Here is a 42,288-nt window from a genome sequence, read left to right as displayed (position 1 = left end):
ACGAAGAGAAAAATCGTGTCTTGATTACAAATTCGATTCCTTGGCATGAATATACGGTTTCATTCCTAGTTTATGCGATTTGGGATCCAACTGATGTCATGCGGGCAGGACCCACATCGGGTTGGAGTAGAACCACAGGTCCTTCCACGGGTCGGCGTCGCCGAGGACGTCGATGGCCGGGCCGGCCGGGTCCACGGCGGCACCGTTGAAGCCGACCGCGGAGCGGTTGCCGTCGGTGCCGCGCAGCCGGACGTAGACCGGCTTGTCGAGGCGGCCGAGGGAGTACGACAGCTTGACCGTGCCGGTCGCCTTGTTGACCTCGAAGGACTTCACGACCTTGGTGGCGGGCGTGGCGAAGGTGTCCTTGTCGGAGACCGCGCCGGTGACATCGCCCTGGATGACGTCGACGCGGGCCAGCGAGGGCACGAACTGGGCCCAGTTGGGGCCGTTGGCGAGGCTGATCTCGATGACCAGGTCGACCTTGCTGCCCTTGCGGACGTGCAGCACGTCGCCGAGGGTCACCGCCTGGGAGCCGGAGCGCAGCTGGGCGTCGAGGCCGCTGATCAGGCCGCCGTGGTCCACCCAGACCCGGCCGGCGCGGATGCCGTCCATGACCGACTTGTAGGAGAAGGACGAGGCGCCGACGTGGGTGCGGGAGTACTGGCCGGGCCAGAAGTCGGTGTCGGTGAGGCTGATGCCGGTGCCGTAGACCGGGTCGTTGTAGCGGCCGTTGGCGTTGAAGTCGCTGTTCGGGCCGCGCACCGCGGTGTCGGCGTAGACGTTGTGGGAGTCGGAGTTGGCGGTGATCCACCAGGGCTTGCCCTCGGCGAGCAGGCTGTCCCACAGGCCGCCGACGGTGGCGGTCATCCAGTCGAAGCCGCCCCAGGTGCGGTAGCTCTCCAGCGGGTAGCCGGCGAAGGAGTCGGCGCTCGGGCTGTTGTCGTAGATGCCGCGGGCCGAGCCGGGGCCGTTCGGCTTGGGCACGCCGCCCGCCTGGTGGCCGGGGGCACCCTCGAAGCCGACCGCGATCGACGGCTGGGCGTCGCGCCAGGCGCGGATCTCGTGCGGGGAGTCGATGCCCTTGCGCGCCGGGTGGTTGGCGAGGAACAGCGCGTCCCTGACGTTGCGGCGCTGCACCTGCTCGGCGAGGAAGTTGAGGCCGGAGATGGCCAGCGCCTCGTTGGCGGGGCTGCTCGCGGAGGCGCCCTTCACCGAGCCGTCGAAGGAGTTCTCGAACTCCTTGAGGACGGCGACCTCGTTCTTGCCGGGGTGGACGAAGACCGTGCCGTGCTCGGCGGCCGGGATGTTCCACTCCAGGCCCTGGAAGACCAGCGTGTCGTCGATCTGGTCGCGGGCAGCGACGATGTCCGGGTTGACCTTCTCGACACCGATCTTGGCGTGGGTCTCGCTGCCGTGGTCGGTGATGACCATCCAGTCCAGGCCGTGCGCGTTGGCCTGCCGGACGTGGTCGATGACCCGGTACTTGGCGTCGGAGCTGTACTGGGTGTGGATGTGGTGATCGCCGGCCAGCCACAGGTAGCCGCCGGAACGGCCGTTCTGGGAGTGGGCGGAGGAGACCGCGGCGGCGGCCTGGCCCGCACCGGCGAGGACGCTGCCCGCCGCGAGGCCGGCGCCGAGCAGGCCGGTGCGGCGCAGCATCGAACGACGGGAGAGCTGACCGGGAGTCAGCTCCGCGTCGGGGACCGACAGATCGAGGGCGGGCGGCAGCGACGAGGCGGCGTCTCCGTCCCCGTGGTGGTGATGGTGGTGGTGACCGTGGTCGTGGCTGTGACCGTGGCTCATGTTCGGAACTCCCGCGGGCGACCGGTACGGGGGGATGGCTCAGGACGTGCAGAGTCTGCGAAGGTCGCGTGAACAACGGGAGTCGAGGTCATGGTGGGGTAAAGAACGACTCATGTGCAGCGCGCTACGCACGTGTCGCGGTGGGGAGTTGACCAAGGGTCCGTAAAGACGGCAATGCCCGGGCCGGCTCACGAGGAGCCGGCCCGGGCATCGGGCCCCGGTCGGTCAGACCAGGTCGAACCGGTCCGCGTTGGCGACCTTCGCCCAGGCGGCGGCGAAGTCCTTCACGAACTTCTCCTTGGCGTCGTCGCTCGCGTAGACCTCCGCGACGGCGCGCAGCTCGGAGTTGGAGCCGAAGACCAGGTCGGCACGGGTGCCGGTCCACTTGACCGCGCCGCTGTCGTCGCGGCCCTCGAAGGTGGACTGGTCCTCGGAGGTGGACTTCCAGGTCGTGCCCATGTCGAGCAGGTTGACGAAGAAGTCGTTGGTCAGCACGCCCGGCGTCTCGGTGAGGACGCCGTGCTTCGAACCGCCCTGGTTGGCGCCGAGGACGCGCAGACCGCCGACGAGGACGGTCAGCTCGGGGGCGCTCAGGCCGAGCAGGTTGGCGCGGTCGAGGAGCAGGTACTCGGCGGGCAGGCGGTTGCCCTTGCCGAGGTAGTTGCGGAAGCCGTCCGAGGTCGGCTCCAGGGCCGCGAAGGACTCGGCGTCCGTGTGCTCGTCGGTCGCGTCGACCCGGCCCGGGGTGAAGGGCACCTCGATGTCGACGCCGGCGTCCTTGGCGGCCTTCTCCACGGCGGCGGCACCGCCGAGGACGATCAGGTCGGCCAGGGAGACCTTCTTGGCGCCGGTGTTGAAGTCCCGCTGGACGCCCTCCAGGACGCGCAGCACCTGGGCGAGCTCGTCCGGGTTGTTGACCTCCCAGCCGCGCTGCGGCTCCAGACGGATGCGGGCGCCGTTGGCGCCGCCGCGCTTGTCGCTGCCGCGGTACGTCGAGGCCGACGCCCAGGCGGTGGAGACGAGCTGCGAGACCGTCAGGCCGGAGTCGAGGAGCTTGGCCTTGAGGGCCGTGACGTCGGCGGCGTCGATGGCCTCGCCCTCGGCCTGCGGCAGCGGGTCCTGCCAGATCAGCGTCTCCGCCGGGACCTCCGGGCCGAGGTACAGGGACTTCGGCCCCATGTCACGGTGGGTCAGCTTGAACCAGGCGCGGGCGAAGGCGTCCGCGAACTGGTCGGGGTTCTCGTGGAAGCGGCGCGCGATCGGCTCGTAGATCGGGTCGAAGCGCAGCGACAGGTCGGTGGTGAGCATCGTGGGCAGACGCTTCTTCGACGGGTCGTGCGCGTCGGGGATGATCGCCTCGGCGTCCTTGGCGACCCACTGGTTGGCGCCGGCGGGGCTCTGGGTCAGCTCCCACTCGTAGCCGAAGAGGATGCCGAAGAAGTCGTTGCTCCACTGGGTGGGCTTGGTGGTCCAGGTGACCTCCAGACCACTGGTGATCGCGTCGCCGCCCTTGCCGGTGCCGTAGGTGCTCTTCCAGCCGAGGCCCTGCTGCTCGATCGGGGCGCCCTCGGGCTCGGCGCCCACGTTCTCGGCGGGGCCGGCGCCGTGGGTCTTGCCGAAGGTGTGGCCGCCGGCGATGAGGGCGACGGTCTCCTCGTCGTTCATCGCCATCCGGCGGAAGGTCTCGCGGATGTCGCGGGCCGCGGCGATCGGGTCCGGGTTGCCGTTGGGGCCCTCCGGGTTGACGTAGATGAGGCCCATCTGGACGGCGCCGAGCGGGTTCTCCAGGTCACGGTCGCCGGTGTAGCGCTGGTCGTCGAGCCAGACCTTCTCGGGACCCCAGTAGACGTCGTCCTCCGGCTCCCAGACGTCCGCGCGGCCGCCGCCGAAGCCGAAGGTCTCGAAGCCCATGGACTCCAGGGCCACGTTGCCGGTGAGGATCATCAGGTCGGCCCAGGAGATGGCCTGGCCGTACTTCTTCTTGACCGGCCACAGCAGACGGCGCGCCTTGTCCAGGTTGCCGTTGTCCGGCCAGCTGTTGAGCGGGGCGAAGCGCTGCTGGCCGGCGCCGGCGCCGCCGCGGCCGTCGGAGATGCGGTAGGTGCCCGCGCTGTGCCAGGCCATACGGATCATCAGCGGGCCGTAGTTGCCGAAGTCGGCCGGCCACCAGTCCTGGGAGGTGGTGAGCACCTCCGCGATGTCACGTTTCACGGCGGCGAGGTCGAGGTTCTGGAACGCCTCGGCGTAGTCGAAACCCTCGTCGAGCGGGTTCGCGACGGTGGGGTTCTTGGCAAGGATCTTCAGGTTGAGCCCCTCGGGCCACCACTGGCGGTTGCCGCCGCCCTGGGTGGGGTGCGGTGCGCGGTCGTGCGCGACCGGGCACTTGCCCGCGTTCTCCTGGGCCTCAGACATGGGGGAAATCCTTCCGGAAGGGGCGGATCGACGTACTCAGGAACTGCTGACGGTGGAACAGGCGGGGCACAGGCCCCAGTAGATGACCTCGGCTTCGTCAATCGCGAAGCCGTGGTCGTCCGAAGCGGTCAGACACGGGGCGTCACCGACCGCACAGTCGACGTCGGCGACGGCACCGCACGACCGGCACAGGACGTGGTGGTGGTTGTCGCCGACACGCCCCTCGAACCGGGCCGGGCTGCCGGCCGGTTCGATGCGGCGTATGAGTCGTGCCGTGGTGAGCGCGTGCAGCGCGTCGTACACGGCTTGAAGCGATATGTGGCCCACCCGCTCGCGGACGCCCGAGGCGATCGCCTCGACGTCGAGGTGGTCGCCGTGGCGGACGGTCTCCAGCAGCGCGACGCGGGCGGCCGTCACCCGCAGGCCGGCACCGCGCAGCTCATCGGCGGTCGTCGGGGGCTGGGAGGCGGTCATGGCGCCAACCTATCGCCATAAACACGAGTGATTCAAGAAAACAAACCACTCAAGTCTGGTGGCGAACCGGCCAACGTCCGGCCCCACCCGTCACCCGCCGCGCGACTTTGCTATCTCTTTACAACCCGCCCCGGCGCCGGGTCGTCTCTCCGCTCGATCCGTAACTCAGCTCGCCCCGACCACGGCGGGCCGACGAAAGAGAGCGTCCTCATGCGCCGAACTGTCCTGAGCGCCACGGCACTCGCCTGCACCGCCGTGCTGGCGGGCACCGTGCCCGCGTTCGCCGACGGCACCGCCCCGAGCCCGGTCGCCACCGTGGCGCCGTCCGCCGCGGCTTCCGCCGAGCCGTCCGCCGTCCCGTCCGAGGCCCCGTCCGCCGTGCCCTCCCGGGTCTCCACCCCCGCGCCCACGCGGGACTCGCACCAGGTCGCGGCGGTGCCGAAGGGCGCGCCCGACACCGGGGTGACGGAGCCGTCCTCGGGCTCCGGCTCCGACAGCGCGCTGATCGGCGGCGGTGTGGCGGCCGCGCTCGCCGCGGGCGCGACGGTGTTCGCCGTCCGTCGCCGCCGGGCGACCGGGGCATGACCCCGCTCTCCAGGCGCGCCTTCGTCACCGCCGCGACGGCCTCGATGCTGGCGGGCTGCGCGGGCCGGGCCCCGGACCGGACGGCCCCGGCCGCCCACCGACGGCCCGCGTCCTCGCCACCCCCGTCCATGGCCACGACCACGACCGCCGGCACGCCCACCGCACTCGGCCGCTCCACGCCGGTCCGGCTGCGCATCCCGGCGATCGAGGTCGACACCCCGCTGCTGCGCCTCGGCCTCGCCGCCGACGGCACGGTCGAGGTGCCCCCGGTCACCGCGCACGACCGGGCGGGCTGGTACCGCTACTCCCCCGCCCCGGGGCAGAACGGCCCGTCGGTGATCCTCGGCCATGTCACGGTCGGGACCTACGGGGACGGGGTGTTCCGCCGGCTCGCGGAGCTGCGCCGGGGCGAGCAGGCCGTGGCGCGCCTGGAGAACGGCAGGTCGGCCGTGTTCACCGTCGACGAGGTGCGTACGGTCGCCAAGGCCGCGTTCCCGACCCAGGACGTGTACGGGGACGTGGACCGCCCGGAGCTGCGGCTGATCACCTGCGGCGGTCCGCGCGGCGGCGACGGCTACCTCGACAACGTGATCGTCTTCGCCACGCTGACCGGCACGACACCCTGACCCGCCGGAACGGATGCGGGACCGGTGGAACGTACGCCACTGGTCCCGCATCCTCCCCGACGAGCGAGCCCCTTCGACCCTGGAGAACGTTGAAACGGTCCCGTGACACGGCGGCCTCCGAGCTGTTCGCCGCCCTGTACCCCCGCCTGGCCGGCTGGTGCCGCCGTCTGGTCGACGACGACGAGACGGCGCACGAGATCGCCTCGGAGGCCTTCACCCGGCTGTGGGCCCGGTGGACGAAGGTGGAGGAGCCGCGCGGCTTCCTCTACGTCACCGCGGCCAACCTCGTCCGGGACCACTGGCGCAAGCTGGAGCGCGAGCGCCGGGCGGTGCGCCGGGCCGGCACGGAGGCCGCGATCCGCCCGCACACCGAACCGGCGGATCCGTCGGTACGGCTGCTGGTGCAGTCGCTGCCCGAGCGGCTACGGGTGCCGATCCTGCTGCACTACTACGCTGACATGCCGATCCGGGAGGTGTCCGAGCTGACCGGGCGCAAGGAAGGAACCGTCAAGGCCGATCTGCACGCGGCCCGAGAACTGCTCCGCGGTCATCTGAGGAGAAGCCTTGACCACACGCTTTGACGACGAGCCCGAGTTCGACGGCCCCGACGATCCCCTCGCGGTCATCCTGCGGCCGCCGGCCGCGCATCTCGGTCCGCCGCCGGGCCGCTACGAGGAGATCCGGCGCGCCGCGAGCCGCCGCCGCCTGGTCCGTACGGCGGCCGGAGCCGGGGTGACCTGTGCCGTCGCCGTCTGCGTCGCCCTGTCGCTGCATGTGGCAGCACCCGCGGCGCCGGCGTCCCCACGGCTTCCCCTCGCACCGCCGGCCCACAGCCCCACCGTCCCGCACCACCCCTCGGGATCCCCGGCGCCGGCCACCCCCAGCCCGAGCCCGAGCGTGGGACCCACGCGGCGGGAGACCACCCAGGCTCCCACCCGGGCAGCGTCGACGGCCCCGTCGATGATCCCGTCGGCGGTCCGGGGCGCCCCGTCCGAGGACCGGCCCAGCGCGGTCGCCATGGCGTCCAGCCGGTAGCGGCGTCAACGCGACGGCAGTGGGGTCATTCGTCCGTGCCCCCGTGTTTCGACGCCCGGCCCGCGCCCCAAAGGCGCGGGTCAAGACGCCACTCCGGCGCGTGCGGAGCCTGGCGGGGGCCACGGCCCGGATGGCGGAGGCTGCGCGTCGGCGTTGGTGTGATGTTTCGTACGAGGCCGGAATGAAAGGCGTGGAACGGGCAACGTTCCGTTTCATGCTCCACGCGCGAACCCTCCGGCAGGTGACTCGATGACGACGGCGACCCAGGCCCCTCGTACCGCTTCGGCCGCCGCGCCACCCGCCCGTACCCTGCCGTCCGCCCCCGCCCCCGCGCTGCCTTCCCTGACCGGACTGAGATGGATGGCCGCGCTGCTGGTCTTCGGGCTGCACGTGCACAACTTCCGCTATTTCGGCGGCACCGGCGGCCGGATCGTGACCTGGGGGTTCGAGGCCGGCGCCTCGGGGGTGTCGTTCTTCTTCATCCTCTCCGGGTTCGTCCTGATGTGGTCCGCGCGGCCGGGCGACCGGGCGACGCGCTTCTGGTGGCGGCGCGTCGCCCGGGTCTACCCGGTGCACCTGGTCACCGTCGCGCTCGCGCTGGTCATGGTGTGCGCGCTGCCCCGGCAGCCGAGGCCGACCCTGCTGCAGGGCCTGGCCGACGTGTTCCTGGTGCACTCCTGGTGGCGGCCGTGGTGGCAGACGCTGGACCCGGTCAGCTGGTCGCTGGCCTGCGAGGCGTTCTTCTACGCCGCGTTCCCGCTGCTGGCGCTGGTGCTGCGCCGGCTGGGCGGGCGGGGCACCACGGTGCTGGCCGCGCTGGCCGTGCTGACGGTGCTGGCGCTCGCCTGGACGGACGCGCACCACTGGTGGGCGCAGCCGATCAGTTCCTTCCCGGCCGCCCGGCTGCCCGAGTTCGTGCTGGGCGCGGCCACCGCACGGCTGGTGCTGCTCGGCCGGTGGCGCGGCCCGGGCCTGGAGGCCTCGCTGGCCCTGGCGATCATCGGCTACTTCCTGGTCCCGCAGGTCACCGCCGAGTACGCGGCCACCGCCTGCACCATCACGGGCTTCGCGCTGCTCATCCCGGCGGCGGCCGTCGCCGATCTGCACGGCCTGCCCTCGATGTGGCGGCGCCGTTGGCTGGTCCGCCTCGGCGAGCTGTCGTTCGCGTTCTACATGGTCCATCTGCTGGTGCTGCGGGCGGGCACCCATTTGCTCGGCACCCGCCCGCGTTTCCACCTGTTCACCGGCGCCGCCGTCGCCGCCGTCGCGTTCACCGTGGCGCTGGGCCTGGCCTGGCTCCTCTACGAAGGCGTGGAACAGCCCGCGCGACGGCTGCTGCTGCGGCGGCGTCCGGCACGGCGCCGGACGGCCTAGCCAGGCCCGGCCAGGTCCGGCCAGGCCCGGCCAGGTCCGGCCAGACCTGGCCGGCTACGGGAACTGGACCACCTTGGACGGGGTCGTGCTGGTCCCCGAGGTCGGCGATCCGGTGGTGTTGACGACGTGGGCGTACTGACCCATGCCGCCCAGGGAGATCACCAGCAGGTCGTGCATCTTGATCCCCGAACCGGTCGGCACCTGGAAGCCGTTGGACTGGACGATCGTCGGATCGGCCGTGTAGTTGCAGTAGCTTCCCAGGCCCCACGCCTCGTGGGTGGTCACGGTGTCGGCGACCTTGTAGGCCGCGTAACCGACGACGCCGTCGTGGGTGATGGCGGCGGCGTTCGGGGCGTCGTACGCCTTCTCGTTCTGGAAGAAGATCGTGCGGCCGCGTTCGCCGTTCCAGTAGACGTCGTACTTGTTGAAGTGCTCGACGAACAGGCCGGTGGCGAGGACGTCGTTGCCGTTGACTCTGAGGCCGTAGTCGGCGCGGTTGGTGTCCCAGCCGACGCCGCTGCCGTGGTCGGCGCGCCAGAGCCAGGTGTGGTCGATGATCACGTTGTTGCTGTTGACCACGACCGAGTTGGTGGCGAGGCCGGGTCCGGCACCGCCGATGCGGACGAACACGTCCTGCATGGAGGTGGGGTTGGCGGAGTGGTCGGCGGTGGAGCCGGGGTCGCCGATCCGCAGCAGGGTGTCGGAGTTGACGGTGCCCGCGTCGATGAGGAAGCCCGCGAGCTTCACGCCGTCGACGTCGGCGACGTGCATGGCGTCGACGCCGTTGTCCGGGACCAGGGTGGCGAGGCCGAGGCCCAGGACCACGGTGTTGGCGCGGGTGACGTTGATGGTCTGGTCGAGGTGGTAGATGCCCGGGGTGAAGAGGAGGTTGAGACCCTGGGCGAGGGCCTGGTTGATGGTGGCGGCGGTGGCGCCGGGCTTGACGACGTAGAACTGGTCCAGCGGGATGGAGGTGCCCGCGTTGGCCGGCCAGGAGACGCCCCGGGCGTTGGTGCGCTTGGCCGGGACGAAGACCTTGTAGGCGCTGCCGTCCAGGTAGAGGAACGGCTTCTCGCGCGAGACCGGGGTGTTGTCCAGCGTGGTGTAGGAGCCGGTGGCGAAGTCGGTCGCTGGTGCGCCCTCGACTCCGGAGAAGGTCATGTTCCAGACGCCGTTGGTCCAGCCGCCGACCGAGCTGTCGCGGGTGTACCACTGCTGCTGGGAGTACGGGCCGACCGTGCCGTCGATCTTCGAGTCGGCGATGTAGCCGCCGGAGGCCCAGCCGTAGCCGTTCGGGGCGAGGTTGAGACCGCCCTTGACGTGGATACGGCGGAAGGGGGCCGCCTGAGCCACGGCCCACCGGTCGGTGCCGTTGGACGGCGTGATGGCGAAGTTCTCCGCCGAACGCCAGAAGTTCTGGGTGGCGTTGCCGTTGAACCAGCCGGCGTCGACGGTCACGTCACCGTTGATCTGGGTGTCGTCGGGGTTGAGACCGAGCCCGGAGATCGAGGTGTAGAAGCCGATCTGGGCGTTGATCCCGTTGTAGGTGCCCGGCTTCAGCAGGAACTGGTAGCGGCCGGTGCCGAACTGCGCCGACTCCTGCTGGGCGAAGACGGAGTCGAACTTCGCCTGGAGGTTCGGCGTGGACGGGTCGACGACGATCACGTTGGGGCCGAGATCGCCGCCGCCCTGGACCGGGGGCGTGCCGGTGGTGGTGCCGTAGACCTGGAACTCCCAGAGCGAGTAGCCCCACTGGGTGGCGCGGTGCACGCCCAGCATCCGGACGTAGCGGCCCTGCCCGGACACGGCGAGGGTGTCGGTGCCGCCGTCGCCGCCGGTCACGGACTGCAGGTCGGTCCAGTTGCTGCCGTCCGCGGAGATCTGGACCTTGTAGTCCTTGCCGTAGGCGGTCTCCCAGTTGAGGACCACCTGGCTGACCTGGGCGGTGGCGCCGAGGTCGACCTGGAGCCACTGGTCGTCGGTGAAGGCGGACGACCAGCGGGTGCCGGTGTTGCCGTCCACCGCGTTCCCGGCGGCGGTCCCGGCGTTCTCCTCCGAGGAGGCGGTGGCGGTCTTGCCCTGGGACAACGGCGTGTCGGCGGCCTGGGCCGCCGGCGCGTGCGCGACGGGGAGGGCCAGCAGCGCTGCCATGGCGGCGAGCGCTACGCCCAAGGATCTCAGTCTCATCAGCGGCTCCCTGAGGTGAGCAGGGGGTACCTCCAACCGACGCACCCCACTGCTTAGTTCAGGATTTGATTTAAGTGATGAGGCAACCTGGGGACAACCCTTCGGGAGCGGATTTTTCAACGACCGGCCCCGAGCCGCCGCCGAACGGGCCGCCCACCGGGAAACCGGGGCGGACGGGGGCGGTGCCGTTCGGATGCGGGCCCCTCGTCACCGACCGAGCTGCTGGTACATGTCGGCGAGGTCGCCCGACAGGGCGCCCTTGGCCCAGCGGGTGAGGTCGTCGCCGAGCACCTCCCAGGCGTCCGACTCGATGCCGTCGAGGGCGGCCGCGGCGATGTCCTCGGGCTTCGCCTTGGTGCCGTCGACGTGGGCCGCCATGTCGGTGTCGACGTAGCCCATGTGCAGGCCGGTGACGCCGATGCCACGCGGCTGGAGCACCAGGCGCAGGCTGTTGGTCTGCGACCAGAGGGCGGACTTGGAGGCGCTGTAGGCGCCGCCCTCGGCGACCCAGGACAGGACCGAGTGCACGTTCAGGATGTGGCCGCCGCCGTTGCGCTCGATGACCGGGACGAAGGCGCGGGTGAGCAGCAGCGGGCCGTAGAAGTTGGTCTCGAACTCCTGGCGGATGTCGTCCAGCGGAGAGGTCAGGAAGCGGGTCCCGGTGGCGACACCGGCGTTGTTGATCAGGACGGTGACGTCCTGCGCCTGCTCGACGGCCGCGGCCACCGAGTCGGGGTCGGTCACCTCCAGGGCCAGCGCCACGGCGTCGGGGTGGGTGACGGTGCGCGGGTCGCGGGCGGTGGCGTAGACCTTGCCGGCGCCGCGCGCGTACAGCTCTTCCACCAGCGCCTTTCCGACGCCTCGGCTGCCGCCGGTGACGAGGACGACGGAGTCTTTGATCGCGGTCATGACACTCACGCTCCAGACGTGCACAGAGATCGGAAACCGATCGGTTTCCATCGGTCGCCGCCCATCGTAAACCGATCGGTTTCCAACTTCAATCGCAGGGGGCGCCTCCCGGACGCCGGTCGGACCGGATGCCCTTACGGGCAGGGCGGGTTACTCGATCCAGTTCCTTGCGTCCGGCCTCTGGCTACGGACTCCTACCGGGCGGTATACAGACCCGACACACGCGTGCGGGCCGCCCGTCGGGACCGGTTCCGTGCGCGTCCTGGTTCCAGGGGGGATCTCCATGGCGTACGGCATCCCGTCCGACGGTTCGGCGAGACGGCACCGGCGGAAGGCCACCGTGGCGGCGGCGCTGGGCGGCTGCGCCCTGGTGGCCGCGTCCACGACACCGGCCGCGGCGCACGGCGGCGGCCACGGCTCCGGCCACGACCGCGGCACCAGTTATGTGGCGCTCGGCGACTCCTACACCTCGGGCCCGGTCATCCCGACGCAGGTCGACGCGAACTGTGCCCGCTCCGACCACAACTACCCCTCGCTGGTGGCGGCGGCCCGGCACGTGAGCGCGTTCAAGGACGTGAGCTGTTCCGGGGCGACCACCGCCGAGATGTGGAAGGCACAGGGCACCAACGGCCCCCAGCTCGACGCCGTGCAGCGCAGCACCGACCTGGTGACCGTCCAGATCGGCGGCAACGACATCGGGTTCAGCTCGATCATCGGCACCTGCGCGGCCCTCAGCTCCAAGGACCTGACGGGCAACCCCTGCCAGCAGTACTACAACGCCTCGGGCACCGACCAGCTGGTACTCGACATCGCGCAGACCGCACCCAAGGTCGACAAGGTGCTGCGGGCGATCCGCGCCCGGGCCCCGCACGCCCGGATCCTGGTGGTCGGCTACCCCGACCTGCTGCCCGACGACGGCAGCGGCTGCTACCCGACCGTGCCGTTCGCGGCGAAGGACTTCCCCTACCTCCGGGACACCGGCAAGCGGCTGAACCTCATGCTGCGCATGGTCGCCGCCTGGAACGGCGCCCGGTACGTGGACACCTACGGCCCGACCGTCGGCCACGACATGTGCAAGGCCCCCGCCGACCGCTGGATCGAGCCTCTCCAGCCGGCCTCCCCGGCCGCCCCCGCCCATCCCAACGCCAAGGGCGAGGCGGCCATGGCCGAGGCCGTACTCAACCGGCTGGAGCGGCGCCACTAGGAGAGGCGCTCCTGGGAGAGAGGGCGGTCAGCGGTCGCAGAGCCGCCGGCGCGGGTACGGCCCGCGCCGGCCTCCGGTCGGCACCGTGGCGGCCGCTGAGCGGCCACGGCAGCCCGACACCCCGGGCTGTGCGGCCCCGTAGGACGGTTCGCGATAGGTTGACCTGCATGAGCGACAACGTTTATTTCGACATCTCGATCAACAACGAGCCGGCCGGCCGGATCGTGTTCAACCTGTTCGACGACGTGGTGCCGCAGACGGCCCGCAACTTCCGTGAGCTCGCCACCGGGCAGAACGGTTTCGGGTACGCCGGTTCCGGCTTCCACCGGATCATCCCGCAGTTCATGCTCCAGGGCGGCGACTTCACCCGCGGTGACGGCACCGGCGGCAAGAGCATCTACGGCGAGAAGTTCAAGGACGAGAACTTCCAGCTCAAGCACGACCGCAAGTACCTGCTGAGCATGGCCAACGCGGGCCCGCACACCAACGGCTCGCAGTTCTTCGTCACCACCGTGCTGACGCCGTGGCTGGACGGCAAGCACGTGGTCTTCGGCGAGGTCGTCCAGGGCTCGGAGATCGTCGACCGGATCGAGGGCTTCGGCTCCCAGAGCGGCACTCCCAAGGCCAAGGTCGAGATCACGGCGAGCGGCACCGTCTGATCCCGGTCCCGGACCGGCAACTTTCGGCGGGGGACCGGGCGGCTCGCCCGGTCCCCCGCGGCGTCGGTCACCGCGCGCCGCGCTCGCGCCGCGGTTCCGCCGCCTCCGGCGGGGCGCGCCCGGCCGGGGAGTCGTGCGCGGTGAGGTGCTCCAGGGCCTCGGCCAGTTCCGTGCAGGCTTCCGCCACGGAGCGCCGGGTGTTGTGCTGCTCGGTGATGACGGCCGACAGCAGCAGTCCGGTCAGGGCCAGCGAGCCGTTGAACAGCTGCAGCTTCAGCATCACCTCGACGTGGGACAGGTGGGCGAACGCGCCGATCCCGTCCCGCGCGGCGACCGCGGCCATGACCGACGTGAACAGGGCGCACAGCACGCTCCCCGCCAGCCGGAACCGCAGTGCGGCCCAGATCAGCAGCGGATAGGCGAGGAACAACGCGCTCAGGGAGCTGCGCGTGGCCAGCGGGACCAGGACCGCGGCGACCGCCACGAGAGCCAGGCCCTCCTTCCAGCGGGCCGGCGACGGGGGCCGACGGGCTTCGAACAGCACCAGCAGGACGGGGGTGACGATCAGGACACCCATCGCGTCGCCGACCCACCACACGAGCCAGATCGGCCAGAAGTGGGTCGCGTCGAGCTTGCCGGCGAGGATCAGCGTGACCACGTCGACGGTGGAGCTGACCAGCATGGCGGCGAGCGCGCCGAGAAACACCAGGGCGAGGCCGTCCCGCAGCCGGCTCAGGTCGGTGCGGAAGCCGACCCGGCGCAGCATCACGAAGGCGCAGACCGGCCCGGCCGTGTTGCCGACGAGGATGCCCACGAGGTCGGGCCCGGGCGGGCCGATCGACAGCACGAGGACGAGGGCGCCGAGCGAGACGCCCGGCCAGCAGCCCAGGCCGAAGACCAGCAGACAGGCCAGCGCCACGCCGGTGGGCGGATAGATGGGGGTGAAGACGGCGCCCTCGACGGTGAGCCGGCACAGCAGGCCGAGCCGTCCCGCCGCGAAGTAGCAGGTGGCGACGGCCAGCGTCTGCAGGGCGAAGACGGCCGGCCGGCGCAGCTCCTGGTTACCCACCACACCAGCCATCACACACCGAGGCGGCCGTCTCGGCGAGGCGGGAGCCGCCCGCGGCCGACCCGACGGGTGCGCGCCGGTCCCGGGGGCTACGGCGTGGGGTCCAGGTCGTCGTGGCCCATGACCAGCACGGCCGCGTCGTCCTCGTGGCCCACCCGTTCCGCGCCCTTGATGACGGCGGCGGCCAGGGACTGCGCCTCCAGGCCTGCGACGGCGGCGACACCCGCGAGCCTCACCACCTGGTCGAGCCCCTCCTCGATGGGCAGCGACGGCCCCTCCACCACCCCGTCCGTGAGCAGCACGACCATGCCGCCGGTGGTGAGCCGGTACCGGGCCACCGGATACTCGATGCCGGGCTCGATGCCCAGCGGCGGTCCGCCCTCGTCCTCCCCCAGCCCGGACTTTCCGTCGGCGGTGGCCCACACGAACGGGACATGACCGGCCCGGGCGCTCTCCAGCACTCCGGTCTCCGGGTCGAGCCGCATGAAGGTGCAGGTCGCGAAGAGGTCGCTGCCGAGGGACACCAGGAGGTCGTTGGTGCGGGCGAGGAGTTCGCCCGGCTCGCCGGTCACCGAGGCGAGCGCCCGCAGGGCCGCCCGGACCTGCCCCATGAAGGCGGCCGCCTCGATGTTGTGCCCCTGGACGTCGCCTATGGCCAGGCCGATGCGGCCGTCCGGCAGCGTGAAGGCGTCGTACCAGTCGCCGCCCACGTTGAGCCCGTAGCAGGCCGGCGCGTACCGGACGGCCAGATGGAAGCGGGGGGTGTCGGGCAGGTCCCGGGGCAGCATGCCGCGCTGGAGGGCGACGGCCAGCTCGACCTGCGAACGCTGGTACTCGGCCCGCTCGCGCGCCTGGGCGGTGAGCGACCTGAGTCTGGTCAGCAGCTCGTCGTCGTCCGTTGCACGCTTGCGGCGCATGGATCACTCCGGCCGAGGTGGCATCCTTACCAGGGCAAACCCACAGGTTTTTACCTTTACAGGATCATAGTGCGAATGGACGACGAGCGGCCGGGTACCGCCGGCCGTCGTCGCCCCGGCCAGGGCCCCCGGCCGGGGCGGCGGCTGGTTCACCCTTTGCGCAGGCCGTCCCGGCGGCGGGACGCGCGGAGGGTGCCGACGGTCTTGAGCAGCCGGTCCGCCGGGTCGCGCAGCCCGGGATGGGCGAGGACGGTGTTGCGCAGCCCGCGGACCGGCCGGCGCCACAGGCGGTGCGCCGCGGCGACCGGGTGGGTGCGGGTGGCGAAGCCCTCGCCCACCCGCAGTTCGCGGGTCTTGAGCCAGTCCTTGTACTCCTTGTCGCCGCGCCCGAGGTCGACCAGGGTGACCCCGCCGCGCGCGGACGCCTCGGCGGTACGCAGATGCATCATCAACCCCGGTGAGTAGTAGTGCAGTTCGGGGTCGTAGGCGGTGAACCAGGCGGCGAGCACGGTGGCCGAGCGCGGTCCGAAGTGCGCGGCCACCGGCCGGTCGCCGGCGTAGAGCACGGACAGCACGCCGGTGAAGTGCTCCTCGCGGACATGGAAGAGGTGGTCCACGAGGTCGACGATCCAGGGGCGGGAGAAGCGGTCCATGCGTCCGGTCCGCCGGTACTGGGCGGACTTCCAGCGCATCAGGGTGCGCAGGGCCGCGGGGTCGCGCTCGTCGAACTCGAAGCGCAGGTCGCCGATGTCGCGGCCGAGGCGCCGTTCCTTCTTCAGCGTGGTCTTGGCCAGGCCGGGGTAGGTGGCGCGCAGCCACTCGGGGTAGCCGCCGTCGCCGGGCTTCACGTCGATCACCGGCGAGGCGAAGGTGCCGGTCACATGGGGGGCGAAAGGTCTCTGCTCGGCGACCAGGTGGTCGAACTCGAAGATCGACATCCCGCAGGCGCTCAGCAGCTCCTGGGCGTCCCAGGTGACTCCGGGCCGGTGCACCAGCGCCTGGCAGTCGGAGAGGCCGAGGCCGACGGCCCGGCCGACGCCGAGGGCGTTGCGCTCGTACGGGAAGAAACCGACGGGTTCGCCGCCCTCGCGCAGGACCGCCACCCGTACGCCGGCGCGGTGTCTGCCGACGCCGATCGTGAACTCCGGGCCCAGAAAAGGGTTGGCGTACTCCGGCGACTCGTCCATCGCGTGGTGCCAGGCCCGACGGAGCGACTCGGTCAGCTCGCCGGGTCTGTGGATCGTGATGTCCACCTCAGATCAACCGCCCCTCGGCTGACGAGGTGTGTGACGCATGACTGCACTGGCCTCTGGATCGCATGGGCGACCGCTCCCCCCCATAACGCGTATTCCGCGTTCTGCCGCTTCTACGAACAGCTCCTGTTCCCCGCTGTACACCTTTGTGCCCGGACCGGTGACGGGGTCACCGGTCCGGAGGTGTCGCTCAAACGTCGCGAAACAGTACGCACGCTGTCAAGGGTGCCACTGTCGGGGCAGGTTGAGGGTGGGGTGACTCGGACTTTCCCGGCCCTTTCCGTCAGACCGCCGTCAGGCTGCCGTCAGACCGCCATCGGGCCGCCGCCACGCCGCCCCCGTCAGGTCGCCGTCGCCTGCGCCGCCGCGCGGCCCGCCTGCCGACCCGAGAAGAGGCAGCCGCCGAGGAAGGTGCCCTCCAGCGAGCGGTAGCCGTGCACTCCGCCGCCGCCGAAGCCGGCGACCTCACCGGCCGCGTACAGGCCGGGGACGGGTGAGCCACTGCTGTCCAGGACGCGTCCGGAGAGGTCGGTCTGCAGGCCGCCGAGGGTCTTGCGGGTGAGGATGTTGAGCCGCACGGCGATCAGCGGGCCCGCACTGGTGTCCAGGATCCGGTGGATCGCCGCCGTACGGCTGAGGGAGTCGCCGATGTAGCTGAGCGCGTTGCGGATGCCCTGGACCTGGACGTCCTTGGTGTACGGGTTGTCGATCTCGCGATCGCGTGCCTCGATCTGCCGTCTGAGGTCGGCGAGGTCGACGAGGTTGTCGCCGGTCAGCTTGTTCATGCCGGTGACGAGGTCGGTGAGGTTGTCGGCGACCACGAAGTCGACGCCGTTGTTCTTGAACTTCTCGATGGGCTCCGGGGTCTGCCAGATCCGGGAGAGCAGCTGCCAGACGTTCTTGTTGGTCAGGTCGGGGTTCTGCTCGGAACCGGAGAGCGCGAACTCCTTGGCGATGATCTTCTGGGTGGTGACGAACCAGGAGTAGTCGTAGCCGGAGGCGGTGATGGACCCGAGGGTGTGCAGGGTGTCGTAGCCGGGGATGTCGGGCGTGTTGAAGCGGCGGCCCTTGGCGTCGAACCACATGGAGGACGGGCCGGGCAGGATGCGGATGCCGTGGTTCGGCCAGATCGGGGCGTAGTTGCGCAGGCCCTCGGTGTAGTGCCACATCCGGTCGGGGTTGACGATCCGGCCGCCCGCCTGGGCGGTGATGCCGAGCATCCGGCCGTCCACGTGTGCCGGCACGCCGGTGACCATGAACTTGGGCGGGGTGCCGAGCCGGGCCGGCCAGTTCTGCCGTACGAGGTCGTGGTTGGCGCCGATGCCGCCCGAGGTGACCACCACGACCGGGGCCCGCAGTTCGAAGTCGCCGACGACGGTACGGCTGCTGGGGGTGCCGCGGGCCGCGCTGCTGGGCTCCAGGACCGCGCCGCGCACCCCGGTCACCGCCCCGCCCGTGGTCACCAGCTCGTCGACCCGGTACCGGAACTTGAAGGTCACCTTGCCGGCGGCGACCGCCGCGCGGACCTTCTTCTCGAAGGGCTCGACGACCGCCGGACCGGTGCCCCAGGTCACGTGGAAGCGGGGCACGGAGTTGCCGTGGCCGTCGGCGAGGCCGCCGCCGCGCTCGGCCCAGCCCACGATCGGGAACCACTGCACACCCAGGCCGGAGAGCCAGGACCGCTTCTCGCCGGAGGCGAAGTCCACGTACGACTCGGCCCACTTGTAGGCCCAGTAGTCCTGGCCGTTCGGGTCGTCGACGCCCCGGTCGAAGCCCGCCGTGCCGAGCCAGTCCTGCCAGGCCAGGTCGTGGGAGTCCTTGACGCCCATCAGCCGCTGTTCGTCGGAGTCGACGAGGAACAGCCCGCCGAAGGACCAGAAGGCCTGGCCGCCGAGGCTCGCCTCCGGCTCCTGGTCGAGCAGCAGCACCTTGCGGCCGGCGGCGGCGAGTTCGGCGGTCGCGACCAGACCGGCGAGGCCGTGGCCGACGACGATCGCGTCCGCGTCCTGCGACTCGGCGGCGAACGCCCCGGCCTGGCCGAGGGTCATACCGGCGAGCGCGCCGCCGGCCACCGTCAGCACCTGACGGCGGGTGAACCGGGACGACAGCTCGGAGCTTTCCGGCGCGTCGGCGCCTGCTCTGGGGTTGTCCATGGAGGGGTGCCTTCCGTACGGATGCGGGCGGTGCGGGAGACATGACTGGGACTGCCGGGACGGCAGGGTGTTACCGACGGTAGCCCATGGTGGGAGCGGCGACCAGAGTCGTGCGCGACCGGATCGCGGCCGAACTGCCGCACGAACAGGCCGAGTTACGTTTCCTATAGGATTCTTGGCTCTCTCGACGACCCTGGGAACGTCACTCGCGGAAAACTCCCAGCTTGAAACGGTTCTTGTCGTAGACCTTGACGCAGACCTCCACCTGCCCCACGATCACCGCATCAATTTCCTATCTGATCCTGTAGGGGTGGGAGATGCACTTCCCGACCAGATCCGTCCTGTCCGGGGTTCTCACAGCGGCACTGCTCGCTGCCGGGACCGCGGCCTGCACCTACCGCAACGCACCCGCCCCCGCCGCCGGGCAGGCCTCGGCGGCCGGACGCACCGGCGACGGCACCGACCTGGCCGACGGGTCGGGGACCAAGGTGGCCCTCGTGCCCGGCGGCGCCCATCCGTACTTCCAGCCGTGGAAGACGGCGGGGGCCGCCGCGAAGAAGACCTACCGCCTCGGCGACGTCACCTTCGACGAGACGGCGGAGTGGGACCAGCAGAAGCAGAACAACCTGCTGTCCACGCTCGCGGCCCGCGGCTACAACGCCTTCGGGGTGTTCGGCGTCTCCCCCACCGACATCAACACGACCTTCGCCGACCTCACGTCGCAGGGCTTCCCGGTGGCGTCCCTGGGCTCCTGCCCGGCCGGCGACAAGGACGAGGCCGACTTCTGCCTCTCCACCGACGTCGAACTCGCCGCCTACAAGGCCGCGAAGGCGGCCATCGCGGCCATGGGCGGCAAGGGCACCCTGGTCCATCTGACCGGCAACAACGTGGACGCCAACACCCAGTTGCGGATCAAGGGCGTGGCCCGGGCCGTCAAGGAGTCCGGCGGCAAGGTGAAGCTCCTGCAGACCATCACCGACATCGACACGGACCTGCAGACCGCCCAGAAGGCGGTGTCCGACCTCATGGCGGCCAAGGGCGGCCAGATCACGGGCATCGTCGCCACCGCCTACAACCCGGCCGTCGCCGCGGCCGACGCCGTGCAGTCGTCCGGCTCGAAGGCGAAGGTCATCGCCATCGACGACGACGCCAAGATCCTCAGCGGCATCAGGCAGGGCACGGTCACGGCGACCGTCGTGCAGAACCCCACCGGCCAGGCCGAGATCGGTACCTGGGCGCTCGCGCTGCTCCAGACGAAGCAGTGCACCATGCGCGATCCCGGGGTGGAGGTCGACTCGGGTTCGTTCGTCGTCACCAAGGCGAACGTCGGCGACTACGACAAGGCCCGGCAGGAGAAGACCAGGCAGCTGAAGACGGAGTTCGCCGACAAGTACCTCTCGTGCGGCTGACCGCCCGGAAAGAGCCCGAAGAGAGCGAAAAGCCCGAAAGAGAACGGACATCGATGACCATCATCACGACCGCGACCGCCCGGCTGGTCGACATCGCCGTCGAGACGGACCGTACCGACGCGGTGCAGTCCTTCGTGAAACAGGAGACGGTCCTGGTCGACCTGGCGACGGCGGACGGTCTCGCGGGCACCGGCTACGCGTACACGATCGGCACCGGCGGCACCTCCGTGCTGGCCCTGCTGCAGGACCATCTGCTGCCCGCCCTCGTGGGACAGGACGCCCGTAACGTCGAGGCGCTGTGGCAGCGGCTGTTCGCCCTGACCCGGGCCACCACCACCGGCGCCATCACCTCCCTCGCCCTCGCCGCCGTGGACACCGCCCTGTGGGACGTGCGCTGCAAGCGGGCCGGAGAGCCGCTGTGGCGGCTGGCCGGCGGACACCGTCAGGAGGTGCCGGTCTACGACACCGAGGGCGGCTGGCTCCATCTGAGCACCGAGGAACTGGTCAAGGGCGCCCTGCGGGCCCAGGAGGCGGGCTGGGCCGGCGTCAAGATCAAGGTGGGCAGGCCGCATCCCGCCGAGGACGCCGAGCGGCTGCGCGCCGTACGCGAGGCGGTCGGCCCCACGCTGCACGTCATGACCGACGCCAACCAGTCCCAGACGGCGTCCTCGGCGCTCCGGCTCGCGGCCGCGCTGGAGCCGTACGACCCGTACTGGCTGGAGGAGCCGCTGCCCGCGGACGACATCAGCGGTCACGCCCGGCTCGCGCGGGCGACCCGGATCCCGGTGGCCGTCGGCGAGTCCATGTACTCGCTCATGCAGTTCCGCGGGTACCTGGAGACGGGTGCCGCCTCCGTCGTGCAGGTCGACGCGGCCCGGATCGGCGGCATCACCCCGTGGCTGAAGGTCGCGCACCTGGCCGAGAGCCACAACGTGACGGTCTGCCCGCACTTCCTGATGGAGCTGCACGTCAGCCTCGCCGCCGCGGTGCCCAACGGCAGCTTCGTCGAGTACATCCCGCAGCTGCGGGCCGTGACCCGGACCGAGCTGGCCATCCGCGACGGCCTGGCCGTGGCCCCGGACGAGCCGGGCATCGGCATCGACTGGGACCCGGACGCCCTCGACGACCGGAGGGTGGCATGACGACCTCCATCAGTCCCCCGGACACCGTCCCGGAGGAGAAGACAGCCGGTCACCGGATGCCGTTCTGGGTCAACCAGCGGCTCGGTCTGCTGGTCCTGGTCATCGCGCTGAGCATCCTGTTCGGCGTGCTGCGGCCCGCCTTCCTCGACCAACGCCTCGTGCTCTTCCCGCTGCTGCGGGACGTGGCCACGCTGACCGTGGTGGCGCTCGCCCAGATGGTCGCCCTGTCCGTGGGGCACATGAACCTCGCGGTCGGGCGGATGGCGGCCTTCGGCGCCATGTTCGCGGGCCTCGGCTACGACAAGCTCCATCTGCCCATGCAATTGGGCCTGTTGCTGTGCCTGGCCGCGGGCGCGGCGATCGGCGCGGTCACCGGCTGGCTGATCGCCCGGACCGGGGTGAGCTCCTTCGTCGTCACACTGGCGATGGACTTCGCCCTGCTCGGCCTCGTCTCCCTCATGTACTCGGCCCTCACCGAGGACGCCGCCTTCACCACCCGCCCGGCCGGCATCGACGCCCTGCGGTCCTATTCGCTGGCCGACATCTGCGTGGGCCCGGTCTGCGGTTCGCCGGCCATCCCGCAGCTGGCCCAGTTCACCGTGCTCGCCATGCTCGGTCTCGGCTTCCTGTACGGCTGTACCCGCATCGGCCGGGAGCTGCTCCTCACCGGCGCGAACCCGGCCGCCGCCGAGCTGTCCGGCATCCCCACCGGACGCCGGGTCCTGCTCGCCCACACCCTGTCCGGACTGCTCGCGGCGCTCGCCGGGTTCATGGCCGCCGCCGGGACGGGCACGTTCCGCGCCTCCATCGGCGACGACTTCATGCTGCCGTCCTTCCTCGGCGCGGTGCTCGGCGGCACCCTGCTCACCGGCGGGGTGGTGTCCGTCCTCGGCACGCTGCTCGGCACCGCCCTGGTGGGCGTGATCCGCAAGGGGCTCGACCTGCTCGGCGTCGGCCTGGAAAGCCTCAACATCTACCTCGGCTGCATCCTGCTGCTTGCCCTTTCGGCCGACCGGATCCGCACCGTGGTGTCCTATCGCAAGGTGGTGCGCTCCACATGAGCACGATCCGCGACCAGCAGAGCCGGGCCGCCGCGGCGCTGCACCGGTTCTCCCGTACGACGGCGGCCATGCTGCTGCTGGTCGTCGTGGCAGGGGCGGTGGCGCTGGAGGTGGCGTCCTCGGGCTCCTTCTTCGAGGGCCCCTCGGTACGGGTCTTCCTCCAGTACCTCGCCACGCCCATCCTCATCGGCCTCGCCCAGATGGTGGCGCTCTGCGTGGGCCAGCTCAATCTCGCGGTCGGCGCGCTGGGCGGTTTCACCGCCTGCCTGACGGGCGTCCTGATGGCCGACCACGGGGTGCCCGCCCCGGTCGCCGTGCTCGTGGGGCTGCTGACGGCGACCGCCGTCGGCCTGGTGACCGGTCTCGTCATCGTGGCCACGCAGATCAACGGCTTCATCGTCACCCTCGCCACGATGACGATCCTCCTGGGCGCCCAGTACCGGCTCGTCGGCACCCGGACCGTCGACGGCTACTCGTCCACGCTGCGCGACCTCGGCACGGCGGCGCCGCTGGACATCCCGCTCGTCTTCGTCACCGCGATCGTCGCGGCCGTCCTGCTGGGCGCCTTCATGTACCGCACGGTCGCGGGCCGTCGGCTGCTCGCCGCCGGCGGCAACCCGCTGGCCGCGCGGCTGTCGGGCATCTCCACGGACCGGCAGATCGTGGCCGCGCACACCCTGTCCGGGCTTCTGGTCGGGGTGGCGGCCGTGACCGCGACCGCCTCGCTGCCCGGCGTCAACCGCAGCGTCGGCGGCGACTGGCTGCTGCCCAGCTTCGCCGCGCCGATCATCGGCGGGGTCGCGCTCACCGGCGGTTCCATCGCGGTCTTCGGGACCGTGCTCGCGGCCTTCGTGACCCGGCTCATCGACGCGGCCCGCGCCCAGTTCTCGCTGGATCCGAGCTGGGTGAACCTGCTGATCGGCCTGGTCGTCCTCGGCACGGTCGCGGGCGGGCACCTGCACCAGACGCGGCTGGCAAAGGCCGCCACCACCCCGTCAGCACAGCCGGGAGGCGCCCGATGAGTACGGTCCTCCTCGAATGCCACGACCTCGTGAAGGTCTTCCCCGGCGTCCGCGCCCTGGACGGCGTGGGGCTGCGGCTGACCGCCGGCAGTGTGCACGCGCTCCTCGGCGAGAACGGCGCCGGCAAGTCCACCCTCATCAAGGTCCTGACCGGGGTGCACTCCCCCGACGGCGGCACCCTCACCTGGTGCGGTGCACCGGTTCAGCTGCGCTCTCCCCTCGATGCGACCCGGACCGGCATCGGCGTCGTCCACCAGGAGCGCAACCTCATCCCCGGCTTCTCGGTGGCCGAGAACATCACCCTGCAGAAGCCGCCCGCGCGGCGTGGCCTGGTCGACTACGCGGCCATGACCGAACCGGCCGTCGCCTGCCTCACCGAGCTGGGCGTCGGCCTCGACCCGGACCGGCCGGTACGCGAACTGTCGGTCGCCCAGCAGCAGTTGGTGGAGATCGCCAAGGCCCTGTACACCGAGAGCCGGGTGCTGCTCCTGGACGAGCCCACCGCCTCCCTCTCCCCGGAGGAGACGGAGCGCCTGTTCGAGGTGGTCCGGCGGCTCGCCGAACGCGGCGCCTGTGTCGTCTTCGTCAGCCACAAACTGGAGGAGGTCTTCGCCCTCTGCGACACGGTCACCGTGCTGCGGGACGGGAGGTCGGTGCTGGAGTCGTCGCCGCTGGCCGACCACTCCCACGACGACATCGTGAGCCTGATGGTGGGCCGTGCCCACGCGGCGGCCGAGATGCGCCCGCGCACGGTCGACCGGTCTGCCGCACCGGTCCTGGAGCTGGACGGGGTCGCCACGGCCGGCGGGCACCGGGACATCAGCCTGGCGGTGCGGCCCGGGGAGATCGTCGGCCTGTACGGGCTGGTCGGCGCGGGGCGCAGTGAGCTGGTCAAGGCGGTGCTCGGCCTGGACCGCATCACCGCCGGCGAGGTCCGGGTGCACGGCAGGCCGGCCCGGATCCGCTCGCCCCGCCAGGCCCTGCACGAGTTCGGCATCGGGTACGTGACCGAGAACCGCAAGGAGGAGGGCGTCTTCCTGGAGCAGCCGATCGTCCGCAACATCACGGTGACGGTGTGGAAGCGGCTGGCCAAGGCGCTCGGGTTTGTCCCGGCGGGCGAGGAGCGCGCCGTCGCCCAGGACCTCGTCGACCGGCTCGGCATCCGGATCACCGATCTCGCGCAGAACGCCGGTGAGCTCTCCGGCGGCAATCAGCAGAAGGTCAGCCTCGCCAAGTGGCTGGCCGCCGACACCCGGTTGCTGGTCGTCGACGAGCCGACGGTGGGAGTCGACGTCCGTACCAAACGCGCCTTCCACGAACTCATCTGGGACCTGGCCGACGGCGGGCTGCCCATCCTGCTGATCAGCAGCGACCTCGCGGAGATGGTCACCCTCGCCGACCGGATCGTCGTCATGACCGACCACCGCGTCCGCGGCGAGGTCGACAACGACCGGGACTACGAGCGGATGAGCGGCCGGATCATCCGCCTGATCCACGACCGCGACGCGGTGCGCTCGTGAGGCGCGTGGCCCAGGTCGTCGCCGTACTCCCGGAGAAGCTCGACGCGTACCGGGAGTTGCACCGCGAGGTACCGGAGCCGGTCCTGGACCGGCTCCGGCGCTGTCACATCGCCAACTACTCGATCCACCTGCTCGGCGACCGGCTGTTCGCCTACTTCGAGTACCACGGCAACGACCTGGCGGCCGACCTCGCGCTGATGGCCGCGGACGAGGCCACCCAGGAGTGGTGGCGGCGCACCGCGCCCTGCCAGACGCCGGTTCCGGAGGCGGCCCCGGGCGAGTGGTGGGCCACCGCGGAACAGGTGTTCCTCATGGAGTAGGCGACTCGGCACCGCCGCCGTCGTCTTCACCGTCGTCGTCTTCGCCGTCGTCCTGGAGCTGGCGCTCCATGCTGCGGGTGAGGTGCTCGGTCATCGCCTCGGCCGCCCGCTCGGGGTTGCGGCGCAGCACGGCCCGGACGATCCGCTCGTGTTCGGCGACGGTCGGGCCGCCGGCGCCGACGACGTCGCCGAGCCGGAAGATGTGCAGGTGCGCGTGGAGGCGTTCCACGGCATCCGCCAGGAGCGGCCGGTGCGCGGCCTGACCGATCGCCTCGTGGAAGCGCTGGTCGAGGGCGGCGAAGTCGCGGTAGGACGCGTACCGCCCGTTGGGGCTGGGCTGGTCCTGCATCTCCTCCACGATCCTTTCCAGACCGTCGAGTTGCTCCTCGGTGGCGTTGGCGGCGGCCAGGGCGGCGGCCCTCGGTTCCAGCAGCAGCCGCATCTCGAAGAGTTCCGCGAGCCCCTGCGGGGTGAGCAGTTCCGTGGCCCGGTAGCCGGACAGGGCGCGCTTCACCACGAGGCCGTCGGACTCCAGCCGGGCCAGCGCCTCCCGGACCGGGGTGGGTGAGACGCTGAGGGTGCGGGACAGCGCGTCGATGCCGACGCGGGCGCCGGGGGCGATCTCGTGGTCCATGACCATCGCCTTGATGCTCTCGTACACGCTGTCCGACAGCGCCTGCCGGACGGGCGGCGGCTCGCCGGGTGCGTCGCCGTGGCCCGGGACCCCGGCCGCGGAAGAGCTGTGCGGCGGCATCCCGGCTCCTCCTTCTCAAGGCCTGCGTGTCGCCCACAGTTTACCCGTGTTACCGGGCCGAGCGGCGCGGAAGTCCTGATCAGGGGGCCGTCGCCGCCGAAGCGCACCAGCAGGAACGGCTCCGCCCCACTCTCGCGGAACGCCTCCGTCGGCTCGCACTGGCGTGCTATCAACCTGGGCCATGGAGACCGTGGCGACCGAGCCCATAACCCCGTCCACCCCGCGCCCTGTCCGGCTGCCGACGATGGTGCAGGGGTGGCACCAACTGACCTTTCTGCACTGGCCGGTGGAGCCGGAGAAGGTGGCGGGACTGCTGCCCGCCGGCACCCGGCCGGACACCCTGGACGGGGTCACCTACGTCGGGCTCGTCCCGTTCCTGATGCGGGGCACGGGCTTCGGGCCGGGGCCGGGGCTGCCGTATCTGGGCACCTTCTGCGAGACGAACGTACGGCTGTACTCGGTGGACGGGCACGGCCGGCGCGGGGTGGTGTTCAGGTCGCTGGACGCGACCCGGCTGCTCCCGGTGCTGATGGGCCGGCTGGGGTTCCGGCTGCCGTACATCTGGTCCGCGATGCGGCTGCGCCGCGAGGGCGATGTGATCACCTACACCTGCCGACGGCGGCGCCCGGCGGCCGCGAGCCGGGCGGTCGTGCGGATCGGGGCGCCGATCACCGAGCCCTCGCCGCTGGAGCACTTCCTGACCGCGCGCTGGGGGCTGCACGTGACCTGGCACGGCCGTACCGCGCACCTGCCGAACGAGCATGCGCCCTGGCCGCTGCACCGTGCGGAACTCCTCGATCTGGACGACGAGTTGGTGGAGGCGGCCGGCCTGCCGGCCCGGTCCGGGCCGCCGGTGAGCGTGCTCTGGTCACCCGGCGTGAAGGTGCGGTTCGGGACGCTGGAACTGCTCCGCCCCGCCGGGTAAAGAAATCGTATGGTCTAGTCCAAAGTGGGCTTTGGTCCAGTCCAATTCATTGACGTGACCGCGACATCTCCGGAAGCTGGGACCCACCCCACCTCCCCGGCCCCCCTGGAGGCACCAGTGAGACCCCTTCGCGCATGTCTGGGCGCGGCTGCCGCCGTCACCCTCGCCGCCGCCGGCACCACCGCGCTCGTCGCGAGCAACGCCTCGGGCGCGACCACCGCGCTGAGCAACCGGTGGTACGCGGCCGCCCCCTACCTGATGCCGCTGGACAACAACCCGCCGGACGCGGGCGCGATCATGGACGCCAGCGGCCTCAAGGCCTTCCAGCTGGCGTTCGTCCTGGCCCCCAACGGCGGCGGCTGCTCGCCCACCTGGGGCGGCACGGCGGCGGTCTCCTCGGACACCGCCGTGCAGTCGGTGATCAACACGATCCGGGCCAAGGGCGGTGACGTCTCCGTCTCCATCGGCGGCTACGGCGGCACCAAGCTGGGGCAGACCTGCGCGGACGCGGCCTCCACCGCGGCGGCCTACCAGCAGGTCATCACCAAGTACGGGCTGCACGCCATCGACTTCGACCTGGAGGAGCCGGAGTACGAGAACACCGCGGCGATCAAGAACGAGATCGGCGCCGCGAAGATCCTCCAGCAGAACAACCCGGGCCTGTACGTGTCGGTGACGACGGCCGGCACGGCGGACGGGACCGGCTGGTTCGGCAAGCAGATGCTGCTGGAGGCGAAGTCGCAGGGGTTCACGCCCAACAACTTCTCCATCATGCCGTTCGACGGCGGTTTCAGCGGGGCGGCCTCGCAGACCAGCGCGCTCACCAACTTCAACTCGATCCTGCAGTCCACCTTCGGCTGGGACCAGGCGACCGCCTACGCCCACGAGGGCTTCTCCGGGATGAACGGCCGCAGCGACACCGGTGAGTACTTCACCCAGGCCGACTTCCAGACCGTGCTCGACTACGCGACGAGCCACAACATGGACCGCTTCACGTTCTGGTCCCTGAACCGCGACCGCCAGTGCAGCCCGGTCGACAACAACGGCACCACGTCCGGGACCTGCTCCAGCGTGGCGCAGGGCGACTGGGACTTCGCCAAGTACTCGGTGAAGTTCGCCGGGGTCACCCCGCCGACCACCACGCCCACCCCCACCCCGACCCCGACACCCACGCCCACCTCCTGCAAGACCGCCTGGAGCTCGACGGCGGTGTACACGGCCGGGAACGAGGTCTCGTACAACAGCCACAACTGGAAGGCCAAGTGGTGGACCCAGAACGAGGTGCCCGGCGCCTCCGAGTGGGGCCCCTGGCAGGACGAGGGGGCCTGCTGAACCCCTTGACGGGACTGGTCCGGACCTTTAGCTTCACGGGTCATCGACGGTTACGGATGCGTCCGAAGTTCACACACATGAACTCCAGTGAGTGAGCTCCGGGCGCAGCCCTCTGACGAAAGGACCCCCCACGTGAACCGTTCCCGGCTGCTCGCGGCGCCCACCGCCGCGGGCCTCGCCCTCGCGCTCACCGTCCTGTTCGGCGGCAGCGCGGACGCGGCGGACCCGAACGTCGCGCCCGGCGGCAATTTCGACCTGTCCATATGGCAGCTCCAGGAGCCGGTCGGCTCCCCCGGCTCGCCGACCACCATCCCCTCGTCCCGGCTGCAGGGCGCGAACGGCTACCAGGACGCGTACTTCTACACCGACACCCGCGACGGGGCGATGACCTTCTGGGCGCCCGAGAAGGGCGTCACCACCCCGAACTCCAACTACGCCCGCTCCGAACTGCGCGAGATGAACCGGGACGGCAGCGCCGCCAACTGGTCGCTGAGCGGCAGCCACAAGATGAGCGCGACGCTGCGGGTGGTGTCGGTGACCAAGAACGTGTGCGTGGGCCAGATCCACCTCGGCACCGGCGGCTCCTCCACCAAGCCGCTGCTGGAGCTCTATTACCACTCGAACGGCGACATCGTCCTCGGCACCGAGAACTCCCCGGACGGCGGCCAGACCTCGCACAGCGTGGGCCACGTGTCGATCGGCAAGACCTGGACGTACACCATCGCGGTCTCCGGCGGGAACACCATCGACCTGACCGTCAACGGCACTACGACGCACTACGCCATTCCGTCCTCCTTCAACCAGTACAAGCAGTACTTCAAGGCGGGCTCGTACAACCAGTCGTCCTCCGACAGCACGACCAACGGCGCCCGGGTCGCGTTCTACGGTCTGACCGTCAAACACGGCTGAGTTCGCCTGGTCCACCCTGGCGGGGGCCGTCGTTCCGCCGCACGATGGAGAAGCCATCCGCGCTGCGGCCGGACGCCGGGGGAGGACTCATGACGCAGAGCTGGGAACCACGTCCGCCCGCCACGGCGGACGGCCCCGAATGGCGGCCGGCGCTCGACATCCCGGCGCCGGCGCAGCAGCGCCGCTGGACGGTGCTGCTGCGCTGGCTGCTGCTGATCCCGCAGTTCGTCGTGCTCGTCGTCCTCGGGATCGGGGCGTTCTTCGCCACGGTCGCCGGCTGGTTCGCGGCGCTCGTGCTGGGCCGGCTGCCCGACTCCATCGCCTCGTTCCTCGGCAGGTACCTGGCCTACGAGACCCGGATCGTGGCCAGCTCCATGCTCCTGGTGGACCGGTATCCGCCGTTCGCCCTCACGGCGCCCGACTACCCGGTGCAGATCGAACTGCGGCCCACCACCCTGAACCGGCTCGCGGTGCTGTTCCGGCTGATCCTGATTGATGATCCCGGCGGCGATCGTCGCCAATCTCGCGACGACCGGCTGGTTCGCGGTCGGCTGGATCTTCTGGATCATCGGGATCGTGCTGGGACGGCTGCCCGGGCCGGTTTTCGGGGCGACGGCCGCGGTCGCCCGCTACCGGATGCGGTTCGGCGCCTACACCAGCATGCTGACGCCCGTCTACCCGAAGGGACTCCTCGGCGACGGGCCGGCCGCCAAGGAGGAGGTCCGCTCCGCCACCCGGCCCCTGGTCCTGGACACCGCCGCCAAGGTCCTGATCTGGGTCTTCCTGGTGCTCGGCCTGATCACCCAGATCGGCTCCCGGTCCACCGGCGACTACGACGAGAACGGACTGACGAATACGCCGCAAGTGGTACATCTCACGGGACGGTCGTAGCGTCGAAGGGAAAGGTACGGCCGAACGGGCGGGAGCGACCATGCGCAGACCAGTGGTGGGAACGGCGATCGGACTCGGGGCGGCCCTGCTGCTCACGGCAGGCATGACGACTGCTTCCGCGACGCCGCCGACACCGTCCGCGTCACGGGCGTCGGCCCAGCACCCGGTGCTCGTGGACTGCCTCTGGCACCAGCGGTTCAGGCCGAGCGACTTCTTGCTGGCCTGCGGCGACGGCAACAGCATCCTCACCGGCATGCACTGGACCCAGTGGAACGACAAATCTGCGGTCGCCCAGGGCGTGAACGTGGTGAACGACTGCAAGCCGTACTGCGCGGCGGGAAAGTTCCACAAATACCCGGTGACCGTACGGCTCGACCGCCCGACGGCCTGGACGAAGCACCCGAACGTGCAGCACTTCACGCAGATGAACCTGACCTACTCCGGTGCCAGGCCGGAGGGATACACGCAGGTCATGAACTACCCCATGTGGAACTGAGCGGGGCCGTCACCCGGCTGCGCGGCATGCGGGGCCACGCCGTGCGCCGGGCGGGCGACGTCGCGGCCGGGGCTGCCGCGGCCCGGGGACGGGGAGGCGTCATGTTGGTGTGACCGGTACGCCGGAGCCTTGCGCTCCCGTCGAAAGAGGTCACATGCCCCGATTCCCCCGCCGGGCCGTCGTCGCCCCGGCCGTGGTCGCGATCGGCCTGCTCGCGGCGGTTCCGGCCGCGAGCGACGAGCCGGTCCTCTCCCGCCCGCACACCGTCGCCCATTTCGATCTGGCCCAGGGACAGACGCCCGAGAGCATCGTCGCCGAGCGGGGCGGCTCGGTCGACATGTCCTTCGCGTTCGCCCGGCAGGTCGTCAAGGTCACCCGGGAGCGCCGGGTCCGGGTCCTCGCCACGCTGCCCGACGAGAAACACCCTCGGACGCCCCTAGTGAACACCGCGGTCACGCACGGCCTGGCCCGCGCGTACGACGGCACGCTGTACGTCAACTACGCGACCGGCACCGACAGGACCGGCGTCTGGCGCATCCCGGCGGGCGGCGGCACGCCCGAGCAGATCGCCCAGCTGCCGGCCGGCGGCCTGCCCAACGGTCTGGCCCTCGACGAGAAGCACGGCGTGCTCTACGCCGCCGACTCGGCGCTGGGAACGGTGTGGCGCATCCCGCAGTCGGGAGGCACGCCGACCGCCTGGGCCACCGGCACCGAACTCTCCGGACTCCGGTCGGCCACCGGCTTCGGCGCCAACGGGATCAAGGTGCACAAGGACGCGGTGTGGGTCACCAACACCGACCGGGGCACCCTGCTGCGCATCCCGGTCGGCGCGGACGGCTCGGCCGGGCCGACCGGGACGAGGGCGACCGGCCTCACCGGGGTCGACGACTTCGTCTTCCCCGGCCACTCGGACCTCGTGCTCGCCGCGCTGAGCCCGTCCAACGAGGTCGCGCTGGTCGCCCCGGACGGCAGCCACGGCACTGTCCTGACGGTGCAGGAGGGGCTGTCCAACCCGACCTCGCTCGCGGTGCGCGGACGTGACCTGTTCGTGGCGAGCGCCGCCTACTTCACGCAGCGCGACCCGAACCTGCTGAAGGCCCTGCTGGGCGCGCACTTCTCCCGCTCGTAGCCGGGGAGGGCCGGGCGGACCCGGCCCTCCCCCGCCGCAAGGGACCGTCCGGCGTCAGGCGATCTCGACCAGCAGATCGCCGCCCTCCACCTGCTGGATGCGGTTGATGGCGAGCCGGGAGATCCGGCCGGCCTTCGGGGCGGTGATGGTGGCCTCCATCTTCATGGCCTCGATCGTGGCCACCGTGGCGCCCGCCTCGACCTCCGCGCCCTCCTCCACCGCGAGGGTGACCACGCCCGCGAACGGGGCCGGGACATGGCCGGGGTTGGCGCGGTCGGCCTTCTCGGTGACCGGGATGTCGGAGGCCGCCGCCCGGTCGCGGATCTGGATCGGCCGCAGCTGCCCGTTGAGGCTCGACATCACGGTGCGCATGCCGCGCTCGTCGGCCTCGCCGACGGCCTGGAGCTCGATGAGCAGCCGGACGCCGGGCTCCAGGTCGACCGAGTACTCCTTGCCCGGGCGCAGGCCGTAGAAGAAGTCCTTGCTGTCGAGGACGCTGGTGTCGCCGTACGTCTGGCGGTGGGTCTCGAACTCGCGGGTCGGGGCCGGGAACAGCAGCCGGTTGAGGGTCGTACGGGGCTCCTTGGCCAGGCCCTCGCGGTCCTCGGCGGTCAGCTCGGGCGCCGGCTTGGCGGCGGCGCGGCCCTGGAGGGCCTTGGTGCGGAACGGCTCGGGCCAGCCGCCGGGCGGGGTGCCCAGCTCGCCGCGCAGGAAGCCGATGACCGAGTCGGGGATGTCGAACCTGTCGGGGGTCGCCTCGAAGTCCTCCGGCCGCACCCCGGCGCCGACCAGGTGCAGGGCGAGGTCGCCGACCACCTTGGAGGACGGGGTGACCTTGACCAGCCGGCCGAGGATGCGGTCGGCGGCCTCGTACATGGCCTCGATCTCCTCGAAGCGGTCGCCGAGGCCCAGCGCGACGGCCTGGGTGCGCAGGTTGGAGAGCTGGCCGCCGGGGATCTCGTGGTGGTAGACGCGGCCGGTCGGCGAGGCGAGGCCCGCCTCGAAGGGGGCGTAGACCCGGCGGACGCTCTCCCAGTACGGCTCCAGGTCCTCGATCGCCCGCAGGTCGAGCCCGGTCGGACGCTCCGAGTAGTCGGTCGCGGCCACGATCGCCGACAGGGACGGCTGCGAGGTCGTACCGGCCATGGAGGCCACGGCTCCGTCCACCGCGTCCGCGCCCGCCTGGATCGCGGCGAGATAGGTGGCCAGCTGGCCGCCTGCCGTGTCGTGGGTGTGCAGGTGGACCGGCAGGTCGAACTCGCTGCGCAGCGCCGAGACCAGCTTGGCGGCGGCCGGGGCGCGCAGCAGGCCGGCCATGTCCTTGACGGCGAGGATGTGCGCGCCGGCCTCGACGATCTGCTCGGCGAGACGCAGGTAGTAGTCGAGGGTGTAGAGCCGCTCGTCGGGGTTGGACAGGTCGGCGGTGTAGCAGAGGGCGACCTCGGCGACCGCGGTGCCCGTCTCGCGTACGGCCTGGATGGCGGGGCGCATCTGGCCGACGTCGTTGAGGGCGTCGAAGATACGGAAGATGTCGATGCCGGTGGCGGCGGCCTCCTGGACGAAGGCGTCGGTCACCTCGGTCGGGTACGGGGTGTAGCCGACGGTGTTGCGGCCGCGCAGCAGCATCTGGAGGCAGATGTTGGGGACGGCCTCGCGCAGGGCCGCCAGGCGCTCCCAGGGGTCCTCGGCGAGGAAGCGCAGCGCGACGTCGTAGGTGGCGCCGCCCCAGCACTCCAGGGAGAGCAGTTCGGGCAGGGTGCGGGCGACGACCGGGGCGACGGCGAGCAGGTCCTTGGTGCGCACGCGGGTGGCGAGCAGGGACTGGTGGGCGTCGCGGAAGGTGGTGTCGGTGATGCCGATGGTGGGCGATTCGCGCAGCCAGCGGGCGAAGCCCTCCGGGCCGGCCTCGACCAGCCGCTGCCGGGAGCCGGCCGGCGGCTCCCCTGCGGGCAGCGGGGGCAGCTTGGTGGTCGACTCGATCAGGTGGGGGCGCTCGCCGTGCGGCTTGTTGACGGTGACGTCGGCCAGGTAGGTGAGCAGCTTGGTGCCGCGGTCGGCGGAGGAGCGGGCGGTGAGCAGGTGCGGGCGCTGCTCGATGAACGACGTGGTGATCCGGCCAGCCTGGAAGTCCGGGTCGTCCAGGACCGCCTGGAGGAAGGGGATGTTGGTGGCGACACCGCGGATGCGGAACTCGGCGACGGCACGCCGGGCGCGGCCGATGGCGGCCTTGAAGTCCCGGCCCCGGCAGGTGAGCTTCACCAGCATCGAGTCGAAGTGCGCGCTGATCTCCGTGCCGGCGTGGGTGGTTCCGCCGTCGAGCCGGATGCCGGAGCCGCCCGGGGAGCGGTAGGCGCTGATGCGGCCGGTGTCGGGGCGGAAGCCGTTGGCGGGGTCCTCGGTGGTGATGCGGCACTGGAGGGCGGCGCCGTGCAGCTTCACCGTCTCCTGGGAGAGGCCGAGGTCGGCGAGGGTCTCGCCGGAGGCGATGCGCATCTGGGCCTGGACCAGGTCGACGTCGGTGACCTCCTCGGTCACCGTGTGCTCGACCTGGATGCGCGGGTTCATCTCGATGAAGACGTGGTTGCCGCTGCGGTCGAGGAGGAACTCGACGGTGCCGGCGTTGCGGTAGCCGATCTCGCGGGCGAAGCGGACGGCGTCGGCGCAGATGCGGTCGCGCAGTTCGGGGTCGAGGTTGGGCGCGGGGGCCAGCTCGATGACCTTCTGGTGGCGGCGCTGCAGCGAGCAGTCCCGCTCGAAGAGGTGGATGACGTTGCCTTCGCCGTCGGCGAGGATCTGCACCTCGATGTGGCGGGGGTCGACGACGGCCTTCTCCAGGAAGACGGTCGGGTCGCCGAACGCGGAGGCCGCCTCCCGGGAGGCCTGTTCGATGGACTCGCGCAGCGCGGCCGGGTCCTCGACCCGGCGCATGCCGCGGCCACCGCCGCCGGCCACGGCCTTCACGAACACCGGGAAGCCGATCTCGTCGGCGGCGCGGACCAGTTCGTCGATGTCGTTGGAGGGCTGGGAGGAGCCGAGCACCGGTACGCCGGCGGCGCGGGCGGCGGCGACCGCGCGGGCCTTGTTGCCGGTCAGCTCCAGCGTCTGGGCGCTGGGCCCGACGAAGGTGATGCCCGCTTCCTCGCAGGCGCGGGCGAGTTCGGGGTTCTCGGAGAGGAACCCGTAGCCGGGGTAGACGGCGTCGGCCCCGGCCCGCCGGGCCGCGCCCACGATCTCCTCGACGGAGAGGTAGGCGCGCACCGGATGTCCCGGTTCCCCGATCTCGTAGGCCTCGTCGGCCTTCAGGCGGTGCAGCGAGTTGCGGTCCTCGTACGGGAAGACGGCGACCGTGCGCGCACCCAATTCATAGCCCGCGCGGAATGCGCGGATGGCGATCTCTCCACGGTTGGCGACCAGCACCTTGCGGAACATCCCTGGATCCCTTCAGCCTGCCGGCGACGAACACCATGGTGTCAGCCGCGCCCTGCCGTAGCCCGCGCAACATTAGGGGTTGGCCGGACCGGCTGAAGTGCGAAAACCATCACATTGACGTGGTTGAGCACTTCGGCGGGTCAGCCGCGTGACATATGGGTTTTCGGGGCAGCCGGGAGGGTTGGGGAGTCTTCAGGGCAGGCGGAAGGACGGTACGGGGTGGCGCGGCGGGCCCGGTCGGGGTATCGGCGGGTCCGACCGGGGCGGCGACGACGGTGTGGTGTCGAGGCGTTCCGCCAAGCGGGCGGGGAACGGCAACCTGTGTCCGTGCAGCAGGCCGAGGACGATCGCGGCGGCCACGGCGATCAGGTGCTCGCGGCCGGCGAGGTTCGGCACTGCGATGGACTCCCACACCATCGAGCCGCCGGTGAGGGTGAAGACGACGGGGGCGCGCCGGACCACCGCCAAGTAGGTGAAGAGTCCCACCACGGCGGCGGACGGCCCCGTGTCGAGGATCCGGCCGACCTCCGGGGGCAGTCCGAAGCCCCACCAGCCGGGGCCCAGCGCGACCATCACCCGGGCGGTCATGGTGCCGGCCAGGGTGGTGACGTACGCGACGGCGAGGGTCCGGGCGCGGCCGAGGGTGAGTTCGGCGAGCGCGAAGGCGAGGAAGAGCTGGGTGATGCCCGCCCAGACCGGCAGGTCGAGCGCCGGGACGTAGAGCGAGACCGGGGTGCGCAGCAGGGAGAGCCACAGGGGCAGGTCGGCGGTGACGCCGCCGAGGTGCCACACCAGCCTCCGGCCGAAGGGATGCTGAGCGATGCCGTGGAAGAAGATGACGCCGAACGCGGCCACGAACGCCAGCACGAGCCCGGACAGCCCGCGCCGGACCAGCTGCCGTGCCGGCTCCACCACGATGGCGTGCCATTCGTCGCGCAATGTGCGCCGCACGAACCGGACCCCCCGCGCGGCCATCCGGCTCCAGTCGCCTTTCATGAAAGGCATCGCCCCCTCGACACCGTCCCCGTCGTCGGCCTGCGCCCTCCAAGAGGTTCTCCGCGCCCGGGCCGTTCCACGCGTCATCGTATAGACGTTTGGATCATTTGCGACGATGCGGGAGCTACGGCCGGTCGGATATCGGCGTCGGATTTATCACCCGTCCACGGCTGAACCCGCGGGGCCGCGTTCGCGTCCCCCTGAGCGTCGTCCCGGTAAAGGAGCAGTAATGCGTAAACCCTCGCGTCGCATGGTGCTGGCCTCGGCTCTGGGGGCGGCGGTGACCATCCCGCCGGCGCCGGGTGCGACCACGAGACTGCGCGCCCTGGAGCGCGAACACGGGGCCCGGCTGGGGGTGTTCGCCCGGGACACCGGCTCGGGGGCCCGGCTCGGGTACCGGTCCGGCGAACTCTTCCCGATGTGCTCGGTGTTCAAGACGGTCGCGGTCGCCGCCGTCCTGCGCGACCTCGACGAGGACGTGCTCGGCCAGGTCGTGCACTACGACGAGAGCGATGTCGAGCGGGCGGGCGGCGCCCCGGTCACCGGAAGGCCGGAGAATCTCGCCGCGGGAATGACGGTCGCGGAGTTGTGCGGAGCCGCGATCTCGTACAGCGACAACACCGCGGCCAACCTGTTGCTGGAGCAACTGGGCGGGCCGGTGGCGGTGACGAGGCTGTGCCGTTCGCTCGGGGACGGGGTGACGCGCCTGGACCGGTGGGAGCCGGAGCTGAACTCGGCGGAGCCCGGGCGGGTCACCGACACCACCACTCCCCTGGCCATCGCGTCGACCTACGCGAAGCTGACGGTCGGTCACGCCCTGGACGGCGCCGACCGGCGGCGGCTCACCGGCTGGCTGCTCGCCAACACCACCGGCGGGGAACGGATCCGCGCCGGGCTCCCCGGCGACTGGAGGGTCGGCGACAAAACCGGAACGGGCGACTATGGCACCGCCAACGATGTCGCGGTCGCCTGGCCCCCGGGCCGCGCGCCGCTCGTCGTCGCCGTCCTCACCACCCACGCCGATGCCGCCGCCGAGGCCGACTCTCCGCTGGTCAGGGAGGCCGCCGCGATCGTGGCCGACGCGTTCGGGCGGGGCGGCACACAAGATCGTTCACAGCCGGAACACAGCAAGTCCCCTTCCTCGTAGCGGGTTTTCTGCAATGGGACCGGAACCGTTCTGTTTCGATCTCGAACTCTCGTATAGTGACGCCCAGTTCAGCACCGAGCGTCACAACTCCTTCACCGGACACACATCCCTACCGCTCCGAGGACCAGACCGGACCGATGACCGCGCCCACGCATCCCGGCGAACGACCTTCCCTCCGTACGCTCGTTCCGACCTTCGCGCTGACCGCGGTGGTGTCGGCCCTCGCGGTCGTCGCCGCGGTGACCGCCGCGCCGGTCTCGGTGCGCATGCCCCTCGCCCTCGGCGGGAGCGCTGCCGCGCTGCTGCTGTGCGCGGCGGTGACCTGGGCCGTGCACGCGACGCGGGCCGCACGTGGCGCCCGGCGCCGGCTGGAGGCGGTGAGCCAGGACATCGGGCGGCTGCTCCAGCAGCAGGCCCGGACCACCGAGGAAGCGCGCCAGGAGCAGCAGCGGCTGATCGACGAACTGGCCCAGCAGCGCAGCGAGTTCGCCGACTCCTTCGAGCAGGAGCGGGCGCGGATCCACCAGGACAGCGGCCAGGAACTGGACTGGTACCAGCAGGAGAACGCCCGGCTCACCGCCGAACTGGAGCGCGCCCTGCGGGAACGGGCCGCCGCGGTCGCCGCCGCCGGCAACGCGGCCGGGCGGATGCAGGCCCTGGCCACCGCCACCCTCGCCGACCTGCGGGCCATGGAGGACCGGCACACCGACGAGGACGTGCTGGCCGACCTGCTGCACCTCGACCACCGCACTGCCCAGGCGGGCCGGCTCGCCGACTCCATCGCCGTACTCACCGGGGCGCGTTCCGGCCGCCGCTGGGCGCGTCCGATCAGCATGGAGTCGATCCTGCGCGGCGCGATGGGCCGCATCAGCGGCTACCGCCGGGTGCGGGTGCACTCGGTGAGCGAGACGGCCGTCGCCGGACACGCCGCCGAGGGTGTCATGCACGCGCTGGCCGAACTCCTCGACAACGCGGCCAACTTCTCGCCCCCCACGGCCGAGGTCCATGTGTACGTGGAGGAGGTGCCGGCCGGGGTCATCGTGTCCGTGGAGGACAGCGGGCTGGTGATGGGCGAGGTGCAACTGCGCCGCGCCGAGCGGGCGGTCGCCGGTGACAGCACCGAGCTGGGCGGTCTCACCGGCACCCGGCTCGGGCTCGCGGTGGTGGGCCGGCTGGCGCGCAAGCACGGCCTGAAGGTGTCGTTCCGGCCGTCCGCGCGCGGCGGCACCGGGGTGCTGATGCTGGTCCCGCAGGACCTGCTGACCCGCCCGGTCGCCGACGAACCCGCGTCGGCACAGGAGACGGAACCGGCCGCACCGGTGCCGGCCCCGCTCGACGCCCTACCGGTGCACGAGTCCGCCGCCGAGCCGGACGAGGACGAGGAAGGACCCACCGGGCTGCCCAGGCGGCGCCGCGGCCGGACCCTCGCCGAGGCCGAACGCCAGTCGGCGCCCCAGCCGGCGGACCCGCGCCCCGCGCCCCGCGCCGCGGACGCCCAGGTCCGCGCCGCCCGCTTCAACAGCTTCCGGCAGGCCGTCCGCCCGGCCACGCACGACTCCCGCTCCGCCGAGACCCCCGGCGCGGCCGGCGAGTCGGCAGCCCCGTACGCCCCCACCCCCGTGCACGACCCGGCCCCCGCGCCCCACCCGGAGTCCGGTCCAGAGCTCACGTCCCACCCGCATGCGTACCCGGAAGGCGACCCCACTTCATGACCGGCAGGACCACCGCCGACGACAAGCTCACCTGGCTCATCGAGGGCCTCCTGGAGCGCACCCCCGGCGCGCGGCACGCCCTGGTGCTCTCCCGTGACGGGCTGAAGCTCTGCCGTACCCCGGAGCTCTCCGTCGACCAGGCCGACCAGCTCGCGGCGATCGCCGCCGGCATCCAGTCGCTGTCGCACGGGGCGTCCGTCGAGTTCGGCGACGGCAGCGGCGGCGTGCGGTCGGCGATGACCGAGTTCTATGGGGGCGTGCTGTTCATCGTCGAGGCCGGCGAGGGCGCCCACCTGGCCGTGGTGACCAGCGAGGACGCGGACCCCGGACTGGTCGGGCACAACATGAGCGAACTGGTCGAGCAGCTCGGCGAGCACCTCACCGCGCAGCCCCGCACGTCATGAGCCGCCCGGGCAGGGACGACACGCCCGACCGCCTGTACACCATCACCGGCGGCCGCAGCGGCACCGGCCCCGACAGCCCCTTCGACCTGGTCACCCTGGTCGTCGCCGAGTCGGAGCCGGCGCCCGGCATGCAGTCGGAGCACGCGGCGATCCTGCGCCTGGCCGAGTTCCCGACCTCGGTGGTGGAGATCGCCGCGGAGCTGAAGCTGCCGGTGAGCATCACCAAGGTCCTGCTGGGCGACCTGCAGGCGGCCGGCCGGGTCAGCGCCCGCCACCCCTACCGGCCGGCCATCACCGACCCCGACATCCTGGAGCAGGTGCTCGTTGGACTCCGCAACCTCTGACGCGCGCACCCCGTTGGGTGCCTCCGCCGACCACGGTTTCAAGATCGTGGTCGTGGGCGGCTTCGGCGTCGGCAAGACCACCCTGGTCCGCTCGGTCAGCGAGATACGTCCCCTCAACACCGAGGAGACGATGACCCAGGCCGGCGAGGAGGTCGACGACATCCGCGAGGTGCGCGGCAAGTCCGCGACCACCGTCGCCTTCGACTTCGGCCGGATCACCCTGGACGCCCGCAACGTGCTGTACCTGTTCGGGGCGCCGGGCCAGGAGCGGTTCTGGTTCCTGTGGGACCGGCTGTTCTCCGGCACCCTCGGCGCGGTCGTGCTCGTCGACACCCGGCGGATCGGCGACTCCTGGTACGCCATCGACCGGCTGGAGAAGCACGGTACGCCGTTCATCGTGGCCTGCAACGACTTCGGCGGCCCCGTGCACACGCCCCAGGACGTCCGGCACGCCCTCGACCTGGACCCGCACGTCCCGCTGGTCAACTGTGACGCCCGCTCCCGGGAGTCCGGCAAGCAGGTGCTGATCACGCTCGTCCAGCACGTCAAGAACCGGTACGCGGGCCCGTCCGCACCGGCGGACCTGCCCCGACAGGAGTTCGTGTGACCCCCGAAGCCGTGCCGCTCGGCGGCCCCCGGTTCCAGACCGAACCGGCGCGCCTGTACCGCGAGATGCGGCGCGACCACGGCGCCGTCACCCCCGTCGTGCTGGACGGGGACGTGCCCGCCTGGCTGGTGGTCGGCTACCGCGAGCTGCACCAGGTGACCGGGGATCCGGTGCTGTTCAGCCGGGACTCGGACCTGTGGAACCAGTGGGACATGATCCCCGACGACTGGCCGCTGCTGCCGATGATCGGCCGCAAGCAGCCGTCGATCCTGTACACGGTCGGCGAGCGGCACCGCGAGCGGGCCGGGATGATCAGCGACGCGCTGGAGGCCGTCGACCCGTTCGAACTGCGCGGGCACGCCGAGCGGTTCGCGGACGAGCTGATCGACGGGCTGTGCACGAGCGGCGAGGCGGACCTGATCGGCCAGTACGCGATGCTGCTGCCGGTGCGGGTGCTGGCGCGGCTGTACGGCTTCCCCGACGAGGAGGGTCCCGGCCTGGTCACCGCGCTCAACGACATGATCGACGGGCGTGAGCGGGCGATCGCCGGACAGCAGCATCTGGGCTCGTCCATGGCGCAGTTGCTGGCCGACCGGAAGGCGGACCCGGCCGACGACGTGGTGTCGCGGATGCTCCAGGACAAGAGCGGCTTCACCGACGAAGAGATCATGCAGGACCTGATGGTCATGATGGCGGCCGGGCACCAGCCGACCGCCGACTGGATCGGCAACTCGCTGCGCCTGATGCTCACCGACGACCGGTTCGCCGCCTCGCTGTTCGGCGGCCGCAACAGTGTCGCCGAGGCGATGAACGAGGTGCTGTGGGAGGACACCCCCAGCCAGAACATCGCCGGCCGCTGGGCTTCCCGCGACACCCAGCTGGGCGGGCGCCGGATCCGCGCCGGCGACCTGCTGATCCTCGGCCTGCAGGGCGCCAACTCCGATCCGCAGGTGCGCACCGACGCCTCCGCGCTGACCGGCGGCAACAGCGCGCACTTCTCCTTCGGGCACGGCGAGCACCGCTGCCCGTTCCCGGCCCAGGAGGTCGCCGAGGTGGTCGCCCGGACCGGCATCGAGGTCGTCCTCGACCGGCTCCCGGACATCGACCTGGCGGTGCCCTCCGACACCCTCACCCGCCGGCCCTCGCCCTGGCTGCGGGGGCTGACCGAGCTGCCCGTCCGGTTCACACCCGTACCCGCCCTGTAGTCACCACCGACAGTCAGGCGCAGCACACCGATCGGCGCAGTACTCCGACCCTGCCCTGGGAGGCACGTCACGATGACGACCGGTACCGAACAAGCCCGGATCGCCCTCGACCCCTTCGTCACCGACCTCGAGGGCGAGAGCGCGCGGCTGCGCGCCGCCGGTCCCCTCGCGGCCGTGGAACTGCCCGGCGGGGTGCCCGTCTGGGCCGTCACCCACCACGCCGAGGCCAAGGCGCTGCTCACCGACCCGCGCCTGGTCAAGGACATCACCGTGTGGGGTGCCTGGCAGCGCGGCGAGATCGCCCCGGACTGGCCGCTGATCGGCCTCGCCAACCCCGGCCGTTCGATGCTGACCGTGGACGGCGCCGACCACCGCCGGATGCGCACGCTGGTCGCGCAGGCGCTCACCCCGCGCCGGGTGGAGCAGATGCGCGAGCGGATCCAGAAGCTCACCCAGGACCTGCTGGACGCCCTCCCCGCGGACGGCGGGACCGTCGACCTCAAGGCGGCCTTCGCCTACCCGCTGCCCATGTTCGTGGTCGCCGACCTGATGGGCATCGACGAGGCCGAACTGCCGCGCCTGAAGGTGCTGTTCGAGAAGTTCTTCTCGACCCAGACCCCGCCCGCGGAGGTCATCGCGACCCTCACCGAGCTGGCGGGGATCATGGCGGCGACGGTCGCCGCCAAGCGGGCCGAGCCCGGCGACGACCTCACCAGCGCGCTGATCCTGGCCTCCGAGGACGGCGACCACCTCACCGACGAGGAGATCGTCTCCACCCTCCAGCTGATGGTGGCGGCCGGGCACGAGACGACGATCTCCCTGATCGTCAACGCCGTGGTCAACCTCTCCACCCACCCCGGCCAGCGCACCAAGG

The 42,288-nt window shown here is 71.4% G+C and carries 37 protein-coding genes and 2 pseudogenes (1 of these 39 cut by a window edge); 27 read left to right on the top strand and 12 right to left on the bottom strand.

The window, feature by feature from the left end; genetic code table 11:
- Positions 1-20: 20 nt before the first annotated feature.
- A pseudogene (locus ABT137_RS51090) lies at positions 21-71 on the top strand (hypothetical protein); the annotation flags it as partial.
- A 25-nt stretch (positions 72-96) separates the two neighbouring features.
- On the opposite strand, the gene ABT137_RS33100 reads toward ABT137_RS51090, so the two are convergent.
- From ABT137_RS33100 to ABT137_RS33090, 3 genes are all read right to left on the bottom strand, one after another.
- Complete coding sequence (locus tag ABT137_RS33100; RefSeq protein ID WP_351714792.1) at positions 97-1,803, bottom strand: PHP domain-containing protein; 1,707 nt, start codon at positions 1,801-1,803, stop codon at positions 97-99.
- A gap of 225 nt (positions 1,804-2,028) precedes the next feature.
- Complete coding sequence (katG, locus tag ABT137_RS33095; RefSeq protein WP_351714791.1) at positions 2,029-4,215, bottom strand: catalase/peroxidase HPI; 2,187 nt, start codon at positions 4,213-4,215, stop codon at positions 2,029-2,031.
- Positions 4,216-4,251: 36 nt separating this feature from the next.
- Complete coding sequence (locus ABT137_RS33090) at positions 4,252-4,689, bottom strand: Fur family transcriptional regulator (protein ID WP_351714790.1); 438 nt, start codon at positions 4,687-4,689, stop codon at positions 4,252-4,254.
- Between the two features lie 210 nt (positions 4,690-4,899).
- Here ABT137_RS33090 and ABT137_RS33085 point away from each other — a divergent pair, with 210 nt between their 5' ends.
- The 5 genes from ABT137_RS33085 (at position 4,900) to ABT137_RS33065 (ending at position 8,309) form a co-directional block, all read left to right on the top strand.
- Positions 4,900-5,274, top strand: coding sequence for a sortase-dependent protein (locus ABT137_RS33085; protein ID WP_351714789.1), 375 nt, complete (start codon positions 4,900-4,902; stop codon positions 5,272-5,274).
- Positions 5,271-5,900 (top strand): class F sortase, encoded by a 630-nt coding sequence (locus ABT137_RS33080; RefSeq protein ID WP_351714788.1) that lies wholly within the window; start codon positions 5,271-5,273, stop codon positions 5,898-5,900. Before ABT137_RS33085 ends, ABT137_RS33080 begins: the two co-directional genes overlap by 4 nt.
- A gap of 89 nt (positions 5,901-5,989) precedes the next feature.
- Complete coding sequence (locus tag ABT137_RS33075) at positions 5,990-6,481, top strand: RNA polymerase sigma factor (protein WP_351714787.1); 492 nt, start codon at positions 5,990-5,992, stop codon at positions 6,479-6,481.
- Positions 6,465-6,935 carry a hypothetical protein gene (locus tag ABT137_RS33070; RefSeq protein WP_351714786.1) on the top strand — a complete coding sequence of 157 codons (471 nt, stop codon included), beginning with the start codon at positions 6,465-6,467 and terminating at the stop codon, positions 6,933-6,935. The genes ABT137_RS33075 and ABT137_RS33070 overlap by 17 nt, the downstream gene beginning before the upstream one ends.
- A gap of 249 nt (positions 6,936-7,184) precedes the next feature.
- On the top strand, positions 7,185-8,309 hold the full coding sequence (locus ABT137_RS33065) for an acyltransferase family protein (protein WP_351714785.1): 1,125 nt from the start codon (positions 7,185-7,187) through the stop codon (positions 8,307-8,309).
- A 54-nt stretch (positions 8,310-8,363) separates the two neighbouring features.
- On the opposite strand, the gene ABT137_RS33060 is transcribed toward ABT137_RS33065, so the two are convergent.
- Together ABT137_RS33060 and ABT137_RS33055 are read right to left on the bottom strand one after the other, a co-directional pair.
- Positions 8,364-10,496, bottom strand: coding sequence for a pectate lyase-like domain-containing protein (locus ABT137_RS33060; protein WP_351714784.1), 2,133 nt, complete (start codon positions 10,494-10,496; stop codon positions 8,364-8,366).
- A gap of 207 nt (positions 10,497-10,703) precedes the next feature.
- A complete protein-coding gene (locus tag ABT137_RS33055) occupies positions 10,704-11,405 on the bottom strand; it encodes an SDR family oxidoreductase (RefSeq protein WP_351714783.1) in 702 nt (233 codons plus the stop codon).
- Positions 11,406-11,688: 283 nt separating this feature from the next.
- Here ABT137_RS33055 and ABT137_RS33050 point away from each other — a divergent pair, with 283 nt between their 5' ends.
- The gene (locus tag ABT137_RS33050; protein ID WP_351714782.1) at positions 11,689-12,609 is read left to right on the top strand and encodes an SGNH/GDSL hydrolase family protein; all 921 of its coding nucleotides are present in this window, start codon (positions 11,689-11,691) and stop codon (positions 12,607-12,609) included.
- Between the two features lie 167 nt (positions 12,610-12,776).
- Positions 12,777-13,268, top strand: a complete 492-nt coding sequence (locus tag ABT137_RS33045; protein WP_351714781.1) for a peptidylprolyl isomerase — start codon at positions 12,777-12,779, stop codon at positions 13,266-13,268.
- Between the two features lie 67 nt (positions 13,269-13,335).
- Here the strand turns inward: ABT137_RS33045 and ABT137_RS33040 are convergent, their stop codons facing one another.
- From ABT137_RS33040 to ABT137_RS33025, 4 genes are all read right to left on the bottom strand, one after another.
- On the bottom strand, positions 13,336-14,340 hold the full coding sequence (locus ABT137_RS33040; protein ID WP_502984610.1) for an MASE1 domain-containing protein: 1,005 nt from the start codon (positions 14,338-14,340) through the stop codon (positions 13,336-13,338).
- A gap of 86 nt (positions 14,341-14,426) precedes the next feature.
- Positions 14,427-15,254: a PP2C family protein-serine/threonine phosphatase gene (locus tag ABT137_RS33035; protein ID WP_351714779.1), complete on the bottom strand. Its 828-nt coding sequence runs from the start codon at positions 15,252-15,254 to the stop codon at positions 14,427-14,429.
- A gap of 149 nt (positions 15,255-15,403) precedes the next feature.
- Positions 15,404-16,507, bottom strand: a complete 1,104-nt coding sequence (locus ABT137_RS33030) for a GNAT family N-acetyltransferase (protein ID WP_351714778.1) — start codon at positions 16,505-16,507, stop codon at positions 15,404-15,406.
- Positions 16,508-16,848: 341 nt separating this feature from the next.
- On the bottom strand, positions 16,849-18,660 hold the full coding sequence (locus ABT137_RS33025; protein ID WP_351714777.1) for an FAD-binding dehydrogenase: 1,812 nt from the start codon (positions 18,658-18,660) through the stop codon (positions 16,849-16,851).
- A gap of 317 nt (positions 18,661-18,977) precedes the next feature.
- On the opposite strand from ABT137_RS33025, the gene ABT137_RS33020 reads away from it, so the two are divergent.
- The 6 genes from ABT137_RS33020 to ABT137_RS32995 are packed head-to-tail and all read left to right on the top strand — an operon-like array spanning position 18,978 to position 25,134.
- The gene (locus tag ABT137_RS33020) at positions 18,978-20,069 is read left to right on the top strand and encodes a sugar ABC transporter substrate-binding protein (RefSeq protein WP_351714776.1); all 1,092 of its coding nucleotides are present in this window, start codon (positions 18,978-18,980) and stop codon (positions 20,067-20,069) included.
- Between the two features lie 53 nt (positions 20,070-20,122).
- Positions 20,123-21,211: a mandelate racemase/muconate lactonizing enzyme family protein gene (locus tag ABT137_RS33015; RefSeq protein ID WP_351714775.1), complete on the top strand. Its 1,089-nt coding sequence runs from the start codon at positions 20,123-20,125 to the stop codon at positions 21,209-21,211.
- On the top strand, positions 21,208-22,272 hold the full coding sequence (locus ABT137_RS33010; RefSeq protein ID WP_351714774.1) for an ABC transporter permease: 1,065 nt from the start codon (positions 21,208-21,210) through the stop codon (positions 22,270-22,272). Before ABT137_RS33015 ends, ABT137_RS33010 begins: the two co-directional genes overlap by 4 nt.
- Positions 22,269-23,294 (top strand): ABC transporter permease, encoded by a 1,026-nt coding sequence (locus tag ABT137_RS33005; RefSeq protein ID WP_351714773.1) that lies wholly within the window; start codon positions 22,269-22,271, stop codon positions 23,292-23,294. Before ABT137_RS33010 ends, ABT137_RS33005 begins: the two co-directional genes overlap by 4 nt.
- Entirely contained in the window at positions 23,291-24,814 is a 1,524-nt protein-coding gene (locus ABT137_RS33000; RefSeq protein ID WP_351714772.1) for a sugar ABC transporter ATP-binding protein, read from the top strand. The genes ABT137_RS33005 and ABT137_RS33000 overlap by 4 nt, the downstream gene beginning before the upstream one ends.
- On the top strand, positions 24,811-25,134 hold the full coding sequence (locus tag ABT137_RS32995; RefSeq protein ID WP_351714771.1) for an L-rhamnose mutarotase: 324 nt from the start codon (positions 24,811-24,813) through the stop codon (positions 25,132-25,134). The genes ABT137_RS33000 and ABT137_RS32995 overlap by 4 nt, the downstream gene beginning before the upstream one ends.
- Here the strand turns inward: ABT137_RS32995 and ABT137_RS32990 are convergent.
- A complete protein-coding gene (locus ABT137_RS32990; protein WP_351714770.1) occupies positions 25,124-25,888 on the bottom strand; it encodes a GntR family transcriptional regulator in 765 nt (254 codons plus the stop codon). The two genes, ABT137_RS32995 and ABT137_RS32990, sit on opposite strands and share 11 nt — an antisense overlap.
- Positions 25,889-26,069: 181 nt before the next feature.
- On the opposite strand from ABT137_RS32990, the gene ABT137_RS32985 reads away from it, so the two are divergent.
- From ABT137_RS32985 to ABT137_RS32960, 6 genes and pseudogenes are all read left to right on the top strand, one after another.
- Positions 26,070-26,813: a YqjF family protein gene (locus ABT137_RS32985; RefSeq protein WP_351714769.1), complete on the top strand. Its 744-nt coding sequence runs from the start codon at positions 26,070-26,072 to the stop codon at positions 26,811-26,813.
- Positions 26,814-26,930: 117 nt separating this feature from the next.
- Positions 26,931-28,145 (top strand): carbohydrate-binding protein, encoded by a 1,215-nt coding sequence (locus ABT137_RS32980; RefSeq protein ID WP_351714768.1) that lies wholly within the window; start codon positions 26,931-26,933, stop codon positions 28,143-28,145.
- 132 nt (positions 28,146-28,277) lie between these two features.
- Positions 28,278-29,054, top strand: a complete 777-nt coding sequence (locus ABT137_RS32975) for a polysaccharide lyase family 7 protein (protein ID WP_351714767.1) — start codon at positions 28,278-28,280, stop codon at positions 29,052-29,054.
- An 89-nt stretch (positions 29,055-29,143) separates the two neighbouring features.
- Positions 29,144-29,945 (top strand): annotated as a pseudogene (locus ABT137_RS32970) (DUF4389 domain-containing protein).
- A 40-nt stretch (positions 29,946-29,985) separates the two neighbouring features.
- The gene (locus ABT137_RS32965; RefSeq protein ID WP_351714766.1) at positions 29,986-30,441 is read left to right on the top strand and encodes a hypothetical protein; all 456 of its coding nucleotides are present in this window, start codon (positions 29,986-29,988) and stop codon (positions 30,439-30,441) included.
- A 154-nt stretch (positions 30,442-30,595) separates the two neighbouring features.
- Positions 30,596-31,570: an SMP-30/gluconolactonase/LRE family protein gene (locus ABT137_RS32960; protein WP_351714765.1), complete on the top strand. Its 975-nt coding sequence runs from the start codon at positions 30,596-30,598 to the stop codon at positions 31,568-31,570.
- A 54-nt stretch (positions 31,571-31,624) separates the two neighbouring features.
- On the opposite strand, the gene ABT137_RS32955 is transcribed toward ABT137_RS32960, so the two are convergent.
- Together ABT137_RS32955 and ABT137_RS32950 are read right to left on the bottom strand one after the other, a co-directional pair.
- On the bottom strand, positions 31,625-34,999 hold the full coding sequence (locus ABT137_RS32955) for a pyruvate carboxylase (RefSeq protein WP_351714764.1): 3,375 nt from the start codon (positions 34,997-34,999) through the stop codon (positions 31,625-31,627).
- 192 nt (positions 35,000-35,191) lie between these two features.
- Positions 35,192-36,004, bottom strand: a complete 813-nt coding sequence (locus ABT137_RS32950) for a hypothetical protein (protein ID WP_351714763.1) — start codon at positions 36,002-36,004, stop codon at positions 35,192-35,194.
- A 220-nt stretch (positions 36,005-36,224) separates the two neighbouring features.
- Here ABT137_RS32950 and bla point away from each other — a divergent pair, with 220 nt between their 5' ends.
- The 7 genes from bla to ABT137_RS32915 all read left to right on the top strand — a co-directional run.
- The gene (bla, locus tag ABT137_RS32945) at positions 36,225-37,142 is read left to right on the top strand and encodes a class A beta-lactamase (protein ID WP_351714762.1); all 918 of its coding nucleotides are present in this window, start codon (positions 36,225-36,227) and stop codon (positions 37,140-37,142) included.
- Between the two features lie 137 nt (positions 37,143-37,279).
- A complete protein-coding gene (locus ABT137_RS32940) occupies positions 37,280-38,854 on the top strand; it encodes a sensor histidine kinase (protein ID WP_351714761.1) in 1,575 nt (524 codons plus the stop codon).
- Positions 38,851-39,258 (top strand): roadblock/LC7 domain-containing protein, encoded by a 408-nt coding sequence (locus tag ABT137_RS32935; RefSeq protein WP_123979438.1) that lies wholly within the window; start codon positions 38,851-38,853, stop codon positions 39,256-39,258. The genes ABT137_RS32940 and ABT137_RS32935 overlap by 4 nt, the downstream gene beginning before the upstream one ends.
- A complete protein-coding gene (locus ABT137_RS32930) occupies positions 39,255-39,602 on the top strand; it encodes a DUF742 domain-containing protein (protein WP_351714760.1) in 348 nt (115 codons plus the stop codon). Before ABT137_RS32935 ends, ABT137_RS32930 begins: the two co-directional genes overlap by 4 nt.
- Positions 39,583-40,209 (top strand): GTP-binding protein, encoded by a 627-nt coding sequence (locus tag ABT137_RS32925; RefSeq protein ID WP_391370460.1) that lies wholly within the window; start codon positions 39,583-39,585, stop codon positions 40,207-40,209. The genes ABT137_RS32930 and ABT137_RS32925 overlap by 20 nt, the downstream gene beginning before the upstream one ends.
- Positions 40,206-41,414 carry a cytochrome P450 gene (locus ABT137_RS32920; protein WP_351714759.1) on the top strand — a complete coding sequence of 403 codons (1,209 nt, stop codon included), beginning with the start codon at positions 40,206-40,208 and terminating at the stop codon, positions 41,412-41,414. The genes ABT137_RS32925 and ABT137_RS32920 overlap by 4 nt, the downstream gene beginning before the upstream one ends.
- Before the next feature lie 72 nt (positions 41,415-41,486).
- A protein-coding gene (locus tag ABT137_RS32915; protein ID WP_351714758.1) for a cytochrome P450 family protein crosses the window boundary here: on the top strand, positions 41,487-42,288 show its 5' portion. 425 nt of this gene lie beyond the right edge of the window; only the first 802 of its 1,227 coding nucleotides appear in the window; it begins with the start codon at positions 41,487-41,489; its stop codon lies off the right edge, out of view.

It is taken from the genome of Streptomyces sp. NPDC001980 (assembly GCF_040296885.1).
GTDB lineage: Bacteria > Actinomycetota > Actinomycetes > Streptomycetales > Streptomycetaceae > Streptomyces.
The sequence above is the reverse complement of the archived record's forward strand: the minus strand, read 5'-3'. Positions and strand labels throughout refer to the sequence as shown.

Coding starts and splice junctions, on each gene's coding strand:
- ABT137_RS32985 (WP_351714769.1), top strand. CDS start 26,070: ATGGAGACCGTGGCGACCGAGCCCATAACCCCGTCCACCCCGCGCCCT.
- ABT137_RS32955 (WP_351714764.1), bottom strand. CDS start 34,999: ATGTTCCGCAAGGTGCTGGTCGCCAACCGTGGAGAGATCGCCATCCGC.
- ABT137_RS32990 (WP_351714770.1), bottom strand. CDS start 25,888: ATGCCGCCGCACAGCTCTTCCGCGGCCGGGGTCCCGGGCCACGGCGAC.
- ABT137_RS32950 (WP_351714763.1), bottom strand. CDS start 36,004: ATGCCTTTCATGAAAGGCGACTGGAGCCGGATGGCCGCGCGGGGGGTC.
- ABT137_RS33090 (WP_351714790.1), bottom strand. CDS start 4,689: ATGACCGCCTCCCAGCCCCCGACGACCGCCGATGAGCTGCGCGGTGCC.
- ABT137_RS33100 (WP_351714792.1), bottom strand. CDS start 1,803: ATGAGCCACGGTCACAGCCACGACCACGGTCACCACCACCATCACCAC.
- ABT137_RS33005 (WP_351714773.1), top strand. CDS start 22,269: ATGAGCACGATCCGCGACCAGCAGAGCCGGGCCGCCGCGGCGCTGCAC.
- ABT137_RS32965 (WP_351714766.1), top strand. CDS start 29,986: ATGCGCAGACCAGTGGTGGGAACGGCGATCGGACTCGGGGCGGCCCTG.
- ABT137_RS33035 (WP_351714779.1), bottom strand. CDS start 15,254: ATGCGCCGCAAGCGTGCAACGGACGACGACGAGCTGCTGACCAGACTC.
- ABT137_RS33025 (WP_351714777.1), bottom strand. CDS start 18,660: ATGGACAACCCCAGAGCAGGCGCCGACGCGCCGGAAAGCTCCGAGCTG.
- ABT137_RS33080 (WP_351714788.1), top strand. CDS start 5,271: ATGACCCCGCTCTCCAGGCGCGCCTTCGTCACCGCCGCGACGGCCTCG.
- ABT137_RS33060 (WP_351714784.1), bottom strand. CDS start 10,496: ATGAGACTGAGATCCTTGGGCGTAGCGCTCGCCGCCATGGCAGCGCTG.
- ABT137_RS33010 (WP_351714774.1), top strand. CDS start 21,208: ATGACGACCTCCATCAGTCCCCCGGACACCGTCCCGGAGGAGAAGACA.
- bla (WP_351714762.1), top strand. CDS start 36,225: ATGCGTAAACCCTCGCGTCGCATGGTGCTGGCCTCGGCTCTGGGGGCG.
- ABT137_RS33020 (WP_351714776.1), top strand. CDS start 18,978: ATGCACTTCCCGACCAGATCCGTCCTGTCCGGGGTTCTCACAGCGGCA.
- ABT137_RS33015 (WP_351714775.1), top strand. CDS start 20,123: ATGACCATCATCACGACCGCGACCGCCCGGCTGGTCGACATCGCCGTC.
- ABT137_RS32930 (WP_351714760.1), top strand. CDS start 39,255: ATGAGCCGCCCGGGCAGGGACGACACGCCCGACCGCCTGTACACCATC.
- ABT137_RS32935 (WP_123979438.1), top strand. CDS start 38,851: ATGACCGGCAGGACCACCGCCGACGACAAGCTCACCTGGCTCATCGAG.
- ABT137_RS33055 (WP_351714783.1), bottom strand. CDS start 11,405: ATGACCGCGATCAAAGACTCCGTCGTCCTCGTCACCGGCGGCAGCCGA.
- ABT137_RS33050 (WP_351714782.1), top strand. CDS start 11,689: ATGGCGTACGGCATCCCGTCCGACGGTTCGGCGAGACGGCACCGGCGG.
- ABT137_RS33000 (WP_351714772.1), top strand. CDS start 23,291: ATGAGTACGGTCCTCCTCGAATGCCACGACCTCGTGAAGGTCTTCCCC.
- ABT137_RS32940 (WP_351714761.1), top strand. CDS start 37,280: ATGACCGCGCCCACGCATCCCGGCGAACGACCTTCCCTCCGTACGCTC.
- ABT137_RS33045 (WP_351714781.1), top strand. CDS start 12,777: ATGAGCGACAACGTTTATTTCGACATCTCGATCAACAACGAGCCGGCC.
- ABT137_RS33065 (WP_351714785.1), top strand. CDS start 7,185: ATGACGACGGCGACCCAGGCCCCTCGTACCGCTTCGGCCGCCGCGCCA.
- ABT137_RS33085 (WP_351714789.1), top strand. CDS start 4,900: ATGCGCCGAACTGTCCTGAGCGCCACGGCACTCGCCTGCACCGCCGTG.
- katG (WP_351714791.1), bottom strand. CDS start 4,215: ATGTCTGAGGCCCAGGAGAACGCGGGCAAGTGCCCGGTCGCGCACGAC.
- ABT137_RS32960 (WP_351714765.1), top strand. CDS start 30,596: ATGCCCCGATTCCCCCGCCGGGCCGTCGTCGCCCCGGCCGTGGTCGCG.